49 protein-coding genes are annotated in these 57,058 nt (G+C 71.7%); 27 read left to right on the top strand and 22 right to left on the bottom strand.

Features of this window, described 5'->3' with window-relative positions; genetic code table 11:
* The first annotated feature begins 219 nt into the window (after positions 1-219).
* On the top strand, positions 220-408 hold the full coding sequence (locus ACGFI7_RS33835; protein WP_393411860.1) for a DUF5999 family protein: 189 nt from the start codon (positions 220-222) through the stop codon (positions 406-408).
* A gap of 39 nt (positions 409-447) precedes the next feature.
* Here ACGFI7_RS33835 and ACGFI7_RS33840 read toward each other — a convergent pair whose 3' ends face one another.
* Positions 448-2,103, bottom strand: coding sequence for a fumarate hydratase (locus ACGFI7_RS33840; RefSeq protein WP_393411862.1), 1,656 nt, complete (start codon positions 2,101-2,103; stop codon positions 448-450).
* Between the two features lie 18 nt (positions 2,104-2,121).
* Positions 2,122-3,027: a DMT family transporter gene (locus ACGFI7_RS33845; protein WP_393411864.1), complete on the bottom strand. Its 906-nt coding sequence runs from the start codon at positions 3,025-3,027 to the stop codon at positions 2,122-2,124.
* A gap of 68 nt (positions 3,028-3,095) precedes the next feature.
* Here ACGFI7_RS33845 and ACGFI7_RS33850 point away from each other — a divergent pair, with 68 nt between their 5' ends.
* Both ACGFI7_RS33850 and ACGFI7_RS33855 read left to right on the top strand, forming a co-directional pair.
* Positions 3,096-4,466, top strand: coding sequence for a PLP-dependent aminotransferase family protein (locus ACGFI7_RS33850; RefSeq protein ID WP_393411866.1), 1,371 nt, complete (start codon positions 3,096-3,098; stop codon positions 4,464-4,466).
* Positions 4,467-4,494: 28 nt separating this feature from the next.
* Positions 4,495-5,436 (top strand): Gfo/Idh/MocA family oxidoreductase, encoded by a 942-nt coding sequence (locus ACGFI7_RS33855; RefSeq protein ID WP_393411868.1) that lies wholly within the window; start codon positions 4,495-4,497, stop codon positions 5,434-5,436.
* Positions 5,437-5,446: 10 nt separating this feature from the next.
* On the opposite strand, the gene ACGFI7_RS33860 is transcribed toward ACGFI7_RS33855, so the two are convergent.
* Positions 5,447-6,610, bottom strand: coding sequence for an MFS transporter (locus ACGFI7_RS33860; protein ID WP_393411870.1), 1,164 nt, complete (start codon positions 6,608-6,610; stop codon positions 5,447-5,449).
* A 74-nt stretch (positions 6,611-6,684) separates the two neighbouring features.
* Entirely contained in the window at positions 6,685-7,344 is a 660-nt protein-coding gene (locus ACGFI7_RS33865) for a DUF998 domain-containing protein (protein WP_393411872.1), read from the bottom strand.
* A gap of 108 nt (positions 7,345-7,452) precedes the next feature.
* Here ACGFI7_RS33865 and ACGFI7_RS33870 point away from each other — a divergent pair, with 108 nt between their 5' ends.
* The gene (locus tag ACGFI7_RS33870; protein WP_393411874.1) at positions 7,453-8,100 is read left to right on the top strand and encodes a DUF1707 domain-containing protein; all 648 of its coding nucleotides are present in this window, start codon (positions 7,453-7,455) and stop codon (positions 8,098-8,100) included.
* 28 nt (positions 8,101-8,128) lie between these two features.
* Here the strand turns inward: ACGFI7_RS33870 and glpX are convergent, their stop codons facing one another.
* Positions 8,129-9,163, bottom strand: a complete 1,035-nt coding sequence (gene glpX / locus ACGFI7_RS33875) for a class II fructose-bisphosphatase (protein WP_393411876.1) — start codon at positions 9,161-9,163, stop codon at positions 8,129-8,131.
* Between the two features lie 82 nt (positions 9,164-9,245).
* Between glpX and ACGFI7_RS33880 the strand changes: the two genes are divergently transcribed.
* The 3 genes from ACGFI7_RS33880 (at position 9,246) to ACGFI7_RS33890 (ending at position 10,778) form a co-directional block, all read left to right on the top strand.
* Positions 9,246-9,857 carry a TetR/AcrR family transcriptional regulator gene (locus ACGFI7_RS33880; protein ID WP_393411878.1) on the top strand — a complete coding sequence of 204 codons (612 nt, stop codon included), beginning with the start codon at positions 9,246-9,248 and terminating at the stop codon, positions 9,855-9,857.
* 11 nt (positions 9,858-9,868) lie between these two features.
* On the top strand, positions 9,869-10,405 hold the full coding sequence (locus ACGFI7_RS33885; protein WP_393411880.1) for a DUF4245 domain-containing protein: 537 nt from the start codon (positions 9,869-9,871) through the stop codon (positions 10,403-10,405).
* 139 nt (positions 10,406-10,544) lie between these two features.
* A complete protein-coding gene (locus ACGFI7_RS33890; RefSeq protein WP_393411882.1) occupies positions 10,545-10,778 on the top strand; it encodes an exodeoxyribonuclease VII small subunit in 234 nt (77 codons plus the stop codon).
* 8 nt (positions 10,779-10,786) lie between these two features.
* Here ACGFI7_RS33890 and ACGFI7_RS33895 read toward each other — a convergent pair whose 3' ends face one another.
* On the bottom strand, positions 10,787-11,194 hold the full coding sequence (locus ACGFI7_RS33895; protein ID WP_393411884.1) for a nitroreductase family deazaflavin-dependent oxidoreductase: 408 nt from the start codon (positions 11,192-11,194) through the stop codon (positions 10,787-10,789).
* A gap of 93 nt (positions 11,195-11,287) precedes the next feature.
* Here ACGFI7_RS33895 and ACGFI7_RS33900 point away from each other — a divergent pair, with 93 nt between their 5' ends.
* A complete protein-coding gene (locus ACGFI7_RS33900) occupies positions 11,288-11,899 on the top strand; it encodes a TetR/AcrR family transcriptional regulator (protein WP_393411886.1) in 612 nt (203 codons plus the stop codon).
* A gap of 348 nt (positions 11,900-12,247) precedes the next feature.
* Here ACGFI7_RS33900 and xseA read toward each other — a convergent pair whose 3' ends face one another.
* Together xseA and ACGFI7_RS33910 are read right to left on the bottom strand one after the other, a co-directional pair.
* Positions 12,248-13,450: an exodeoxyribonuclease VII large subunit gene (gene xseA / locus ACGFI7_RS33905; protein ID WP_393411888.1), complete on the bottom strand. Its 1,203-nt coding sequence runs from the start codon at positions 13,448-13,450 to the stop codon at positions 12,248-12,250.
* Positions 13,447-14,502 carry a hypothetical protein gene (locus ACGFI7_RS33910; RefSeq protein WP_393411890.1) on the bottom strand — a complete coding sequence of 352 codons (1,056 nt, stop codon included), beginning with the start codon at positions 14,500-14,502 and terminating at the stop codon, positions 13,447-13,449. The genes xseA and ACGFI7_RS33910 overlap by 4 nt, the downstream gene beginning before the upstream one ends.
* Before the next feature lie 101 nt (positions 14,503-14,603).
* Here ACGFI7_RS33910 and ACGFI7_RS33915 point away from each other — a divergent pair, with 101 nt between their 5' ends.
* Positions 14,604-15,569: a 4-hydroxy-3-methylbut-2-enyl diphosphate reductase gene (locus tag ACGFI7_RS33915; RefSeq protein WP_393411892.1), complete on the top strand. Its 966-nt coding sequence runs from the start codon at positions 14,604-14,606 to the stop codon at positions 15,567-15,569.
* On the opposite strand, the gene ACGFI7_RS33920 is transcribed toward ACGFI7_RS33915, so the two are convergent.
* On the bottom strand, positions 15,566-16,081 hold the full coding sequence (locus ACGFI7_RS33920; RefSeq protein ID WP_393411894.1) for a DUF6542 domain-containing protein: 516 nt from the start codon (positions 16,079-16,081) through the stop codon (positions 15,566-15,568). The genes ACGFI7_RS33915 and ACGFI7_RS33920 overlap by 4 nt on opposite strands.
* Positions 16,082-16,095: 14 nt before the next feature.
* Positions 16,096-17,385 (bottom strand): DNA recombination protein RmuC, encoded by a 1,290-nt coding sequence (locus tag ACGFI7_RS33925; RefSeq protein ID WP_393411896.1) that lies wholly within the window; start codon positions 17,383-17,385, stop codon positions 16,096-16,098.
* 51 nt (positions 17,386-17,436) lie between these two features.
* On the opposite strand from ACGFI7_RS33925, the gene ychF reads away from it, so the two are divergent.
* The 13 genes from ychF to ACGFI7_RS33990 all read left to right on the top strand — a co-directional run bounded on the left by ychF (position 17,437) and on the right by ACGFI7_RS33990 (position 34,720).
* Positions 17,437-18,513, top strand: coding sequence for a redox-regulated ATPase YchF (gene ychF / locus ACGFI7_RS33930; RefSeq protein WP_393411898.1), 1,077 nt, complete (start codon positions 17,437-17,439; stop codon positions 18,511-18,513).
* Positions 18,514-18,560: 47 nt separating this feature from the next.
* A complete protein-coding gene (locus tag ACGFI7_RS33935; RefSeq protein WP_393411900.1) occupies positions 18,561-19,292 on the top strand; it encodes a class I SAM-dependent DNA methyltransferase in 732 nt (243 codons plus the stop codon).
* Between the two features lie 115 nt (positions 19,293-19,407).
* The gene (locus ACGFI7_RS33940; RefSeq protein WP_393411902.1) at positions 19,408-19,686 is read left to right on the top strand and encodes a hypothetical protein; all 279 of its coding nucleotides are present in this window, start codon (positions 19,408-19,410) and stop codon (positions 19,684-19,686) included.
* Positions 19,687-20,456: 770 nt separating this feature from the next.
* Positions 20,457-21,179: a conjugal transfer protein gene (locus ACGFI7_RS33945; protein WP_393411904.1), complete on the top strand. Its 723-nt coding sequence runs from the start codon at positions 20,457-20,459 to the stop codon at positions 21,177-21,179.
* 75 nt (positions 21,180-21,254) lie between these two features.
* Positions 21,255-21,500, top strand: a complete 246-nt coding sequence (locus tag ACGFI7_RS33950; RefSeq protein WP_393412173.1) for a hypothetical protein — start codon at positions 21,255-21,257, stop codon at positions 21,498-21,500.
* Between the two features lie 54 nt (positions 21,501-21,554).
* Positions 21,555-24,983 carry a TcpE family conjugal transfer membrane protein gene (locus ACGFI7_RS33955; protein WP_393411906.1) on the top strand — a complete coding sequence of 1,143 codons (3,429 nt, stop codon included), beginning with the start codon at positions 21,555-21,557 and terminating at the stop codon, positions 24,981-24,983.
* A 47-nt stretch (positions 24,984-25,030) separates the two neighbouring features.
* The gene (locus ACGFI7_RS33960; RefSeq protein ID WP_393411908.1) at positions 25,031-27,508 is read left to right on the top strand and encodes an ATP-binding protein; all 2,478 of its coding nucleotides are present in this window, start codon (positions 25,031-25,033) and stop codon (positions 27,506-27,508) included.
* The gene (locus tag ACGFI7_RS33965; RefSeq protein ID WP_393411910.1) at positions 27,505-29,988 is read left to right on the top strand and encodes a type IV secretion system protein; all 2,484 of its coding nucleotides are present in this window, start codon (positions 27,505-27,507) and stop codon (positions 29,986-29,988) included. Before ACGFI7_RS33960 ends, ACGFI7_RS33965 begins: the two co-directional genes overlap by 4 nt.
* A 3-nt stretch (positions 29,989-29,991) precedes the next feature.
* The gene (locus ACGFI7_RS33970; RefSeq protein WP_393411912.1) at positions 29,992-30,621 is read left to right on the top strand and encodes a hypothetical protein; all 630 of its coding nucleotides are present in this window, start codon (positions 29,992-29,994) and stop codon (positions 30,619-30,621) included.
* Positions 30,618-31,709: an NlpC/P60 family protein gene (locus tag ACGFI7_RS33975; protein ID WP_393411914.1), complete on the top strand. Its 1,092-nt coding sequence runs from the start codon at positions 30,618-30,620 to the stop codon at positions 31,707-31,709. The genes ACGFI7_RS33970 and ACGFI7_RS33975 overlap by 4 nt, the downstream gene beginning before the upstream one ends.
* Positions 31,706-32,101 carry a (deoxy)nucleoside triphosphate pyrophosphohydrolase gene (locus tag ACGFI7_RS33980; protein ID WP_393411916.1) on the top strand — a complete coding sequence of 132 codons (396 nt, stop codon included), beginning with the start codon at positions 31,706-31,708 and terminating at the stop codon, positions 32,099-32,101. The genes ACGFI7_RS33975 and ACGFI7_RS33980 overlap by 4 nt, the downstream gene beginning before the upstream one ends.
* Positions 32,102-32,163: 62 nt before the next feature.
* Positions 32,164-33,423: a hypothetical protein gene (locus ACGFI7_RS33985; RefSeq protein ID WP_393411918.1), complete on the top strand. Its 1,260-nt coding sequence runs from the start codon at positions 32,164-32,166 to the stop codon at positions 33,421-33,423.
* Positions 33,424-33,496: 73 nt separating this feature from the next.
* Complete coding sequence (locus ACGFI7_RS33990; protein WP_393411920.1) at positions 33,497-34,720, top strand: hypothetical protein; 1,224 nt, start codon at positions 33,497-33,499, stop codon at positions 34,718-34,720.
* 58 nt (positions 34,721-34,778) lie between these two features.
* Here the strand turns inward: ACGFI7_RS33990 and ACGFI7_RS33995 are convergent, their stop codons facing one another.
* The 7 genes from ACGFI7_RS33995 to ACGFI7_RS34025 form a co-directional block, all read right to left on the bottom strand.
* Positions 34,779-35,534 carry a succinate dehydrogenase/fumarate reductase iron-sulfur subunit gene (locus ACGFI7_RS33995; RefSeq protein WP_393411922.1) on the bottom strand — a complete coding sequence of 252 codons (756 nt, stop codon included), beginning with the start codon at positions 35,532-35,534 and terminating at the stop codon, positions 34,779-34,781.
* A complete protein-coding gene (locus ACGFI7_RS34000; RefSeq protein ID WP_393411923.1) occupies positions 35,531-37,429 on the bottom strand; it encodes a fumarate reductase/succinate dehydrogenase flavoprotein subunit in 1,899 nt (632 codons plus the stop codon). Before ACGFI7_RS34000 ends, ACGFI7_RS33995 begins: the two co-directional genes overlap by 4 nt.
* A 12-nt stretch (positions 37,430-37,441) precedes the next feature.
* Positions 37,442-38,230 carry a hypothetical protein gene (locus ACGFI7_RS34005; protein WP_393411925.1) on the bottom strand — a complete coding sequence of 263 codons (789 nt, stop codon included), beginning with the start codon at positions 38,228-38,230 and terminating at the stop codon, positions 37,442-37,444.
* A gap of 191 nt (positions 38,231-38,421) precedes the next feature.
* Positions 38,422-38,871, bottom strand: a complete 450-nt coding sequence (locus ACGFI7_RS34010; protein ID WP_393411927.1) for a response regulator — start codon at positions 38,869-38,871, stop codon at positions 38,422-38,424.
* On the bottom strand, positions 38,864-40,009 hold the full coding sequence (locus ACGFI7_RS34015; RefSeq protein WP_393411929.1) for an ATP-binding protein: 1,146 nt from the start codon (positions 40,007-40,009) through the stop codon (positions 38,864-38,866). Before ACGFI7_RS34015 ends, ACGFI7_RS34010 begins: the two co-directional genes overlap by 8 nt.
* Positions 40,006-41,136, bottom strand: a complete 1,131-nt coding sequence (locus ACGFI7_RS34020) for a PP2C family protein-serine/threonine phosphatase (RefSeq protein ID WP_393411931.1) — start codon at positions 41,134-41,136, stop codon at positions 40,006-40,008. Before ACGFI7_RS34020 ends, ACGFI7_RS34015 begins: the two co-directional genes overlap by 4 nt.
* Before the next feature lie 35 nt (positions 41,137-41,171).
* Positions 41,172-42,101 (bottom strand): LysR family transcriptional regulator, encoded by a 930-nt coding sequence (locus tag ACGFI7_RS34025; RefSeq protein WP_393411933.1) that lies wholly within the window; start codon positions 42,099-42,101, stop codon positions 41,172-41,174.
* Positions 42,102-42,230: 129 nt separating this feature from the next.
* Here ACGFI7_RS34025 and ACGFI7_RS34030 point away from each other — a divergent pair, with 129 nt between their 5' ends.
* From ACGFI7_RS34030 to ACGFI7_RS34040, 3 genes are read left to right on the top strand one after another with little or no spacing between them, the layout of a single operon-like run.
* Positions 42,231-42,992 (top strand): succinate dehydrogenase cytochrome b subunit, encoded by a 762-nt coding sequence (locus tag ACGFI7_RS34030; protein WP_393411935.1) that lies wholly within the window; start codon positions 42,231-42,233, stop codon positions 42,990-42,992.
* Complete coding sequence (locus tag ACGFI7_RS34035) at positions 42,989-44,914, top strand: fumarate reductase/succinate dehydrogenase flavoprotein subunit (protein ID WP_393411937.1); 1,926 nt, start codon at positions 42,989-42,991, stop codon at positions 44,912-44,914. Before ACGFI7_RS34030 ends, ACGFI7_RS34035 begins: the two co-directional genes overlap by 4 nt.
* On the top strand, positions 44,911-45,651 hold the full coding sequence (locus ACGFI7_RS34040) for a succinate dehydrogenase/fumarate reductase iron-sulfur subunit (protein WP_148029219.1): 741 nt from the start codon (positions 44,911-44,913) through the stop codon (positions 45,649-45,651). Before ACGFI7_RS34035 ends, ACGFI7_RS34040 begins: the two co-directional genes overlap by 4 nt.
* A gap of 59 nt (positions 45,652-45,710) precedes the next feature.
* Here ACGFI7_RS34040 and ACGFI7_RS34045 read toward each other — a convergent pair whose 3' ends face one another.
* From ACGFI7_RS34045 to ACGFI7_RS34065, 5 genes are all read right to left on the bottom strand, one after another.
* Positions 45,711-47,147, bottom strand: coding sequence for an MFS transporter (locus ACGFI7_RS34045; protein ID WP_393411939.1), 1,437 nt, complete (start codon positions 47,145-47,147; stop codon positions 45,711-45,713).
* Between the two features lie 73 nt (positions 47,148-47,220).
* A complete protein-coding gene (locus tag ACGFI7_RS34050) occupies positions 47,221-47,709 on the bottom strand; it encodes a MarR family winged helix-turn-helix transcriptional regulator (protein WP_393411941.1) in 489 nt (162 codons plus the stop codon).
* 90 nt (positions 47,710-47,799) lie between these two features.
* Positions 47,800-48,720, bottom strand: coding sequence for an alpha/beta hydrolase family protein (locus tag ACGFI7_RS34055; RefSeq protein ID WP_393411943.1), 921 nt, complete (start codon positions 48,718-48,720; stop codon positions 47,800-47,802).
* Positions 48,721-48,765: 45 nt separating this feature from the next.
* Entirely contained in the window at positions 48,766-51,960 is a 3,195-nt protein-coding gene (locus tag ACGFI7_RS34060) for a LuxR C-terminal-related transcriptional regulator (protein WP_393411945.1), read from the bottom strand.
* A gap of 121 nt (positions 51,961-52,081) precedes the next feature.
* Positions 52,082-52,702, bottom strand: a complete 621-nt coding sequence (locus ACGFI7_RS34065; protein WP_393411947.1) for a phosphotransferase — start codon at positions 52,700-52,702, stop codon at positions 52,082-52,084.
* A gap of 145 nt (positions 52,703-52,847) precedes the next feature.
* Between ACGFI7_RS34065 and ACGFI7_RS34070 the strand changes: the two genes are divergently transcribed.
* Together ACGFI7_RS34070 and ACGFI7_RS34075 are read left to right on the top strand one after the other, a co-directional pair.
* On the top strand, positions 52,848-54,536 hold the full coding sequence (locus ACGFI7_RS34070) for an ABC transporter ATP-binding protein (protein ID WP_393411949.1): 1,689 nt from the start codon (positions 52,848-52,850) through the stop codon (positions 54,534-54,536).
* 628 nt (positions 54,537-55,164) lie between these two features.
* Complete coding sequence (locus ACGFI7_RS34075; protein ID WP_393411951.1) at positions 55,165-57,009, top strand: ABC transporter ATP-binding protein; 1,845 nt, start codon at positions 55,165-55,167, stop codon at positions 57,007-57,009.
* Positions 57,010-57,058: the final 49 nt, after the last annotated feature.

Consider the following 57,058-nt stretch of genomic DNA (forward strand, 5'->3'; position numbering starts at 1 on the left):
GAAGAGGCCGAAACTGTCGGTGCCGGTCGTCAGAATGAAGACATCCGCCCAAAGGTTGACCAGCGAAGACCAGAGGACGTGAGGATGATGCGCCAGATCCAGGTCCGCCGCCGGCCCCGCAAGCCGACCGCAGCCTCGCTGGACCTCCGCACGCCGTCGGGGCGCAAGCTGCCCTACTGAGAACAGACCACCAGGAGAGCGCCATCTGAGAGGTGCGCGATGTGCAGTCACTTCCCCGTTTGTCCCAGTGCCGACTCATTGAACCGTGAGGCCGCTCACGTCGTCAAGGCTCACCCCGACCAGGGCTGGAGCCTGCTCTGCAACGGCGTGGTGCTGTTCGAGGACACCGGGCTGCTGCTGCCCGACGGCTCTGTCATCGCCCCCCACCGCGCGCTGGTCGCGGCCTGAGGTCCCGGCGCCGGGACGCACCCGGCGCCGGGGCCGGGCTCAGGACCGCCGGCCGATCGACAGCACCGGCCCCGTGGTGTCGACGAAGAAGTCGTTGCCCTTGTCGTCGACGACGACGAACGCGGGGAAGTCGACGACCTCGATCTTCCAGATCGCCTCCATGCCGAGCTCCGGATACTCCAGCACCTCGACCTTCTTGATGCAGTCCTGCGCCAGCCGGGCGGCCGGGCCGCCGATGGAGCCCAGGTAGAAGCCGCCGTGCCGCTCGCACGCCTCGGTCACCTGCCGCGACCTGTTGCCCTTGGCCAGCATCACCATCGAGCCGCCCGCGGCCTGGAACCGCTCCACGTAGGAGTCCATCCGCCCCGCGGTGGTCGGCCCGAACGAGCCGGACGCGTAGCCCTCGGGCGTCTTGGCCGGGCCCGCGTAGTAGACCGCATGGTCCTTCAGGTATTGAGGCATCTCGCCGCCCGCGTCGAGCAGCTCGGCGATCTTGGCGTGCGCGATGTCGCGGGCCACCACGAGCGGCCCGGTGAGCGACAGCCGGGTCTTGACGGGATACTTCGACAGCTCCGCGAGGATCTCCGGCATCGGCCTGTTGAGGTCGATGGAGACCACGTCCTCCGACAGGTGCTCGTCGGTGGTGTCGGGCAGGAACCGCGCCGGGTCGGTCTCCAGCCGCTCCAGGAACACCCCCTCCGGCGTGATCTTGGCGAGCGCCTGCCGGTCGGCCGAGCAGGAGACCGCGATGGCCACCGGGCAGGACGCGCCGTGCCGCGGCAGCCGGATCACCCGCACGTCGTGGCAGAAGTACTTGCCGCCGAACTGTGCGCCGATGCCGAGCTTCTGCGTCAGCTCGAAGACCTTGGCCTCCATCTCAAGGTCGCGGAAACCGTGACCGGACCCCGAGCCCTCGGTGGGGATCGAGTCGAGATAGCGGGCGCTGGCGTACTTGGCGGTCTTGAGCGCGTACTCGGCGGACGTGCCGCCCACGACCACCGCCAGGTGGTAGGGCGGGCAGGCGGCGGTGCCGAGCGAGCGGATCTTCTCCTCCAGGAAGGCCATCATCCGCTTCTCGTTGAGCACGGCCTTGGTCTCCTGGTAGAGGAACGACTTGTTGGCCGAGCCGCCCCCCTTCGCCATGAACAGCAGCTTGTACTCGTCGGGGTGGCCGTGCGGGTCCTCCGCGTAGAGCTCGATCTGCGCGGGCAGGTTGCTGCCGGTGTTCTTCTCGTCCCACATGGTCAGTGGCGCCATCTGCGAATAACGCAGGTTGAGCTTCGTGTACGCGTCGTACACGCCGCGTGCGATGGCCTCGGCGTCGCGGCCGTCGGTCAGCACGTGGCGGCCGCGCTTGCCCATGACGATCGCGGTGCCGGTGTCCTGGCACATGGGGAGCACGCCGCCGGCCGAGATGGAGGCGTTCTTCAGCAGGTCGAGGGCCACGAACCGGTCGTTGCCGCTGGACTCCGGGTCATCGATGATCTTGCGGAGCTGGGCCAGGTGGGAGGGGCGGAGAAAGTGGGAGATGTCGTGGATGGCGGCCTCGGTGAGCTGCCGCAGAGCCTCGGGGTCGACCTCGAGGAACGTCCGCCCCGCCGCCTCGACCGTGCGCACCCCCTCCGACGTGATCAGCCGGTATTCCGTGTCGTCGGCGCCCAGCGGGAGAAGGTCGGTGTAGTCGAAGTCGGCCATGTCCATCCTTTCGATCCGCTAGAAGGGTACGCCTTTGCTGGTCATCGTCCGTCCCTTGGGTTGCGCGGGAGCGTTCTCGGGGGTACGGCGCGGCCCGCTCAGCCCGACCAGAATGCCCGCGATCACCAACCCTGCCCCCGCCAGGTCGTACGCGGAAGGCGTGGCGAGGCCGAGCACCAGACCGGTGACGATGGCGCCGACCGGGATGAGCCCGGCGAACAGCCCCGCCCGGCCCGGCCCGAGCTTCGGCAGCGAGGTGTACCAGAGCAGGAACGCCACCACCGTCACCACCACGGTCAGATAGCCGAACCCCAGCGCCTCGGCCGGCGTCGGCACCCGGAACATCCCGGTCCCCTCCTCGACCAGCCCGATCACGGCCAGCATCGGCACGGCCAGCACGGTCGCGTACGTCGAGACCCGGATCGCGCCCAGCTTCGGCAGCAACGGCAGGGCCAGCAGCGAGAAGCACACCTCGCCCGCCAGCGCGCCGAGCGCCCACAGCAGGCCGGGCAGGTTGCCGCTGCCCAGCCCGGTGGCCAGCGTCGCGCCCGCGACGACCACCGTGGCCCCGACGAGCAGGCGCGGCGCCGGGCGGCCGCCGGCGAAGGAGAGCCAGAGCGGCACCGTGCCGAGCACGGTGCCGACGAGCGCCGGCCCGGCGGCGCGGGTGGACTCGACCACGAACACGTTGAACAACGCCAGCCCGGTCAGGGCCAGCGCGCCGAGCAGCAGCCACTCCCGGGGCGTCAGGCGGACGAACCGCAGCCCCATGACCCGGGTGACCGCCACCAGGATGACGGCCGCGGCCAGGTAGCGCACGGCCTGCCCGCCGTACACGGGATAGTTCCCGACCAGATCGGACACCCCGGCGAGTGTCCCCACGCAGAACATGGCCACAGTGGCCCCGGCGACTCCGCTTCTCATGGTTGCCAGGCTAGGGACACAATGGTCCCCGTAAACAGTCCAATCCAACGCTGTGACCGAGGACCAATGTGGCCGACCTCCATGTGCCGATAAATCGGGAAATCGGGGGGATTGCTGGGCAGATCGCCTCCGAGCTGCGCGACGCCGTCCGCCACGGCCGTCTCACCCCCGGCACCCGCCTGCCCGCCACCCGCGACCTCGCCGCCGACCTGCGCGTCTCGCGCGGCGTGGTGGTGGAGGCGTACGAACAGCTCGTCGCGGAGGGGTTCCTCGTCTCCCGCGTCGGCTCAGGCACCCAGGTCGCGCCGACCGCCGCGCACCGCGCCGAGCCCCCGCCGGGCGGCCAGGACCGCGCCCCCTACTACGGCCACCGGCCGACCTCGCCCGACCTCGGTTTCTTCCCCCGCGAGCGCTGGCTGGCCGCGGTCCGGCACGTGCTCGCCACCATGCCCGGCGACGCACTCGACTACGGCGACCCCGGCGGCGTCCCCGAACTGCGCGAGGAGCTGGCCGGCTACCTGAGACGGGTGCGGGCCGCCGACGTGCGCCCGGAGAACCTGGTCGTAGTAGGCGGCGTGGCCCAGGGACTCAGCCTGATCCTGCGGGTGCTCGCGGGTCCCGGCCGGCTCCGGCTGGCGGTGGAGGACCCGGGCAGCCACCGCCAGCTCCCGCTGCTCCGCCGCGCGGGCGCCGACCTGGTCCGGTTGCCGGTGGACGACCAGGGGGCGGACGTGGCGGCGCTGCGGGCCCGCCGGGCGGACGCGGCGCTGGTCACGCCCGCCCATCAGTTCCCCACGGGCGTCGTGCTCTCGCCGGCGCGGCGGGCCGAGCTCATGGCGTGGGCCCGCGACGGCGATCGGATGATCCTGGAGGACGACTACGACGCCGAGTTCCGCTTCGACCGGGACCCGGTCGGCTGCCTCCAGGGGCTCGCGCCCGACCGGGTGATCCTCTCCGGCAGCGTGAGCAAGGCGCTCGCGCCGGGCCTGCGGCTGGGCTGGGTGGTCGCCCCCGCCCACCTGGCCGAGGCGGTCCGCCGCGCCCGCGGCGAGCTGGACCTGGGCTCGCCGGTGATCGAGCAGTACGCACTGGCCCACTTCCTGCGCACCGGCGGCTACGACAAGCACCTGCGGCGGATGCGCAGGGAGTACCGCCGCCGCCGCGACGCCCTGGTCGAGGCTTTGGCCCGGGAACTGCCCGAGATCCGGGTCCGGGGGATCGAGGCGGGTTTGCACGTCTACCTGGAGCTGCCCGAGGGCTGGGACGAGGACCGGGTGGCCGAGGCGGCCACGAAGCTGGGCCTGGCCGCCGAGCCGGTGGGCCTGATGCGCTCGGGCGACGGCCCGCCGGCGATCGTGGTGGGATTCGCCCGGCTGCCGGCCCGCCGGGCCGCCGAGACGATCCGAGAACTCGGAACCGTCCTGTCTGGACGAAGATAGGGCCCGGAGGCTACTCATGGGAGGCGGCATGCGGGTGGGCTTGCTGGGGCTGGGCAGGATCGGCGCGTTCCACGCCGCGACACTGGCCGCGCATCCGCTGGTCGACGACCTGATCGTGGCCGATCCCGTACGGACCTCGGCGCACGGCAGGCCGGGCGACCCCTTCGAGGCCGACGCGGTGGTCATCGCCACTCCCACGAGCACCCACGCCGAGCTGCTCCTGGAGGCCTGCCGCCGGGGCGTCCCCGCCTTCTGCGAGAAGCCGGTGGCCGGTGACGTCAAGGGCACGCTGGAGGTGCTGGAGGCGGCCCGCGGCAACCGGGTGGTGGTCGGGTTCCAGCGCAGGTTCGACGCGGGGTACGCGGCCGCGGCCGCGGCGCTGCGCCGGGGCGAGCTGGGTGACCTGCACCGCGTCCACCTGATCACCGCGGACCCGGCGCCGCCGCCCGCCGCCTACATCCCGCTGTCCGGCGGGATCTACCGCGACTGCCACATCCACGACTTCGACATCCTGCGCTGGGTGACCGGCCGCGAGGTGGTCTCGGTGTACGCGACGGGGGCCAACCGGGGGGCCGCGTTCTTCGCCGAGGCGGGCGACGTCGACACCAGCGCCGCGCTGCTCACCCTGGACGACGGCACGCTCGCCACCGTCCAGGGCTCGCGCTACAACGGCGCGGGGTACGACGTGCGCATGGAGCTGGCGGGCACCGAGGGCACGCTGGCCGTCGGGCTGAGCCCGCGCGCCCCGCTCGCCTCGACCGAGGGGCTGGCTCCCGGGGGCGACCCGTGGCCCGACTTCGTCACCCGGTTCGCCGACGCCTACCGGGCCGAGCTCGACGCGTTCCTGCGCGGCGCGCCCGGGTGCGCGGTCGAGGACGCGCTGGCGGCGCTGTACGTGGCGGAGGCGGCCGAGCTGTCACGCCGGGAGCGCAGGCCGGTCGAGGTGGCCGAGGTCACCGCGGCGCCCTGACCCGCCCGCGTCACGGCCGCGCGGGGACCGGCTTCGGCTCGAACCCCTTGGCCAGGGCGACGATCGCGGCGGCGAGCACCAGCGGCACGGCGAAGCCCCATCGCATGCCCGCCTCCTCCGCGAGCCCGCCCACCAGGGCCGCGCCCACGATGAAGCCCACGTAGTTGAACAGGTTGACCCGGGCGATCGCCACCCCGCCGCCGGCCGGGTCCAGCCGCCCGGCGGCCGAGAACGACTGCGGCGCCACCACCGACAGCCCCACCCCGGTCAGCCCGAACGCCACCACGGCCAGGGGCTGGCTGGGCGCGAACACGATCCCCAGGAAGCCCAGCGTGGCGATCGCCCCGCCCAGCCTGACCACCGTGGCGGGACCGTACCGCCGGACCGCGAGGTCGCCGGCCAGCCGCACCAGCAGCGTGGTCGCCTGGTATGCGGCGTAGGCCAGCGGGATCACCCGGGCGTCGGCGAGCAGCTCGTCCTGCATGAAGACCGTGCTGAAGTTCGAGACCGCCGCGTCGCCCACGTACAGGAAGCCCATCGCCAGGCAGAGCGGGATGATCGGCCGCCACGGGACCCGGGTCCCCGGCGCCTGCTCCACGGTGCCGGCCCGCTCCTCGTCCGGCCCGTACAGCCGGGGCCCTGCGTAGAGCGAGCCCGCCACGGCGAGCACCATCGGGATCGCCATGACCGCTTCCAGCGGCAGCCCGTCGCCCACCGCCGACACCCACAGCGCGCCGGCCAGGCTGAAGACGCTCCACAGGCAGTGGAAGCCGTTCAGCACCGCGCGCCCGTACCTGCGCTCGACCGCGACGCCCTGCATGTTCATGCCCGCGTCGACCGCGCCGACCGCCACCCCGAACAGCAGCAGCACCGGCACCAGGAGCGTCACGTTCGGGGCCAGGCCGGCGAGCACGACGGCGGCGGCCACCGCGGGCTGGGCCAGGCGGAGCAGCAGCCGGCTGCCCAGGCGGGCGGCGAACGTGCCCGCCGCCACACTGCCCACGCCCGCGAACACCGGCACGATGAGCAGCAGCAGGGTCAGCGCCCCGGTGCTCAGTCCGTGTTTGTCCTGCAGGTGCGCGACCTGGGTGAGGAGAGTGGCGAAGGACAGGCCCTGCACCGCGTACACGCCGAAGGTGGCGAGGCGGGCCTGGCGATCACGCGGAGACGGCACGGCGGCCTCCTGAGCGGGGGGAATGAACGTGAGGCTGGGTCAGGTTATCCCCGGGACCGCCGCTCCACCAGCACTCAGGCGAGGTTCTTCGCGCCGCCTTCCGCCGGGGGAGTCCCCGCCAGCTTCCGCCCGGCGGCCCAGAAGCCGAGCGCCGCCACGGTCGCCACCTCCACCGCCGCCAGCCCGCGCTCCACCAGGCCGAGCGGCATGACCTGCCACCAGCGCAGCCCCTCCTGCGCGCCGACCAGCACCAGCACGCCCATCCCCACCACGTACAGCACCGAGCACACCCCGAGCCCGAACGCCGCCAGCGACGCCGGATGCCGCACGCCCCGCCGCCACGGCCTGGCGATGATCAGCGCGGCCAGAGGCAGGCTCAGGAACGCGACCAGGCTGCCCGCCCGGTGGATGCTGCCGCTCAGGCTCGGCCCCACCGACCAGTCGTGCTTGGGAAAAGAGGCCGCCACCAGCAGCCCGGCACTCCACGCCAGCAGCGCCAGCGTGCCGACCGCCCCCGCCAGCCGGGCCCGCGCCAGGGACAGCCCGATGACCGCCGACCCCACCGCCAGCAGCACCACGCCCAGCCCGAACACCCAGCCGAGCTCGGTCAGGCCGTGTTCGCTGATCGTGCGCCGCAGCGGGTCCATCTCGCCCAGGGCGGCCAGGTCCAGGCCGACGACGACCACGACCCCGGCGCCCACCGCGCCCAGTCCCCAGCGTTCCGGCCGTCGCACCGCGTCCTCCAGAGTCGTTCTTGTCCGGTGCAACGGCCGGGTGACGGCGAGGATTCCGGACCCGCCGGTATCGGGCGAACACCGTGCGAGCCGGATATCGTGGGAGGCGTGAAGGAACGCCCGGGATCCTGGCTCCCCCGTCTGCAGGAGGCCGGCGAACGGCTGGCCGATGAGTGGGTGTCGGCCCGGCGCCCCCGGAAGGACGACCACCCGCAGCCGGCCGAGCTGCGGGCGTCCGACGCCGACCGCGAGCGCATCGCGCAGGTGCTCCAGGAGGCGCACGCCGACGGGCGGCTCACGATCGAGGAGCTGGAGGAGCGCCTCGGCACCCTCTACGCCGCCCGCACGCTCGGCGAGCTGGCCGGGCTCACGCAAGACCTGCTGCCCGCCGAGGAGCAGCCGCTCAACCTCGACGGCAGGCCGGTCTCGGCGTTCTTCAGGCAGCAGGAGCGGGGCGGGCGCTGGGTGGTGCCGGCGGAGCTCGACGTCACCGCCATGTTCGGCACCACCAAGCTCGACTTCCGCGACGCGATCCTGCAGAACAGCCGCGTCGTCATCAACGCCACGCTGGTCTTCGGCGGGCTGGAGATCCACGTGCCCGAAGGGCTCGAGGTCATCCGCGTCACCAAGGACAAGACCGCGCGGCTCACCAAGGGCCCGGAGGAGCCCGGCGCGCCCGTGGTCGAGGTGCGCACCACCAACTTCGTGGGCGACGTCTCGGTCAAGCAGCCCCGCCGGCGCAAGCGCCGCCGCTGATCAGCCCGCGGTGTCAGCCCGCGGTGCCTCAGCCCGCGGTGTCGAAGTTGATCGCGCTGTAGGCGCGCAGCTTCCACAGTTGGTGCTCGCTCTCGATCTTGCGGATCGTGCCCGAGCGCCCGCGCATCACCAGCGACTGGGTCATCGCCACGCCGCCGCGGTAGCGTACGCCGTCCATCAGCGCGCCCTGGGTGATGCCCGACGCCGCGAAGAACACGTCGTCCGACTTGACCAGATCGTTGGTCGTCAGCACCTGGTCGAGGTCGAGGCCCGCGTCCAGCGCCTTGCGGCGCTCCGCCTCGTCGCGCGGCCACAGCTTGCCCTGGATGACGCCCCCCAGGCACTTGAGCGCGCACGCGGCCACGATGCCCTCCGGCGTGCCGCCGATGCCCAGCATCAGGTCGATGGCGCTGCCGCCGCGCGCCGCCATGATGGCGCCCGCCACGTCGCCGTCGGTGATGAACTTGATCCGCGCCCCGGTCTCCCTGATCTCCTTGACCAGCTGCTCGTGGCGGGGACGGTCGAGCACCACGACGGTGACGTCCGAGGGCGAGCAGTGCTTGGCCCTGGCCACCGCCCGGATGTTGTCGGCGACGGGGCGCTCGATGTCGACCACGTCGGCCGCCTCGGGGCCGGTCACCAGCTTCTCCATGTAGAACACGGCCGACGGGTCGTACATCGAGCCGCGCTCGCTCACCGCGATCACCGAGACCGCGTCGGGCATGCCCAGGGCCGTCAACCGGGTGCCGTCGATCGGGTCGACGGCCACGTCGCACTCGGGGCCGCTGCCGTCACCGACCTGCTCCCCGTTGAACAGCATCGGGGCATGGTCCTTCTCGCCCTCCCCGATGACCACCACACCGTTCATCGACACCGTGTTAATCAACTGGCGCATGGCGTTCACCGCGGCCCCGTCGGCGCCGTTCTTGTCGCCCCGGCCCACCCAGCGCGCCGCGGCCATCGCCGCCGCCTCTGTAACGCGGACGAGCTCCAGGGCGAGGTTACGGTCGGGGGCATGCTTGCCCGTGGCCAACGGCTCGGGCACCGAGGTCTGATCCGACATGATGTGTGAGGCCTCCTCGTGACGACTATCCCGATGGTAGTTGTCCCTGTATCCCCGGTCAGCGGAGGATAATGTGCCAGCCATGAGCAGCGATGTGGAACCGTCGGTGACAGCCCGCACGTCCGAGCGCGGTGCGGCCACGCGCTCGGCGCTGCTGCGCGCCGCCCGCGACGTGTTCGTCTCCAAAGGCTTCGCCGAGGCGGGTGTGACCGACGTGGTGGCCCAGGCCGAGGCCAGCGTCGGCAGCCTCTACCACCACTTCGCCGGCAAGGCCGACCTCTACCTGACGCTGTTCGAGGAGTTCCAGGGCCGGCAGGCGCAGCGCACCAAGCAGGCCGCGCGCGTCGCCCGCGACTCGGGCGAGACCGACCCGATGCGGGTGTTCGTCAGCGCCGCCCGCGCCTATCTCGACGGATGCCTGGCCGAACGCGAGCTGGCCGCGCTGTTCCTGCGCGGCGACGGGCCGCCCGGCTTCGAGGTCGTCATGCGCGACCGGCTCCACACCTGGGCGCGCCGGAACGCCGCGCTCTTCGACGACGACCAGAACGCGCTGGTGGTCGTCCTGACCGGGGCGCTCGCCGGCGCCGTCAACGAGATCGTCCGGTCGGGCGACAGGAAACTGGCCGAGGACGTCCTGGAGATCATCGGCCGCCTCCGACCGGCCGCGTCCGCGACCGACGTCACCAGCGGGTAACCTCGCCAACTGTGCGACGGTTCACCGAAGGTCTTCACGGCTACGTGGTAGCCGTGCTCGTCTGTCTGGGGGCGGTCGGGCTGTTCCTGCTCGTCACGCCGCGCGGCGACGTTGAGCACATCCCGAGGCGCGACTACTCCATCACGGTCGCCAACTTCTCCCGTACGGTCCCGTACGCGGTGTGGGCCCCGGCGACGGACCCGGAGGGGTGGATCCCCAACAGCAACCGCGTCGTCGACGGCGAGAACGGCGCGCGGGCCCTGCACATCGGCTACGCCACGGCCGAGCGCGAGCACGCGATGTTCATGCAGAGCGACGAGAAGCCCGCGGCCGAGTTCGCCAACCGCATGGCCAACTCCGACAAGGCCGTCGGCACCCAGCAGGTCGGCGGTGAGACGTGGGAGAGGCGCTTCCGCGAGGACAAGAAGCAGCGCACCCTGGTCCGCGTGCTCCCCGACGTGACGCTGGTCGTGACCGGCACCGCCGACTGGCCGGAGCTCGGTCAGCTCGCCGCCGCGCTGCGGCAACGGCCCAAGCCGACCACCTGATCCGCCCGGACGCTGCTAGCATCAGCCTCCGCGTGGAAGGGCCGCCCTTGACGGGTGTCGGTTCTGCTGTCAACCACGTGAGAAGGCCCTCGCCCGAGGCGGGGGCCTTCCCTTGTGCGACGGCACTAGGGTGGTGCCCGTGGCTGACGAGAAGACGCCCTCGTACGAGCAGGCGCGCGAGGAGCTGACCGACGTGGTGCGCCGCCTGGAGGCCGGCGGCCTCACGCTGGAGCAGTCGATCGAGCTCTGGGAGCGCGGCGAGAAGCTGGCCGCGCTCTGCGAGGAGTGGCTGCAGGGCGCCAGGGTCAAGCTGGCCGCCGCCATGGCCCGCCGGGCCGAGCCGGGCGGCGGGCAGGACGACGCGCCCTTCTGAGGCGCCTCTCAGCTCTGCCGGTCGAGTGCTATCACCGGGATGACCCGGGTGGTCTTGGCCTCGTAGTCGGCGAAGCCCGGCGCCTTCTCCACCATGCGGGCGTAGAGCCGGTCGCGCTCCTCGCTGTCCACGACGGTGGCCTTCGCCGCGTACGTCTCGGTGCCGACCTCGATGGTCACCTCGGGGGTGGCGCGCAGGTTGTGATACCACGCGGGGCTGCGGTCCGCTCCCGCGGCGGAGGCGATCACGACGAGCCGGCCGCCGTCCTCCAGATACATCACGGGCGTGGTGAGCCGCCTGCCCGACTTGGCCCCCGTGGTGGTGAGCAGCAGCAGGTCGGAGCCCTCGAAGTAGCCGCCCACCTTTCCGCCGTTGCTCCGGAACTCCTCGATGATCTGTTGGTTGAAGTCGCTCATAGTGCCCTCCCAGGAAGCGGAGAAGTCTCCGGATAACTCCAACCGCGGAGCCTAACCGGAGATTCCTCCGCCTGTAAAGCGTATGCTCGGGCCGTGTCCGCACGTCGACAGCTCCCGGTGCTGGGGCAGCCACAGCCGGAACGCGCCGACGCGGCGCGCAACCGGCAGAAGATCATCGAGGTCGCCGCCCGCATGATCGAGTGCCGGGGCGCCGGCCAGCTCTCCCTGGACGAGGTCGCCAAGGAGGCGTGCGTCGGCGTCGGCACCGTCTACCGTCGCTTCGGCGACCGGGCCGGCCTGGTGTGGGCGCTCATCGACGAGCGCGAACGCCGCTTCCAGGAGGCGTTCCTGAGCGGCCCCCCGCCGCTCGGCCCCGGAGCGGCGCCGGCCGAGCGGGCCGAGGCGTTCCTCACCGGCCTGGTCGACCGGCTCGTACCCCAGCTCGACCTGTTCAGGCTGGTGGAGCTGGGGTCGGCCAAGTCCAGGTTCGGCGGGCCCTACCGGGTCCACCACACCCACCTGGCCACCCTCCTGGCCCAGGCCCGGCCGGACGCCGACCCCCACTTCCTGGCCGACGCCCTGCTCGCCCCGATCAACGCCCACCTGATCTCGTACCAGTGCGAGACCCGCGGGCTGACCATCGAAGACATCAAAACAGGCATCAGCGACCTGGCCCGCTCCGTCACCACCCGCCCAGCCCCGTAGACCCCCGCCCACCGCCGGGTGTCTGCAGGCCCTCGCCAACCCTGTGGGCCCCACCAGCCCTGTAAGCCCCGCAAGCCCTCACCCGTTCCCGCACGGGTGGCGCTGGCCGGCGGGGTGCTGTGGGTGACGCGGGTGGCGTAGGAGCACCCCACGGGTGGCGCTGGTCGGCCTCCTGGGGTGGCGCTGGTGGGGTTCGCCTCATGTGGGTTGGGGTGGCGGGATCACCGCGCGGGCGATGCTGGGGCGCCTCGTGGGCGGTGCGGGCCGTGGGGCGTCTCATGGAGGTGAGGACGGGCCTCACCGGCGAAGCGGGGTGGCAGGCCGCCTCGTCGGTGGGGCGGTGTGGATCTACGGTTCCGCGCGGACGGTGAGGCGGTCGTCGGGGAGACGGACGGTGAGTTCGTCGCCGGGGGAAACCTCCGCGGCGCGGCGGACCACCTCGCCCGAGGGGCGCTGGACGATGGCGTAGCCGCGTTCCAGCGTGGCCGCGGGCGACAGCGCAACCAGGCGGGCCCGTACGTGGGTGAGGTCGTCACCGGCCCGGTCCAGCGAGCTCGACAGCGCGCGCCTGGCCCGCTCCCGCAGCCCGTCGACCTGCTCGGCGTGCCGTTCCAGCTCGCGCACCGGGTCGGCGAGCGAGGGACGCGACCGTACGGCCGCCAGCCAGGACATCTCCCGGTCGAGCCAGCCGTTCACCACCCTGCGGCCCCGGTCGCGGAGCTGGCGCACGAGCGTGAGCTGCTCGCCCACGTCGGGCACGACCTTCTTGGCGGCGTCGGTGGGTGTGGAGGCACGCACGTCGGCCACCAGGTCGAGCAGCGGGCTGTCCTGCTCGTGGCCGATCGCGCTGACCACCGGTGTGCGGCAGGAGGACACCGCGCGCACCAGCGTCTCGTCCGAGAACGGCAGCAGGTCCTCCAGCGACCCGCCGCCCCGGGCGATGACGATCACCTCGACCGCCGGGTCGGCGTCCAGCTTGCCCAGCGCCTCGGTCACCTCGCCCACCGCGTACGGGCCCTGGACCGCGACCTCCTCGACCTTGAACCGCACGGCAGGCCAGCGGCGCCGCGCGTTCTCCAGCACGTCGCGCTCGGCCGCCGAGTCACGGCCGCAGATCAGGCCGACCGTGCCGGGCAGGAACGGCAGCCGCCGCTTCCGCTCGGCCCCGAACAGCCCTTCGGCCGCCAGCAACTGCCGCAGCCGTTCCAGCCGGGCCAGCAACTCGCCGACCCCGACCGGGCGGATCTCCAGCGCGGTGAAGGCGAACGAGCCGCGGTTGACCCAGAAGTCCGGCTTGACGTGCACCACGACCCTGGCGCCGTCGGTCGGCCTGGGCATCGCGGCCTCGTACACCCCGCGCGGGGCCGTGACCCGGGCCGACACGTTGGCCACCGGGTCGCGCAGCGTCAGGAAGACCGTGCCGCCGCGCGCGCTCAGATCGGTGATCTGACCCTCGACCCAGACCGTGCCCAGCTTGCCGATCCAGCCGCCGACCATCTGCAGGACCGTGCGGACCGGCAGCGGCGCTTCGGGCGTGGTCTTGGACGTCATTCGCCCGAACGCAGCTTGGCCAGGCGGTTCTCGAACATGCGGATCACCTCGGGACGCCCGGAGGTGCCCTGCTCGTACGCGAGGAACTCGGCGATCTGCTCGGCGCTCTTGCCGCGCATGCGGGCGCGCAGCGACGCGACCGTCAGCGAGGAGAAGCCGGGCAGCGGCTCGACCAGCTCGCTCACGCCCAGCGCGCTCTCGGCCCCGGCCTCGGCGGACGCGGCGGGCGCGGCGGCGGGCACGGTCTCGACGGCCTCGGCCAGCTTGGCGCTCGCCGGAGCCTTGGCGGTCTTGGCGGGCTTGGTGGTGGTCTTGGCGGGCTTCTTCTTCGCCTTGGGCTTGGCCTCGGGCTCCGGCTCGGTGATGGCCACCGGCTGGGCGACGGCGGGCTCCGGGGCCTGCGCGGGCTCGGCGGCCGGGGTGGGCTCGGCGGCGGGCGTAGTCACACCGGTCGCGGCCGGCGGCTCCGGCGCGGCCTCAGGCTCGGGCGCCGGCTTCGGCTCGGCCTTGAGCGCGCCCTCGGGCTCAGCCTTGAGCTCGGGCTCGGGCTTGAGCTTGGCCTCCTGCTCGGGCTTCAGCTCCGGCTCCGGCTCGGTCTTGAGCGCGGCCGCGGGCTCCGGCGTGGGCTCGGCCTCGGCCGTCGGCTTGGCGGCGGGCTCGGTCTCGGGCTGGGCCTCGGGCTTCGGCTTGGGCTCCGTCTTGCCTGCCGGGGTGAAGATGACCGGGTCGGGCTTGCCCTTGGCGGTGCCGTTGGTCCCGGACGTCTCCGGCCTGGGCGCGAAGATGACCGGCTCCTTGCGGTCCGGCTTCGCCTCCTCGTCCGTGCTGGTCAGCGCGTCGGCGGCGGCCGGACGGGACTCGGCGTCGTCCTTCTTCTCTTCCTTGTCGCCCCTGATCGAGTTCTTCACCCGATCCACGAGCATGAGCGCCTGGCCGGCCGCGCTGAGCGTGCTCTGGACGACGAGGAGCGGCAGGTCGCGGGCCTTTTCCTTCAGCCCGTCCTTACTGGTGACGGTCTTGGCGATGTTGCGTATCACGTCGCTGAGGGACATGTACGTCTCCCTGGGAGGTCAGTGTGGAACGGCCAGTTTGGCAAAGCGCGGGCACCGGCGCACGCGCGGGCCGGTCAGCCGTTCCACGTAGCATATGGAGTATGGAGCTCCAGACCCCTTCTTCCCGCCGAGTCCTAGTGGCCAGGCCCCGCGGCTACTGCGCCGGAGTCGATCGAGCCGTGGTAGCGGTCGAGAAGGCGCTGGAGCAGTACGGTGCGCCGATCTACGTGCGCAAGCAGATCGTCCACAACACTCACGTGGTCAAGACGCTCGAGGCTAAGGGCGCCATCTTCGTCGAGGAGACCGAGGAGGTGCCCGAAGGCGAGATCGTGGTGTTCTCCGCTCACGGCGTCTCTCCGGCCGTGCACGCCGAGGCCGAGCAGCGCCGGTTGCGCACCATTGACGCTACCTGCCCGCTGGTGACGAAGGTTCACAACGAAGCCAGGAGATTCGCGAGTCAAGATTACGACATCCTGCTCATCGGGCACGAAGGGCACGAGGAGGTCGAGGGCACCAGCGGCGAGGCGCCCGACCACATCAAGCTGGTCGACGGCCTCGACGCGGTCGACCAGGTCGAGGTGCGCGACCCCGGCAAGCTGGTGTGGCTGTCGCAGACCACGCTGTCGGTCGACGAGACCACCGAGACCGTCGCCCGGCTCAAGCAGCGCTTCCCGGGCCTGATCGACCCGCCCAGCGACGACATCTGCTACGCCACGCAGAACCGCCAGGTCGCGGTCAAGGAGATCGCGGCCGAGTCCGAGCTGGTGATCGTGGTCGGCTCCGACAACTCGTCCAACTCCAAGCGCCTGGTCGAGGTGGCCAAGGACTACGGCGCCGAGGCCGCCTACCTCGTCGACAACGCCGGCTTCATCCGCGACGAGTGGCTCGACGGCGTCACCACGGTCGGCGTCACCAGCGGCGCGTCGGTGCCGGAGGAGCTGGTCGAGGAGGTGCTCGCGCGGCTGGCGCGACACGGCTTCGGCGACGTGACCGAGGTCGAGTCGGTGCAGGAGAAGATGCGCTTCGCGCTGCCCCACGAGCTGCGCAAGGACCTGCGCGTCTCCTAGTCCTCGCCGCGGGGCGTGCCGTAGACGCGGGGCTCGAAGTAGCCCTCCGGCTCCGGCACGTACAGCTGCGGCTGGCGCGGGCGCGGCACCTCGGCGCCGGCCCGCAGCTCGTCGCGGAGCTCCCGCACGTTGTCGCGCAGCCCGCGCGCCCACGCCACGCCGAGCACGATCGCCGAGCCGGCGAACAGCCAGGGCGCGCCGCGCGACAGCGAGCCGTAGAGGCCCAGCGCCAGCGACTGCAGGATGCCGACCGTGACGAGCGCGCGGCCCAGCTCGACGAAGAGGGTCGCGACGAAGAACACCAGCGGCGGCGTCACCACCAGCGACAGCAGCTCGCGCGGGTTGACCAGCACCACGCCGAGCAGACACGCGGCCACGAACGCCAGCCCGACCAGCAGTTGCATGTCGAGCAGGGCGGCCAGCACGTAGCCGGCGAGCGTGGAGACGAGCGTGAGCGCGATGGCGCCGCGGGCGGTCAGCCTGACGGCGGAACGTTTGCCTGTGCTGGTCACCGGCCCCACCCCCCTTATTGCGACCCGTTGGCCAACTTACCGTTCGCGTGTGTGATGAGAGACGTGGTTTCGAGCAGTTCGGGGGACGCCAGGGGTCGTGGCAGGCCCTCGACCATCTCGGGGGACTCGAGCTCGCCGTCGACGACGCCCAGATCGTGCAGTTTGCGTGCGGTGACCAGGACCCGGCTCTCAAGCGACCCGACCGTTTTGTTGTACGCCTCCACGGTACGGGCCAGCGTCCTGCCGAGCGACTCCACGTTCCGTCCCATCGAGGAGAGTCTTTCGTACAGCTCCTTGCCCAGCTCGAACACCGCCCGCGCGTTCTCGCTCAGCGCCGCCTGCTGCCAGGCGTAGTGGGCGGTGCGCAGCATCGTGATCAGCGTGGTCGGGGTGGCGATGTGGACCCGCCGGGCCATCGCGTACTCCAGCAGGCCGGGGTCGCGCTCCAGCGCTGGGGCGAGGAACGCCTCGCCGGGGATGAACAGCACGACGAACTCCGGCGTCGGGGTGAACGACTGCCAGTAGGCCTTGGCCGCCAGCCGGTCGATGTGCTCGCGTACGTGCCGGGCGTGCGCGTCGAGCCGGACCGTGGCCAGCGACTCGTCGCCCGCCTCGGCGGCCTCCAGATAGGCGGACAGCGACACCTTGGCGTCGACCACGATGTTCTTGCCGCCGGCCAGCCTGACCACCATGTCGGGGCGTACCGAGCTCTCGGCGACCTGCTCGTCGAAGTCGCAGTGGCGCTGCATGCCCGCGATCTCGGCGACCCGGCGCAGCTGCATCTCGCCCCACCGGCCGCGCGCCTCGGGTCGTTGCAGCGCCCGCACCAGCGCCATGGTCTGGGCGCGGAGCTGCTCGTGGCTGTGGCGGACGAACTCCATCTCCTTGGCCAGCTCCGCGCGGGCCGCGCGCTGGCCGGACTCGGTGTCGCGCAGCTGGGTCTCGACCCTGGCCAGCGCCTCGCGCAGCGGCTCCACCAGGTGCTCGACCGCCTGCTTACGCTGTTCCAGGTCGCCGGCGGCCTCCGCCCTGGTGGCGGCCATGCGGGTCTCGGCCAGCTCCAGGAAGCGCACGTTGTTGACGTCGAGCGCGCGGGTCGACAGGGCCTGGAAACGTTCGGCGAGCTGCTCCTCGACGTAGGTGAGCTTCTCGGCGGCGGACCTGGCGCGCGCGTCGGACTCGGCCACCCGCACCGCCGCCCTCGTCCTGGCCACGAGGAACCCGATGGCCGCGCCGATGAGCAGACCCAGCAGAAGTGAGACGACATCCACCTCATCGATGATTGCAGGACATCGCCCCCGCATCGGTCCCCGACACGCCTGCCCGCCTTCCGGGAGCAAGTAAACTCGCTGGGCGTGAGCCTCTCCATCGGCATCGTCGGCCTGCCCAACGTCGGTAAGTCCACGCTGTTCAACGCGCTGACCAAGACCGGCAACGCCCTCGCCGCCAACTACCCGTTCGCGACCATCGAGCCCAACGTGGGCATCGTGGGCGTGCCCGACGAGCGTCTGCCCAAGCTGGCCGAGATCTTCGGCTCCGCTCGCATCCTGCCCGCCAAGGTGGAGTTCGTCGACATCGCGGGCCTGGTCAAGGGCGCTTCGGAGGGGCAGGGGCGGGGCAACCAGTTCCTCGCCAACATCCGCGACACCGACGCCATCTGCCAGGTGATCCGCGTCTTCGACGACCCCGACGTCACCCACGTCGACGGCGACATCTCTCCCAAGCGCGACATCGAGACGATCAACACTGAGTTGATCATGGCCGACCTGCAGACGGTCGAGAAGGCCATCCCGCGCCTGGAGAAGGAGTCGCGCCACAACAAGGAGAAGAAGCCCGCGCTGGAGGCCGCCCAGGCCGCGCTGGCCGTCCTGGAGACCGGCAAGACCATCTTCGAGAGCGGGCTCGGCGGCCCCGAGCTGCGCGAGCTCCACCTGCTGACGGCCAAGCCGTTCCTCTACGTGTTCAACCTCGACTCCGACGAGCTGGTCGACGACGCGCTGAAGGCCCAGATGTCGGCCCTGGTCGCGCCGGCCGAGGCGGTGTTCCTCGACGCCAAGCTCGAGTCCGAGCTGGTCGAGCTCGACGAGGAGGAGGCGATGGAGCTGCTGGAGTCGGTCGGCCAGCACGAGTCCGGGCTGAGCCAGCTCGCCCGGGTCGGCTTCGAGACCCTCGGCCTGCAGACCTACCTGACCGCCGGGCCCAAGGAGTCCCGCGCCTGGACCATCCGCAAGGGCGCCACCGCGCCGGAGGCGGCCGGGGTCATCCACACCGACTTCCAGCGCGGGTTCATCAAGGCCGAGGTGGTGTCGTTCGACGACCTGGTGGAGGCCGGCTCGATCGCGGCCGCCCGCTCGGCCGGCAAGGCGCGCATCGAGGGCAAGGACTACGTCATGCAGGACGGCGACGTGGTCGAGTTCCGCTTCAACGTGTAGTCCGGGCAGGCCCGTTTCGGACGGTACGCGGGCGTTAGTGTCGTTCCGTGCCTGACCCGATCTTCGCCGAACCTCGCCTGGCCCGCATCTACGACGCCCTCGACGCCGACCGGAGTGACCTCGACGCGTACGCCGCCATGGTCGCGGAGTTCGGCGCGCGGCGGGTGCTCGACGTTGGGTGCGGCACCGGCGTGTTCGGGTGCCTGCTGGCGGGGCGCGGGGTGCGGGTGACCGGCGTGGACCCTGCCGAGGCGTCGCTGGCGGTCGCCCGCGCCAGGCCGGGCGGCGACGCGGTGCGGTGGATTCTCGGCGACGCCGCCGCCCTCCCGCCTCTCCAGGTGGATCTGGCGACCATGACGGGCAACGTGGCCCAGGTGTTCCTCACCGACGACGACTGGGCGGCCACCCTGCGCGGCGTGCGCGCGGCTCTGCGCCCCGGCGGCGTGCTCGCGTTCGAGACCCGCGACCCCGCCCGCCGGGCCTGGCTGGAGTGGGACCGGGCGCGCACGCACGCCGTCACCGACATCCCGGGCGCCGGGCGCGTCGAGTCGTGGTGCGACGTCCTGGACGTCTCGGGTCCGCTGGTCACCTTCCGTCAGACGTACGTGTTCGAGACGGACGGCGCGGTGCTCACCTCGGACTCGACGCTGCGCTTCCGCGAGCGCGAGGAGGTCGAGGGCTCGCTGCGGGCGACCTGCTTCCGTGTCGAGGACGTGCGCGGCGCCCCTGACAGGCCTGGACGCGAGTTCGTGTTCATCGCCCGTACGGCGGATGTGTGATTTCCCACATTTAGCCGGATACCAAACATCTGATTCCGGGATCTCTTCCGCGTCAACCACTTGGCCCCCCCGCGCGTCGAATCGTCACGGCGGCCACGCTGACTCGGGAGGCCTCATGTTTCGTCGCATCATCAGGAACCGGCGCCAGGCGCCCACGCTCACGGGCATCAGCCTGGAGGAGGAGCTCGCGCTGCTGCGGGTCGAGTTGATGTACGGCCTGCGCGTGGACCGCGCCGACTACCAGCGCATGAAGGACGGGGAGCGCGAGCAGGTGGTCACCAGGCTGCGCGGCAGGGACGCCGCCACGAGCCTTCTGGCGGAGCTGCGCGGCTCTCTGGAGCGCGCCGTCCAGCCCGCCGGGCTCCGCGGTCACCGGCCCGGCGGATCCGCCTGAGGCGCGCGCACAGAGCCGCCCGCGACCGTCCGGGCCAACCCGTTCGGCATGGTTGCGGGACGCGCCGCCCTCCGGCGGGCGCGCGCCGTGGAGACGGCGGCGTTCTCGTACGGTGCGGTGGCGGAGCTGCCGAGCCGCGCGTGGCCGCTCCGGGAAGTGTCGAGACAGGGAAGGAAATCGCAGGTCGAAGCCGGAGCTCCGCGACGAGGACAGGTATTCGTGGCGGTCGGGTTATGCGTTTTTAGGTCTGTGGCCTGGTCGAATGCCCTTTCGGCAGGGAACACACACAAACCGGCGCGCCAGGTGCGTCCTATGCGCACTCGGTTTGCCCCTGGACGGCGATGCTTGCAGCATGGGCGTGGCTTTCCTGGAACAATGGCGGAGACCGGATAAGGTGACTGCTTCACCGCGGATGATGGGGATCGGCAACGGACGACACCGCGCCAGCCGGGGGGATTGGCGCGAGCGGAGGCGTGATGGCTCGTAGGTCAACCGTCCAGCACGGTCCTCGGATCGCTGGCGGGCCCGAGCTTTCCGCACACCCCGACACCGGCTACGACGCGCCGCCTCCGCGCAGGCCGCGGCGCGGCGGTTGGTCGGGTGGCGGCGGGCGGTGGCTCGTCTGGACGGGCCGGATAGTCCTGTGGGCGCTTATCGTAGTAATCGTGGTAAATGGGATTCGTGCCCCATTCGAGCGGTTTACCGGCCAAAACGCCGCCGCTCCGAATGAGTCCGCCCAACCGGGCAGCGGCTTCCCGAACGACCAGGCCATGGCGTTCGCCGCCCAGTTCGCCGGCGTCTACCTGAATTTCAGTCCTGAAGACGCCGTGAGCAGGTCCGGCAAGCTCGCCGCCTTCGTCGCCGAGGGCATGGACCAGCAATTGGGCTGGGACGGCAACGGCAAACTGGGCGCCGTCGCCATCCAGCCGTACGACGTCGAGGTCACCGACGCCAACAACGCCGTGGTCACGGTGGCCTTCCAGTCCGGCCCGCGCAGGCTCCACCTGTCGGTGCCGGTCTACTACTCGGGCGGTGACAACGGGCGGCGCTTCGTCGTCTCGGGCTGGCCCGCGATCCTGCCCGCTCCGGCACCGGCCCAGCTGCCCCAGGTCGCCGTGCCGGAGACCGACGACGCGGCGACCGCCGAGCTCAAACCGCAACTGGAGGGCTTCTTCCGCAACTACGCCTCGGGCAACACCGCCGAACTGCAGCGCTACGTCACCGCCGGCACCAGCCTGCCGAGTTTCGCCGGCGCCTTCACTTTCGCAGAGCTCAAGAGCGTCGTGGTGCCTGTGGGGGGTGCCACAAGAGAGATCGAGGCGGTCGTGGTGTGGGTCGTGCCCGGCACGGCCCCGTCCGCCGACCCCAACGTCGAGGCCCAGCCCGGCGCGACGGACGGCCGTCTCCAGCAGGCCTATCGCCTCACAGTCGAGAAGCAGGGCGACAAGTGGTACGTCGACGACATCCGTGGCGCCGGTCGTGTCGTCGGATAGCCCGGTCCTGCTGATCGGCACCCCCCGGGAGGACAAGAAGTGATTCTGAAAACCATCGTGCTCCACCTGATCGAAATGACGCCGACCCCCCCACCCACCGGCGTCGACACCGCAGGGCTCGCAGACTTCCTGCGTGCGTTCTTCGCTCCGCTCTTCCTCGTCGTCGTGTCCGTGGTCGCGCTGTTCTTCCTCTTCACCCGCGAGATCACGCGATTCGTCCAGTTCCTCATCCTGGCCGTGGCCATCGGAGTGATCTTCTACGTGCCCAACATCATCGAGGTGACAGCCAAGGCGATCGCGGGTGCCCTCGGCATCCAGTAAGGGTTGAGACCACTCCCCGGTGGTCATGAACGAGCGGGTGGAGAGGAGGACCGCGTGGACCTGCCCACGTATACGAACATCTGGCGCATCGAGAAGCGGCTCTACAAGCTGTACGACCTACGGCTGCCCATGCCGCTCCCCATCGTCTGGATCGGCGTGTTCGTCGGCGTCCTCGTCCCGTGGTCGCTCCTGCTCTGGGTCGTCGGCGTGCCGGTGGCGATGCCCTGGCACGTGCTCTTCCTGGTGCCGCCGGGCATCGTGACGTGGCTGTCCACCCGCCCCGTCATCGAGGGCAAGCGGCTCACCGAGCTTCTGGAGTCCCAGCTCCGCTATCTGGGGGAGCCGAAGGCGTGGTACCGCCTGGCCTCCCTGTCGGAGCCCGACACCGTGACGTTCTCGGCCCGCGTCTGGCGCGCCTACCCGGTCCGGGTCAAGGCCTCGCGCAAGGCCCGCCCGGCACGCAAGACCTCGCGCAAGCGCGCACCCGCCACCGGACCGCGCCAGGTCCGGCCCGCCGTGGCCGCCGCCGCTGCCGCGGCCGCCCAGGCCCCCGTCGCACCCGCCCAGCTCACGGTCACGGACCGGCTCCCGGCCGCGGCGGAGCAGGTCCGCACGGGCTGGGGCTCCCGCACCAGGCCCGGCGCCCCGCCCGCACTCCCGGCCCAGGACGTGGCGGCCGTCGAGCCCGCTCCCGAGCAGGCTCCGGTACGCGAACTGCGCCTGGTCCGCGAGACCGGCGCCCCCGAGCCTCCCCGGCCCGCGGAACGGGTCCAGGACGACGACCAGGCGATCCTCGCCGAGGCCACCGGTGCGCCTTCCCCGAACGTCTCCCGTACGGAAGAACCCGCGCGCGAGGACACCGGAGGGCGCAGGCCGCGTCAGGGCGCGGGGGCCAAGCCCATCGACACCGAAGCGCTGCGGCGCCTCCGCAAGCTGGCCGCCAGCGCCGACGGCCCCCCGACGGCTGTGGCGGGCGCCGGGGCCGAGCGCGTCCATGAGGACGAGGCCGCCAGGAGCCAGCACCGCAAGGGCCAGCCGCCCAAGCTCAACTCCGCGCTGCTCGTCGAGGCCCAGCGCAGTTGGGCGCCGCTGAGCCCCGACTCCCGGCCGGTCACGTTGTCCCGCCCGCTGCGCGACCGGGGGCCGGAGCAGACGTTCCCCCTCAGACGCGACGACACCTCTTCCGCGCCCCGGGACATCGGAGAAGGCGCCCCGCCCGAGGAGTCTCGATCCGCGGAGACACCAGACGCCGCGCTGCCCACCCAGGATCCCTCCGCGACAGCCTCGCAAGGGCGGGATGCCCCGGAGGCCTCCGACGCGGGGCCTGCCGCGAAGGCACCCTCGGGAGGTACGGGCGCATCGGAAGTGTCCGACGCGGCGTCCTCGGCCGGCTCACACGCGCCGGAGGCGTCGAGCGCCAGGCTGGTCGACGCATCGCCCGGCACGCAGGAAGGACGAGGCGAAGCAGCGGGCACGACCGGTGAGACCGGGACGCCAGGCGCGAAGACCTCAGCCGAGGCCCAAGCGGGCACGACCGAGGGCTCAAGTGGTCCGCACGCACCCGCAGGGCAGGCCGGGCCCGGCGAGGCAGAGCGGGACGACCACGGCCAGCCCGCGGAGCGGGACGGGCTTGGCGAGTCTGCGAAGCGCCCTGAGCACGGCGAGCCTGTGAAGCGCCCTGGCCACGGCGAGTCTGTGGGGCGGGACGGGCGTGGCGAGGCGGCGCGGCCTGAGCGCGGCGCGACTGACGCGACTGAGGCGGCAGGGCCTGAGGGTGTCGTGGCAGCGGAACGGGCCGGGGCTACGGCTGTTGGCTCAGGGGAGGCCGCAGGGGCTCCGGGTAGCGCCTCTGCGACGCGGGACGAGGCTGGCTCCGAGGAGCAGCCGCCCCCGGTTGCAGGGGCTGCGCGACGGCGGGGCCTTCGGGCCGTGACTGGGTCCGAGCCTGCTGAGCAGGGTGAGTCTGAGGCGCCGGTCGCCCGCGAGCAGGAAACCCGCCCTCGTCGGAGCGGCGAAGACCCGAAGGCCGGTCGCGTGGCCCGGTCCGAGGCCGAGAGGCATGAGGGCCCTGGAGGTCGGCGGCCGGAGGCGCGGGGTGCCGAGAGCCGTCGAGATGAGGGTTCGACAGGCGCCGGTTCGGTGCCCGGAGCATCTCCCGGAGCGCGTGCCGAGGGACGGCGCGACGTCGAGGCGCTGAAGGCTGAGAAGCGGGGTGTCGAGAGCCGGGACGCCGAGAGGCGGCGGGACGTCGCGGCCCGAGACGCTGAAGGGCGGGACGCCGAGAGGCGGCGGGACGTTGAGGCGCGGGGCGCCGGCGCGCGGGACCGGGACGCTGAGGCGCGGGATGCCGATGGGCGGGACGTCGAAGAGCGGGAGGCTGAGGCGCAGGGGGTTGCCGGGCGGCGGGATGGGCGGTCGGCGCCTGCGCTGGAGGCGGCCGGGGGTGAGCCGCAGGAGGCTGAGCAGGGCGATGGGCGGCGGGACGGTGATGGGGGCATCGTGCCGGGGCCGAGGGCGGGGGAGGCGAAGGTACGGCGGGTGGAGTCCGTCGTGGGGCGGGATTCCGGCGGGTGGCGGCGGGTCGCGCGGGTGGTCGTCGGCGGGAACGGGATGCGCGGCGACGGCTCGGAGATCGACGAGGCGCGGGCCAGGAGTGTGTTCGCCGGGAGTCGCAGGGTCGTGGTGCTCGGCTGCACGGGCGGGGCGGGGCAGAGCACGACGGCGCTGATGCTGGGGCACACGCTCGCCCAGTATCGCGACGACCGCGTGGTGGCCGTCGACGCCGGCAGCGGCGCCAGCACGCTGACCAGCAGGATCGAGCCCGAGACGCCGGAGACGCTGACGTCGCTGCTGGCCGGGCTGCACCAGGTCGGCGGCTATCTGAGGATGCGCGGCTACACCACCCGCACCTCCTCGGGCCTGGAAGTGGTGGGCGCCGACGGTGACGCGGAGGCCGAGCAGCGGCTCGCCGACCGCAGCCTCTTCTCGGACGACCGGCTGGGCGACGCGCTCGCCCTGCTGGACCGGCACTACAAGCTCACCGTGATCGACCCGGCCGCCGCGCTGGCCGCCCGGGTGCTCCCGTACGCGGACCAACTGGTGCTCGTGGTGCCCGCGAGCGAGGAGGCGTCCGAGGCGGTCGAGATGACGTACGAGTGGCTCGACGGGCACGGCTGCGCGGCCCTGAGGCGGCGCGCGGTCATGGTGGTCAACGGGGTGAGCAGGCGTTCGATGCCGGACGTCGAGCAGGCGGAGGCGGTGGCCAGCGGCAGGTGCCGGGCCATCGTCAGGGTGCCCTGGGAGGACGACCTGGCCCCCGGCGGGGTGGAGGTCGTGGATCCCGGGCGGTTGCGCACGGCCGGTCGGCGGGCGTACCTGGCGCTCGCGGGGGTCGTGGTCGCAGGCTTCGCGGCACAGAAGGTCCGACCGAGCGAAGAGGAGTTGGCGAGTGACCCCCCGGGCACGAGAATCGGTGAGCGTTAAGTGAACATCCGAGCAGGTAGGGCCCGTTCATGCGCTGAGGGGGCGGCATGAGCAGGGCGTCCCGTGCGCATCAGCGCCTGGCCGTCCGGTTCTTCGACGACCGCATCCTGCTCACGGACACCTGCGCGTGGGCGTACTTCCGCCTTCCGACGGTCAGCTACGAGTTCGTCACTCCTGAGGAGCGCGAGGCGCTGGCCACCAACATCACGATCGCGCTGGCCGCGATCAGGATGCCCGACGCCGAGGTGCACCTGCGGGTGGCGCACCGGGCCTATCCGGCGGCCGAGTGGGCGATGGCGCTCAACGGCACGTCCGACGAGGGGCCGGGGTGGCGCGACTACCTGGAGGAGATGTACCGCCACGTCTGGGCGAAGGATTTCTGGACCAAGGAGGTCTATCTCGGGGTCCGGCTCGGGGCGCGGGGCAAGCAGCTCGGCGCCGGTGCGCTGGCCCAGCTTCTCGGGTTCTACCAGCGTACGGAGAAGGCGCTGGGGCTCGAGGACGGCCACGTGCCGGACAGCGAGATAGCGCGCTGGACCGAGCAGGCCGAACGGCTCGGGCGGGCGCTGGCGTCCAGTGCGCTCTACGCCCGGCACGCCACCTCCACGGAGGTGGCGTGGTTGTTCCAGCACGCGGCGGCGGGCGGGCTCGCCGACGGGCCGCCGTCGGCCAGCCCGAAGCGGCGCTGGGGCAAGGGCGAGATCGAGGCGCTGGTCGAGGGTGAGATCCAGAACGGCAGGTCGCTGCTGCGCATCGTGCAGCCGCAGGGCGACTCGTACGTGGCTCATCTGTCGTTCGCCAGGTTCCCCGACCTGATGCCGTTCCCCGACGGCGAGCCGTGGATGCACTTCGCCGACCAGTTGCCGTTCCCGGTGGAGATCTCGTCCAGGATGCGGCTGATCCCGCCGGTGAAGGCCTCCCGCGACGTGGCGCGCAAGCTGGCGCACGCCCGCGACATGGACATCCACATCCGCGAGGCCGGCGCGGAGGCGCCGCTGGCGCTGGCGGAGCAGATCGACGCGGCCCGGATGCTGGAGCACGGCATCACCAAGGAGCGGCTGCCGTTCGTGTACGGGTGGCACCGGCTGATCGTGTCGGCCCCGACCGAGGACATCTGCGTGCAGCGGGTGGAGGCGGTCGTCGAGCACTACCGCGACATGGGCATCGACGTGGTCAACTCGACGGGCGACCAGTTCTCGCTGTTCTGCGAGGCGCTGCCGGGCGAGCGGGTCAAGATCAACGCGTACGCCCAGCGGCAGCCGCTGCGGACCATCGCGGGCGGCATGGCGACCGCGACCGTCGACCTCGGCGACCGGCTGGAGCACGGCGGCGAGGGCTGGCTGGGCCCGTACATCGGCGAGACCGTCGGCCGGGCCCGCAGCATCGTCCACTTCGACCCGCTGCTGGCGGCGAGCCGCAACCGGCCCACGGCCATCGCGATCACCGGCGAGCCGGGCGGCGGCAAGACCACGCTCGCGCTGCTGATGATCTACCAGATGGCGCTGCGCGGCGTCACGGTGGCGGTGATCGACCCGAAGGGCGACGCCGAGTCGCTGGTGCGGCTGCTGGAGAAGCGGGGTCGCAAGGCCCGCATGATCCCGCTCGGCTCGGCGGCGCCCGGTCTGCTGGACCCGTTCTCGTTCGGCGACGACATCGCGGCGAAGAAGACGATGGCGACCGAGACGCTCCGGCTGCTGCTGCCGCGCATGTCCGAAGAGCGTGAGTCGGCCATGATCCAGGCGGTGGCGGCGGTGTCCAACCAGCCGGACCCGTCGCTCGGCAAGGTCGTCGACCACCTGGAGCGCACCGAGGACGCCGCGTCGAAGAACCTCGGAGCGGTGCTGCGCTCGATGTCCGAGATGCACCTGGCGAGGCTCTGCTTCGACCCTTCGGGCGGCGACCAGATCGACACCGAGGGCTGGACCACCGTGTTCACGCTCGGCGGCCTGACCCTGCCCGACGTGACCACGGCCAGGGACGACTACTCCTACGAGCAGCGGCTCTCGGTGGCCCTGCTCTACCTGGTGTCCCAGTTCGCGCGGCGGCTGATGAACGGCCTCGACCGGCGCGCGCCCAAGGCCATCTTCCTGGACGAGGCGTGGGCGATCACGTCCACGCCCGAGGGCGCCAAGCTGGTGCCCGAGGTCAGCAGGATGGGCCGATCCCGCAACACGGCGCTGGTGCTCGTCTCCCAGAACGCCGGCGACCTGCTCAACGAGCAGGTGACGAACTGCCTGTCGTCCGTGTTCGCCTTCCGGTCGACCGAACGGGTGGAGGTCGATCACGTGATGGCGCTGCTCGGGGTGGATCCCCTGGAGGAGCACAAGGCCGTGCTCCGTTCGCTGGGCAACGGGGAGTGCGTGTTCCGCGATCTGGACGGCCGGGCCGGCCGCATCGGGGTGGACCTCATCTCGGAGGAACTGCTCCGCTGGCTCGACACGAACCCGACGCACGACAAACCCGACGGCAACGGGCATGATGATCTTCAGGGGGGCGTGGGCAGGGCGCAGGAGGTGCGGTCATGAAGATCCGGCTACCCAAGCGGTGGGCGCTCGCCGTGGTGACGGTGCTGCTCGGCTTCGTCGTGGTGCCCGTCGTGATCGGCGCCACGTCGCCGGCCGCCGCCGCGCCCTGCGACCTGTCGGGTGAGCTCGCCCCCGAGGTGATCGGCAGCGGCGTCGACGGCATGATCGAGCCGCCGGCCCGCGAAGGCGGCGAGCAGCCCGTCACCAACTACGGCCAGTTCGGCATGGCCGGCCAGTTCTGGCACACGCACGAGCTGGGCTGTTCCGACATCGCCGCGGTGCTCGGCAACTCCTGGGCCAACACGATCTTCCTGTGGGCCAAGGCCATCGACCGGCTGACGATCACCACGTACCAGGCGGCGGCCACCGAAGGACCGCTCCAGGCGATCAAGGACGTGGTCGACGACATCGTCACCAACCTGTCGCAGGCCATGTACTGGCCGTATCTCCAGCCGGTCGTCATCCTCGGCGCGATCTGGCTCGCCTGGTACGGGCTGATCCGCAAGCGGGCCACCACCACCGCCGAGGGCGTGATCTGGATGGTGCTCGCGGTCACGGTCGCCACCTGGTTCCTCAGCCGGCCGCAGGACTTCACCGGGCTCGGCAAGGTCGTCACGGACAAGACCGGCGAGGTGGTCAACTCCGCCTTCTCCGGGCTGCCCGGCGCGGGCGGCGCGTCCTGCCTGCCGCCTCCCGGCGAGACCAACCCGCAGGTGCGGGCCGGCGGATTCGGACAGAACGGCACCCCCGGGGTCGACCAGAACGCCGATGCCCTCTGGTCGACGCTGGTGTGCAAGCCGTGGCTGATGGGCATGTTCGGCACCGCCGACCCCGACCAGCCGATCGTCCGCGACTTCGGCCGGGTCATGCTGGAGACCCAGTCGATCCCGGCCGCCACCGTCGAGAACCCCGCCCCTGACGTGGGGGCCCACCAGGCCAAGTACGCCGAGGTCGCCGACAGGCTGAGGAACGACTCGCGTTACTTCATCTTCTCCGGCCGCGACTGGACGAGCCGGCTCGGCGTGGCCATCGGGGCGCTGATCGCCGCCATGGTGGCCGGGGTGCTCATCTTCCTGGTGGCGGTGTCGCTGCTGGTGCTGAAGGTGGGCTTCCTGCTGCTGCTGATCCTCGGGCCGGTCTTCCTGCTCATCGGCGTGCATCCGGGCAGCGGCCGCATCATCGCCATGCGCTGGGTGGAGATGCTCATCGGCACGCTGCTGCGGCAGGCCGTGCTGGCGCTCGTGCTCGGGGTGCTCGTGTACGGGTACGCGCTGATCATCTCGACCGCGATGCCGTGGGGGTTGCAGATCCTGTTCATGGCGTTGCTGACGATCGCGGTGTTCTTCTACCGAAGACCGTTCCAGCATCTGTTCGCCTCGATCAACGGGCACACCCTCGCCACGAGGATGCTCGGCGAGGCGGCCAGTTCGCCGACGCTGGAGCGCTCGGCCAACGTGCTGCCGCCGGTGGCGTCGGCGCGGATCGGGCGCTGGGGCGTGCGCAAGGCCGAGCCGCTCATCACGGCCGCGGCGTCCGGAGGGGTGGCCGGCGCGGCCGCGTCCGGCGTCGCCCAGGGCCGGGCCAGGGGCGAGGAGGGCGAGGGCGCATCGGGCGTGCGCGTGCCCGCGCCGCTGGACAAGGAGCAGCAGGGCGTCAAGGGTCTCGGCAGGCGGGTGCCCGAGGCGCGCAAGGGCGACGCGCCGCCGCTCAACCTGGGCGGGGCCAACGGGCGGGCCGGCGGTCCTGCCGGTCGCGGTCCCGTACGGTCGGGTGGCGGTCCCGGCGGTGCCGGCGCCGCGGGCGGGCCTCGGGCGGCTGGTGGGCCGCGCGGGCTCGGCGGCGGTGGCCCGCGGGTCTCCGGTGGGTCGGGATCGGGTGGTTCACGGGGTTCCGGCGGATCCGTGGGGTCCGGGGGCTCGGTGGGCTCCGGTGCGTCCGGTGGCGGGTCCGGCGGCTGGTTCGGCGGGCGGCCCAGCGGCGGCTGGGCGCCGCGCGGCGGCAGCGCCTCGTCGGGCGGCGCGCGTTCACGCTTCGGCGGGTCAGGCGGGTCAGGCGGGTCAGGCGGGTCAGGCGGATCGGGCGGGTCCCGGTCCGGCGGTGGCTCGCGGTCCGGCGGGTCGCTGTTCGGCGGCTCAGGCGGGTCCGGCGGGTCCGGCGGGTCCCGGTCCGGTGGGTCCGGCTCGGGCGGCCGGTCGCGGTTCTCCGGGTCCGGCGGGTCCGGCGGCGGGTCGCTGTTCGGCGGCGGGTCGCGGTCCGGGCGTTCCCGGTGGAGCGACAACGGCTCCGACCGCCCCTCCTCCGGCGGCATCTTCGGCCGCAACCCCGACGGCCGCGTCTTCGGCTCGGGAGGCGGGTTCTTCGACCGCTCCGACTCCGACCGGCGCGGCTCCGAGCCGCCGCCGCTGTGGGGCAGCAGCTCGCGCAGGAACGAGCCCGAGGTCCCCTTCTGGCTCAACCCCACCAACCCCGACAAGGACTAGACCGTGGCGCAGCCGGGTGACAGGCGAGGACTGGTCTTCGCCGCCATCGTGGTGGTGCTCGCCGCCGTCGGCCTCTACCTGACCATGTGGCCGGACTCAGGAGAGCCCGCCGCGGAACGGCAGCCGGCCGCGCCCCGGACCACCACCTCGCCCGTCGTCCCGGCCACGCCGCTGGCCACCGCCAGCGACGCCCCGTTCGACGTCTACGCCTACCTGCCCATGTCCAAGGAGCAACTGGCCGCCGCCGCCGATCTCGCCGAGCGGTTCACGGCCGAGTACGCGACGTTCCGCCACGACGAGGATCCGGCCGCCTACGCGGCCCGGGTGCGCCGCTACACCACGGCCGACCTGGGCAACGTGCTCGTCCGTACCCTCACCTCGCCGGGCTCTGTGGAGCAGAACCGCGCCGACCAGGTGGTCTCCACGGCGACGGCGAAACTCAAGGAAATCAGGCAGATCGAGAAGGCGTCCATCGTGTTCGTGGTCACCGGATCCCAGCAGATCACCGCGAAGAGCGGCACCCGGCAGGTGTCGGCGGACTACGCGGTCACGGTCAGTCAGCTCGGCTCCGACTGGCGCGTGTTCGACCTCCAACCGGCGAACGAGGGCCAGGAGGGGGACACCCAGGGGTGAACCGGTCCCGTGCCGTCGTAGCGGCCGTCGTCGCCGGGGCGCTCCTGCTGGTCCTGGCCGTCATCTCGCCCATGCTGATGACCTCGATCCCCTCGTTCATCGGCTCCGGCGGCGAACTGCCCGACTGCACCGACGACGGTGCCCGCGTGCAGGAGGCGTCCGACTCGGCCGCGGCCGACATCCCCTCCGAGTACCTGGAGCTGTACAAGGAGCACGGGAAGAAGATCGGGGTCCAGTGGACGATCCTGGCCGCCGTGGGCAAGCGCGAGACCGACCACGGCCGGTCCGACCTGCCGGGCGTGAAGAGCGGCACCAACTACGCCGGCGCGGCCGGGCCGATGCAGTTCCTGATCAGCACGTGGGGTGGCAAGGCCAGGATCCCGATGTCGTCGCGATTCAACGGCTACGCCTCCGACGGCGACGGTGACGGCGTCGGCGACGTCTACAACCCGGCCGACGCGATCCTCGGGGCGGCCAGGATGCTCAAGCGCAACGGCGCCCCGGAGAACGTGCGGCGGGCGCTGTTCGTCTACAACCGCGCCTGGTGGTACGTCGACCAGGTCGAGGAGATCGCCCGCAAGTACGCCGAGTCCGGGGAGGTCGAAGTGCCGCCGGAAGCTGACGACGCGTGTGACGAACCGCTGGTCGAGGCCGCGCCCAGCACGGTGGTGGCCAAGATCCTGGACTTCGCGCTGGACCAGCGCGGCAAGCCCTACCTGTGGGGCGGCACCGGGCCGGACGCGTTCGACTGCTCCGGCATCGTGTACGCCGCCTACCGGCACGCCGGGCTGGCGATCCCGCGCACCACGTTCGGGCAGTGGCCGTTCGGGGTGAAGATCGAGCAGGGCGCCGAGCAGCCGGGCGACCTGGTGTTCTTCGACTCCGGGCCGGGCACGGCGCCGGACCGGCCGGGGCATGTCGGGCTGGTGGTGTCGAAGGGCAAAATGGTGGAGGCCCGCTGCCGCCTGTGCGGGCCGATCAAGGTGACCAGCTACGAGGGGCGCGACAGGATCGTGGGCTTCACCCGGCCGCTGCAGAATCCCGCCGTCCAGGACCAGCTCGCCAAGCTGGGGACACCCGCGCTATGACGGTGATCGTGGTGGCCGCGGTGATCGTCGGGCCGGGCAGGCGGGTGCTGGCCGCGCAGCGGGCCGAACCTCCCGCGCTGATGGGCGGCTGGGAGTTCCCGGGCGGGAAGGTCGATCCCGGCGAGGGGGAGATCGAGGCCCTGGTGCGGGAGTGCCGCGAGGAGCTGGGCGTCGAGATCGAGGTCGGCGAGCGGGTGGGCGGCGACTGGCCGCTGAGCACCGACGGCTACGTGATGCGCGCCTGGCTGGCCGACCTGGCCTCGGGCACCCCGCAGGCCCGCGAACACCTGGCGTTGCGGTGGCTGGCGCCGGGCGAGTACTACGACGTGGCCTGGCTCGCGGCGGACCTGCCTCTGATGGAAGCTGTCGAGAAACTCCTCGTACAGGATTGAGCCGTTGCTCTCGGTGACATAACGATTACTACACGTTATTTGTCGCATCGGGGGAAGGCGTCATGATGAACCGTGGCTGGATGGTGGCCGGGGTCCTGGCCCTTGTGGCGGCCCCGGCCGTGCCCGCGGCGGCGGCGGGCGTGGCCATGGTGCTGGAGCGGGTGGACGATCCCGCCGGCATGCTCAAGTGGGTCAGGACGGGCGACGTGCTCCGGTACGAGGTGCGGCTGAGCGGCATGGCCGGGGACGCCCGGCTGGCGGTGGCGGCCACGCCGGTGGCCGCGCTCACCGGGCTGTCCTGCGCCGGGGCCCTTCCGCCGCGTTCCGCCGACACGCCCGACCCCGGGGGCGCCGAGATCACCGCCCGCGCGCTGGCCGGGCGGGCGCTGGAGGCTCCCGACGGGGTCCGGGTGCCGGGGGCGCAGGTGTGCCGGCTGGGGGACGTCTCCTCGGAGCAGGCCGTGCAGGTGGAGCTGTCCGTCCCGCCGGGGGCCGAGGAGGTGGAGGTGGCGGCGGTCGCCCGGCTCCGTGAGGCGAACGGCGCCGTGGTGACCATCGGCAGGACCGACACCACCCCGGTCGACGACGTCTCGGCGACCGCGGCGGACACGGCGCCGGACGAGGCTGAGTCTGGTGAGCCCGAGGGGTTCGCCGGGCGCGGGTCGGAGGAATCGGCTGAGCGTGAGTCGGGGGCGTTCGTCCAGGGCGGGTCTGACAAGGTCGCGCAGCGGGGGTCCGGCTGGGGGGAAGACGCCGGGGCCGGGCGGAAGGCGCGGGGACCCGACTGGAGCGCGGACGGGACGTCTCACGCGGACGGGACGTCTCACGCGGACGGGACATCTCACGCGGACGGGACATCTCACCGGCGTGCGGACGGCGGGCGGCGGGCGGCCGAGTGGGCCGGTCGGGGCGGCGGCGAGCGTGCGGCCCGGAGGAGCGAGGCGGAGACGTGGGGCGACTGGGGCAAGCGCGGGGCCGCGAGAGATGAGGGAAGGCGCGGGTCCGCGGGCGACCGGGGGAGGCGCGGGTCGGTGGACGACTGGCGTGGATCCGTACGGGAGGGTGTGATCCCCGGGCGGATCCGCCAGCATCGGCAGGTGCGGCTGCCCGAGGTCGCGCCGCCGCTCCAGGCCGCCGCCGAGGCGCCGTTGCCGAGGGAGGTGGACGGCGCGCAGGTGAGAGTGCGGGCGGAGGAGCGCATCAACCCGCTGGCCGGAGTCGCCGGGCTGCCGTATGTGGCTGTCGGGATCGGGGCGTTGTCCTGCGGTCTTTGGGCCGTTGCCTTCGCACAAAACCGGCGTATGCGGAGAAAGGTATTCTAGATCCGTCTTTACTGTTACTTTGACCCGACTAGTATTCCCTTGACCGTGGATTTGGATCGCGCGGAGGGCACAGGTGGCACGCAAACGAGCGACGGCCGTCTCCGCCATGGTGCTCGCCCTCGGGTTAACCGGCGTCGGGGTCATCCCGTTCGTCGGAGCGAGCGCGACGGCGTCGGCAACAGCGCTGGACCCGGTGGAGCCTTGTGACGCCGGCCAGTGCCCGACCCAGCCCGAGACCACCATCACGATCACCACCACGCTCCCGACGCCGACCCCGGAGCCGGAGCAGCCCGAGACCACGATCACCAAGACGGTGACGGCGTCGCCGACGAAGAAGACGCAGGCCCCGCGGCCGACGAAGACCAAGACCTCCAGCACCCCCGACGCGCCCGCCACCACCCATTCCGCGGCCCCGCCGCCGCAGCAGCAGGTGCCGACCCAGACGGCGCAGGAAGTGCCGGACGCCACCACGCCGACGGCCGAGGAGTCGGTCCTGATGCCCACCGTCGCGGGCACCGAGACCCCGACGCCGCCGCCCTCCACCGACGCCGCCTCCGTCGAGAGCGACACCGTGCAGCTGGAGGTGCGCAACGCGGCGCCCGAGTACGACCAGCGCAGCCTCACCCAGCGGCTCAGCATCCCGGCGTTGATCATGGTGCTGCTGGCGTTGTTCGCGGTGCTGATCTTCGAAGGGCGACTGCGCCGGATGGCGCACGCCGCGGCCGTCCGCAAGGCGGGTCCGCAGGCCGGGGCCTATCCCGGCGCCCACCCGAACCATCCCGGCCCGTACCCGAGCCCGGCCGAGGGCTACCCGGCGGGGCCCGGCTACGCCACCGCCGGCGTCGCGGCCCCCGGCTACCCGGGCGGCACCGCGTACGCGCCGATCATCAGCTTCGTGCCCGTGCAGACCTTCCCCAGCGGGCAGGTCCAGTACGGCGCGGTCTACCACGACCCGAACGCGACCCAGGTCGCCTCCGGCCCGGCGCCCCAGCCGCCGGCGCAGGAGCCCGTGGTGCTGGCTCCCGATCAGTACGACTCGTACGGCGCCCAGCCGGCCCGGCCCGAGCCGGAGGAGTTCAGGGCGCCGTTCGAGCCGCTGGTCCCGCCGGAGACGCCGCCCTCCGACATCCCGCCGGGCGGCGCGGGCCCGTACGAGGACGACCCGGACCGGCCGCTCGGCCCGGCCTCGGCCGCCGAGCCGGGCGACTCCGAGCCCTGGAGCGCCCCGCTCGACCGCACCGTCGAACAGCGTTTCCCCGAGGGCGACGACGGCCCGGAGTGGAACCACCGGCGCTGACCCCCGGACACGAGAAACGCGGCGGGACGTCCGAGTCCCGCCGCGTTCCTGATCGGACTTACTTACTGGCGCGCTTGAAGATCTTGTTGCCCAGCCACACCAGCGGGTCGTACTTGCGGTCGACCACGCGCTCCTTCATCGGGATCAGCGCGTTGTCAGTGATCTTGATGTGCTCCGGGCAGACCTCGGTGCAGCACTTGGTGATGTTGCAGTAGCCCAGCCCGTGGTCCTGCTGGGCCGACTCCTGGCGCTCCGCCACGTCGTACGGGTGCATGTCGAGCTCGGCGATCCGCATGAGGAACCGCGGCCCGGAGAAGGCCGGCTTGTTCTCCTCGTGGTCGCGGATCACGTGGCAGATGTTGTTGCACATGAAGCACTCGATGCACTTGCGGAACTCCTGGGACCGCTCGACATCGACCTGCTGCATCCGGTAGTCGCCGGGCCGCACGCCCTCGGGGGGCGTGAAGGACGGGACTTCCCTGGCCTTCTCGTAGTTGTACGAGACGTCGGTGACGAGGTCCTTGATCACGGGGAAGGTCCGCATCGGCGTCACCGTGATCGTCTCGTCCTCGGAGAAGGTCGACATCCGGGTCATGCAGCCCAGCCGCGGCTTGCCGTTGATCTCCATCGAGCACGAGCCGCACTTGCCGGCCTTGCAGTTCCAGCGCACGGCCAGGTCGGGGGCCTGGGTGGCCTGGAGCCGGTGGATGATGTCGAGGACGACCTCGCCCTCGTTCACCTCGACGGTGAAGTCTTCGAGCTTGCCTTCGCCGCCCTCACCGCGCCAGACCCTGAACTTCGCCTTGTAGCTCATTTCGCGATCCTGTCGAACTCGTCCATCTCTTCGTCGGTGAGGTACTTGCTCAGCTCGTCGCGGTCGAAGAGGGTGAACAGGTCGTCCCGCATCGCGGGCTGCACCTTCTCCTCGACCGTGATGGACCCGCCGTCCTCGGTGGAGCAGACCAGCAGCTTGCGCCGCCACTCCGGCCGCATGCCGGGGTGGTCGTCGCGGGTGTGGCCGCCGCGGCTCTCCTCGCGCAGCAGCGCCGCCTTGGCCACGCACTCCGACACGAGGATCATGTTGCGCAGGTCGAGCGCGAGGTGCCAGCCGGGGTTGTAGATGCGCGAGCCGCCCGCGCCGACGAGCTGCACCCGCTCCTTGAGCTTCTCCACGACTTGCAGCGCCTCGGACAGCTCCTCGGCCTTGCGGATGATGCCGGCCAGCTCGTTCATGGTCCGCTGGAGCTCGTGGTGGACCTCGTACGGGTTCTCGCCGGAGCGCTCGAGAGGCGCCAGGGCCTCCGCACGGGCGGTCTCCACCTGCTCCTGGTCCACCTTGGGCCGGGCGGGCAGCGCGTCGATGTAGGCCGCGGCGCCGGCGCCCGCGCGGCGGCCGAACACCAGCAGGTCCGACAGCGAGTTGCCGCCGAGCCGGTTGGAGCCGTGCATGCCGCCGGACACCTCGCCGGCCGCGAACAGGCCGGGCACCGAGGCGCCGCCGGTGTCGGCGTCGACCTCGACGCCGCCCATGATGTAGTGGCAGGTCGGGCCCACCTGCATGGGCTCGGCGGTGATGTCGACGTCGGCCAGCTCCTTGAACTGGTGGTGCATCGACGGCAGCCGCCGCTTGATCTCCTCGGCCGGGAGCCGGGTGGACACGTCCAGGTAGACGCCGCCCTGAGGTGATCCGCGGCCCGCCTTCACCTCGGCGTTGATGGCCCTGGCCACCTCGTCACGGGGCAGCAGCTCCGGAGGGCGGCGGTTGTTGGCCTGGTCGGTGTACCACCGGTCGGCCTCTTCCTCGGTGGTGGCGTACTTGTCCTTGAACACCTCGGGGATGTACTTGAACATGAAGCGCTCGCCCTCGGAGTTGCGCAGCACGCCGCCGTCGCCGCGCACCGACTCGGTGACGAGGATGCCGCGCACCGAAGGCGGCCAGACCATCCCGGTGGGGTGGAACTGGATGAACTCCATGTTGATGAGGCTCGCTCCGGCCAGGAGGGCCAGGGCGTGCCCGTCACCGGTGTACTCCCAGGAGTTCGAGGTGACCACGTAGGACTTGCCGATGCCGCCGGTGGCCAGCACCACGGCGGGCGTGTCGAAGAGCACGAAGCTGCCGGTCTCGCGCCAGTAGCCGAACGCGCCGGAGATCCGGTCGCCGTCCTTGAGCAGGCGCGTCACCGTGCATTCCTGGAAGACCTTGATGTAGGCCTCGTAGTCGCCGTGCTGCTCGTAGTCCTCCTGCTGGAGGGCGACCACGCGCTGCTGGAGGGTGCGGATCATCTCCAGGCCGGTGCGGTCGCCGACGTGGGCCAGCCGGGGGTACTCGTGGCCGCCGAAGTTACGCTGGCTGATCTTGCCGTCCTTGGTGCGGTCGAAGAGCGCTCCCCAGGCCTCCAGCTCCCAGACCCGGTCCGGCGCCTCCTTCGCGTGCAGCTCGGCCATCCGCCAGTTGTTGAGGAACTTGCCGCCCCGCATGGTGTCGCGGAAGTGCACCATCCAGTTGTCGTCGGGGTTGACGTTCCCCATCGCGGCCGCGGCCCCGCCCTCGGCCATGACGGTGTGGGCCTTGCCGAACAGCGACTTGCACACGATGGCCGTGCGCTTGCCCTGCTGGCGGGCCTCGATGGCGGCCCGCAGCCCGGCGCCCCCCGCGCCGATGACGACGACGTCGTACTCGTGACGCTCGATGTTGATCGAGTTATCCACTTGAAGTGATCCTTACGCGAACGGGAAGGCGATGATGCCCTTGGCCACCAGGCGGACGTAGAGGTCGGCGCCCATGACGGAGAACATCGAGGCCCACGCCCACTGCTGGTGCTTGGCGTTGAGCTTGGAGACGAAGGTCCAGGCCCGGTAGCGGAGCGGGTGCCGGGAGAAGTGGTTGAGCCGGCCCGCGGTGATGTGACGGCAGGAGTGGCAGCCGAGCGTGTAGCCGAGGATGAGCACGGCGTTGAGCGTCAGGATCCAGCTGCCGAGGCCGAGCGGCTTGTGGACCACCGCCATCACGGCGTCGTAGGTCAGGATGGCGCCGACCAGGAGCGCGAAGTAGAAGAAGTAGCGGTGGATGTTCTGCATGATCAGCGGGAACCGCGTCTCACCGGTGTACTTCCCGTGCGGCTCCTGCACCGCGCACGCGGCCGGCGACAGCCAGAACGAGCGGTAGTAGGACTTGCGGTAGTAGTAGCACGTCAGCCGGAACCCGCCCGGCAGGCCGAGGATCAGCAGCCCCGGCGGAAGTGCGTACCAGTCGCCGACGGGCGCCCATCCGAACAGTCGCGCGCCTTCACAGACGTCCTGCGTCGTCAGACAGGGCGCGGCGAAAGGAGCGATATACGGTTCGACGAAGTTGTTCGTGTCGAAGATCGCCCACACGCCGTAGATCAAGAATGAGCTGAGCCCGAGGAATACGACAAGCGGAGTGAGCCACCATCGGTCGGTGCGCAGAGTGCGCACCTTGACCTGGGCACGCTGCTTTCTCACTGGTGCGTCGGGCGTCGTCTGGGTCATCGCGGACCTCTCCACCTCCCGCGGACCCCGCACGCCTGGGGTCCGGGTCGTTCTTCTAGGCGCCTTCGGCGGTGACAGTGCCGCGCGGGCGCGCAGTTGGTGTGGCATACGTTACGACGAGCGCATCGGGATTTGTGAGGACGGTCACTCACTTTCTCCTGCTCACACTGTGATTCCTGTCACGTCCTCCGTCAGGGCTGCCGTCCCTGGTGAGGCAACTTCACCACAGTCACGAAAAAGTTATCGATTTGACGGACAACCCTTATGAATTGCCCAAAATCGACGGGTTTAGCCACGTATGCATTGGCGTGCATCCGGTAACTCCGGATGACGTCCTCCTCGGCCTCCGACGTCGTCAGGATGACCACCGGGATCGTCCGGAGAAGGGGGTCGGCCTTAACCTCGCCCAGCACTTCCATGCCGCTCTTCCTGGGCAGGTTGAGATCGAGCAGCACCAGGTCGGGCGTCGGCGCCTCCGCGTAGGGGCCCTCCCGGCGCAGGAACGCCATGGCCTGCTCGCCGTCGCTCACCACGTGCAGGCGGTTGCGCACCTTGTTGAGCGCGAACGCCTCCTGGGTGATCAGCACGTCACCCTGGTCGTCCTCCACCAGCAGCACCTCGATCGGCCGACAGTCACCCATCGTCGTCACCTGCCGGGGGAAGCGTCCAGCGGAACGTGGTGCCCCGGCTGCCCGAGTCGCCGTCGAGCCAGAGCCGGCCGCCGTGATAGTCGACGATCTTGCGGCAGAGGGCGAGGCCGATGCCGGTGCCGGGGTAGACGTCGCGCGGGTGCAGCCGCTGGAAGATGAGGAAGATGCGGTCGGCGTACTTGGGGTCGACCCCGATGCCGTTGTCGGCGCAGCTGAACTCCCACATGCCGTCGCGCTCGACCGCCTCGATCCGGACCCGGGGCGGCTCGTCGCCGCGGAACTTGACCGCGTTCTCGATCAGGTTCTGGAACAGCTGGGTGAGCAGCAGCTGGCTGCCCACGACCCGGGGCAGGGGGCCGGTGGTCACGGTGGCGCCGGTGTCCTCGACCGCCGCCGACAGGTTCTCCAGCGCCGCCCGGACCGCCACGCCGCTGTCCATGGGCGCCCGCTCGCCGCCGATCCGGCCCACGCGCGAGAAGTCGAGCAGGTCGTTGATGAGCAGCTGCATGCGCTTGGCGCCGTCGACCGCGAACCGGATGTACTGCCTGGCCCGGTCGTCGAGCTCGTTCCCGTACCGCTGCTCCAGCATCTGGGTGAAGCTCGCGACCTTCCGCAGCGGCTCCTGCAGGTCGTGGCTGGCCACGTACGCGAACTGCTCCAGCTCGTTGTTGGACCGGCGCAGCTCGTCGGACTGGTCGGTGGCGGTGCGCCAGCCGGACAGGATGCGCCGGCGCATCGAGTCGATGTGGCTCGACAGCTCGGCCAGCTCGGCGGGCCGCTCCACGCCGAGCCGGTGGTCGAAGTCGCCGCCGGCGACCTTGCGCACCTGCTCGGTCAGCCGGGCGATGGGATCGAGCACGGTGAAACGCAGGATGAACGCGAACGCCACGCCGGCGGCCAGGATCACCACGAACAGCACCACGAGCGCGATGTTGAGCCGGTTGATCTGCGCGGCCACCTCGGGCTTGGGGCCCAGCTCGCGCACCCGGGCGATCATCAGCATGGTGAGCACCACGCCGCCGAGGAACGCCACGAAGGTGGTCCCGCCGGCGACCACGAACCAGCGGGCGATCGGCACCCGGCCGACCCCGGTGGCCGGCCGGGCGGGAGGCAGGGGATGGATGCTCATGGCTCACCTCTGCTGACGACCACGGCCGCCAGGTCGTCGGTGAGGGTCCCGACGTCGCCGATGAGCCGGTCGATGTCGATGGCGCCGTGGAGCCGGACCAGCTTGACGAGCCCGTCCACACCGAGCATCTCGCCGCCGAGCGCGGCCTCGATCAGCCCGTCGGTGTAGAGCATCATCGACCAGTGCTCGCCCAGCGGCACGTCGAGCACCGTCCATCGGGCGTCAGGGAAGATGCCGAGCGGCGGCCCGGACGGCGCGCCCTCGACCACGCTCACTTTCCCGTCGCGCACCAGCACCGGGGGAGGATGGCCGACGACCCGCATCCTGGCCCGCGACAGGTCGGGCGTGATCGTGGTCATGCAGAGCGTGGTGAAGATCTCCGGAGCCCTGCGCTCGGCCCGCAGCAGGGTGTCGAGCGTACGCAGCAGCAGGTCGCCGGTCTGCCCGGCGAGCACGAGCGTGCGCCAGGCGATGCGCAGCGCCACGCCGAGCGCGGCCTCGTCGGGTCCGTGGCCGCAGACGTCGCCGACCACCACGTGGATCGAGCCGTCGGCCGTCTGCACCGTGTCGAGGAAGTCGCCGGCCAGCCGCTGGCCCTGCGAGCCGGGCAGGTAGCGGGTGGCGTGGCGCAGCTCGCGGGTGCGCAGCAGCGGCACGGGGAGCAGGCCGTTCTCCAGGCGGGCGTTCTCCTTGGCGGTCAGCTGCGCCTCGACCAGCCGGCGCTGGGCCAGGTCGGCGCGCTTGCGCTCCATGGCATAGCGGATGGCCCTGGCCAGGAGGCGGGCGTCGACGTCCTGCTTCACCAGGTAGTCCTGCGCCCCCGCCTGCACCGCCGCGACCCCGACGTGGGCGTCGCGCAACCCGGTCAGCACCAGCACCGCGGCGTCCCTGGCCAGGGCCAGCACCTGCTCCAGCGCTTCCAGGCCGGTGGCGTCGGGCAGGGAGAGGTCGACCAGCACGCACTGGACGTGCGGGCCCAGCTGGGACTTCATCTCCTGCAGAGTGCGCACCCAGGTGATCCTGGGCGGCGCCTCCGCCTGATTGAGCAACTCCTCCACGAGGAAGGCGTCTCCTGCGTCGTCCTCGATGAGGAGCAGGGTCAGCGTCTCGTTCAGCGTCGCCGTCACGCCTACCCTTCCGGAGTGTCCGGGGCCTTTGCTGCTCATTCTGCGATGAGCTCCACCCCTTGTGGAAGGGTGCCTTCCTGTCCGGCTTCGATCACATACGAGAGAAGTGTCGCCCGGAACGCCTGCGCGGCCCTGATCGGCTCCACGTCCTTGCGGTGCGCCAGCGCGATCGTCCGGCTCAGTCCGGGCGGCGCGAGCGGCGTGCCGGTCAGCCCCGGCCGCCCGTCCAGCGCCATCGACGGCACCACGGCCACGCCCAGCCCCGCCTCGACGAACCGCAGCACCGCGTCCATCTCGCCGCCCTGGACGGCGAACCGGGGCTCGAACCCCGCCTGACGGCAGGCCGCCAGCGTCGCGTCGCGCAGGTCGTAGCCGGTCCTGAACATGACCAGCGGCTTGCCGCGCAGCTCGTCGATCCGCAGGTACGGCTTGCGCGGCCGTTCGGTCACGGGGGAGGCCACGACCAGGTTCTCGCGCAGGATCTCCTCGGTCACCAGCGACGGGTCGTCGTGCTGCAACGGCATGATGATCAGCGACAGGTCGAGCTGGCCGCGGGCCAGCGCGCGCACCAGGTCCCGCGAGCCGCCCTCCTCGACCAGCAGGCCGATCCCGGGGTACGCGTGATGGAAGCGGGCCAGCGCGTCGGCCATGAGCCCCGCGCACAGCGAGGGCGTCGCGCCCAGCCGCACCGTGCCCCGGCGCAGCCCGGCCAGCTCGGCCACCTCCTGCCTGGCGGTGTCGGCGTCGGCCAGCATCCGGCGGGCCAGCGGCAGCAGCGCCTCCCCGGCCGGGGTCAGCGTGACGTTGCCGCGCGCCCGGGAGAACAGCGGCGCGCCCAGCTCGTTCTCCAGCGCCTTGATCTGCTTGCTGAGCGAGGGCTGCGCCACCCGCATCCGCTCGGCCGCGTGGGTGAAGTGCCTGGTCTCTGCCACCGTGACGAAGTACGCCAACTGCTGGAACTGCATGTGATATTCCTCGCAACCAGCCGGCTAGATGAACGTCCCTATGCCGTACAAACCAGACATCATAGCCGGTGGCTATCGAAACCAGGCCCCTCATGACTTGGACGGATCATCGCAGGTTACCTAGCGTCGATGAACGTGACAGCCACGATTGAGCGCGGCGCCGCCACCGCGCCCGTTATCCCCCCCAAGGGTGAGAAGCCCAGAGCCAAGCGGCCTGGCGGGTTCCTGACCTCGTCCAACGGCAAGAAAGTCATCATGGCCGTCACGGGGGCCGTGATGGTGCTCTTCCTCCTCGCCCACATGGTGGGCAACCTCAAGATCTTCGCGGGTCGCCAGTCCTTCAACGAGTACGCGCACGCGCTGCGCACCCTCCTGGAGCCGATCGCCCCGTACCGGTCCCTGCTCACCATCCTCGAGATCGGCCTCGTCCTCGCGGTGGTCCTGCACATGTGGGCGGCGATCTCGCTGTCCCGCCGCGCCGCCGCGGCCCGCCCGGTGAAGTACGCGGCGAAGAAGAAGTCGCAGGCCCACGGGTACGCCACGCACATCATGCGGTACGGCGGCCTCACGATCGCGCTGTTCGTCGTCTATCACCTGCTCGACCTGACCTTCGGCGTGGTGAACCCGAAGGGCTTCGACTCCACCCCGGCCGACCGCATGATCGCCGGTTTCGACCCGTCCCGGTGGTACGTGACGATCCTGTACGTCGTCGCCGTCGCCCTGGTCGGCATGCACCTGCGGCACGGCATCTGGAGCGCCTTCCAGACGCTCGGCGTGGCCAACCGCGACAGGAACAAGGCGCTGCGCGCGGCCGCGGCCCTGCTGTCCGCGCTCCTGGTCATCGGCTTCCTCGCGCCGCCCCTCACCATCACGTTCGGAGTGATCCAGTGAACTACGTCGAAGGCGCGGAGATCCGCGACACCAAGGCCCCGGCCGGTCCCATCGAGGAGCGGTGGGAGAAGCGCAAGTTCGGCGCCCGCCTGGTCAACCCGGCCAACAAGCGCAAGCTGAACGTCATCGTGGTCGGCACCGGCCTGGCCGGCGGCTCCGCCGCCGCGACGCTCGGCGAGCTCGGCTACAACGTCAAGTCGTTCTGCTATCAGGACTCGCCCCGGCGCGCCCACTCCATCGCCGCCCAGGGCGGCATCAACGCCGCCAAGAACTACCGCGGCGACGGCGACTCCATCTACCGCCTGTTCTACGACACGGTGAAGGGCGGCGACTTCCGCGCCCGCGAGTCGAACGTCTACCGGCTGGCCGAGGTCTCGGTGAACATCATCGACCAGGCCGTGGCCCAGGGCGTGCCGTTCGCCCGCGAGTACGGCGGCCTGCTCGACACCCGCTCCTTCGGCGGCGCCCAGGTCTCCCGTACCTTCTACGCCCGCGGACAGACGGGCCAGCAGCTCCTGCTCGGCGCGTACCAGGCGCTGGAGCGGCAGATCGCGGCCGGGACCGTGGAGATGTTCACTCGCCACGAGATGCTCGACCTGATCGTCTCCGACGGCCGGGCCCGCGGCATCATCGTGCGCGACATGGTGACCGGCGAGATCGAGCGGCACTTCGCCGACGCCGTGGTGCTCGCCACCGGCGGCTACGGCAACGTGTTCTTCCTGTCCACGAACGCCAAGGGCTGCAACACCACCGCCATCTGGCGGGCGCACGAGCGGGGCGCGTACTTCGCCAACCCCTGCTACACGCAGATCCACCCCACCTGCATCCCGGTCTCCGGCGACCACCAGTCGAAGCTCACGCTCATGTCGGAGTCGCTGCGCAACGACGGCCGCGTCTGGGTGCCGGCGCGCAAGAACGACAGCCGCGCTCCTGGCGACATCCCGGACGCCGAGCGCGACTACTACCTGGAGCGGATCTACCCCGCCTTCGGCAACCTGGTCCCGCGTGACATCGCCTCCCGCGCCGCCAAGAACGTCTGCGACGAGGGCCGCGGCGTCGGCCCCGGCGGCCTGGGCGTCTACCTCGACTTCCGCGACGCCATCAACCGGCTCGGCCGCGACGCCGTGGAGAAGAAGTACGGCAACCTGTTCGAGATGTACGAGCGCATCACGGGCGAGAACCCGTACGAGGAGCCGATGCGCATCTACCCGGCCGTCCACTACACGATGGGCGGCCTGTGGGTGGACTACGACCTGCAGTCGACGGTCCCCGGCCTGTTCGTGATCGGCGAGGCCAACTTCTCCGACCACGGCGCCAACCGGCTCGGCGCGTCCGCGCTGATGCAGGGCCTGGCCGACGGCTACTTCGTGCTGCCCACCACGATCGGTGACTACCTGGCCGACGGGCCGTTCGGGGACGTCGACGAGGAGGCCGTCGCGTCGGCCGAGCTGAAGGTCCGTACGAAGATCGACCGTCTCATGTCGGTGAACGGCACCCGCACCCCCGACTCCTTCCACCGCGAGCTGGGCAAGCTCATGTGGGACTACTGCGGCATGGAGCGCACCGAGGAGTCGCTGCGCAAGGCCCTGGAGCGCATCCCCGAGCTGCGCCAGGAGTTCTGGGAGAACGTCAAGGTCACCGGCACCGCCGAGGAGCTGAACCAGGTGCTGGAGAAGGCCGGCCGGGTGGCCGACTTCTTCGACCTGGCCGAGCTGATGTGTCTGGACGCCCTGGTGCGCACCGAGTCGTGCGGCGGCCACTTCCGGGCCGAGTCGCAGGACTCCGACGGTGAGGCGCTGCGCGACGACGAGAACTTCGCCCACGTCTCGGCCTGGGAGCACTCCCTCGACGGCACGCCGGTGCTGCACAAGGAGTCGCTCCAGTACGAGTACGTCAAGATGAGCCAGCGGAGCTACAAGTGAACCTGACCCTGAAGGTCTGGCGTCAGAGCGGTCCCAAGGACCGGGGGCGCATGGTGACGTACCGGGTGGAGGACGTCTCACCCGACATGTCCTTCCTGGAGATGCTGGATGTGCTGAACGAGCGGCTCATCCTCGAAGGCGACGACCCGATCGCCTTCGACCACGACTGCCGTGAGGGCATCTGCGGCATGTGCGGCATGGTCATCAACGGCGTGGCGCACGGCGAGCAGGTGGCCACCACCACCTGCCAGCTCCACATGCGCCACTTCGAGGACGGCGCCACCATCACCATCGAGCCGTGGCGGGCCGCGCCGTTCCCGGTGATCAAGGACCTGGTCGTCGACCGGAGCTCCTTCGACCGCATCATCCAGGCGGGCGGGTTCGTCTCCGTGCCCGCCGGCTCCGCCCCGGACGCGCACAGCGTGCCCGTCCGCAAGGAGGACGCCGACGCCGCCTTCGACGCCGCCACCTGCATCGGCTGCGGCGCCTGCGTCGCGGCCTGCCCCAACGGGTCGGCGTCCCTCTTCACCGCCGCCAAGATCACCCACCTCAGCCTGCTCCCGCAGGGCCAGCCCGAGCGCCTGTCCCGGGCCAAGGCCATGGTGGACCAGATGGACGCCGAGGGCTTCGGCGGCTGCACCAACACCGGTGAGTGCACGGCCGTCTGCCCCAAGGGCATCCCGCTGGACACGATCGCCCAGATGAACAGCGACTACCTCAAGGCCAACGCCAAGTAGTCCCGGCAACGCGAGAGGGCCGCTCCGATCGTCCGGAGCGGCCCTCTCGACGTCCGCGGCTACCGGTTGAGCGACGGTGCCGGCTCCTCGGCGGCGGCCTGGCGCGCGGGCGAGCGGAGCACGGCCAGCGCGACCCCGAGCGCCGCCAGCAGCAGGGCGGCCGCGATGCCGAACGCCAGCCGGTAGCCGCCGGTGAGGGCCGCCGCGTCGGTGACGCCCTGGGCCAGCAGGTCTCCGGTACGCGAGGCGGCCATCGTGGACAGCACCGCCACGCCGAGCGCCATGCCGATCTGCTGGGTGGTGTTGAACAGGCCGGAGGCGAGCCCGGCGTCGTCGGCCCTGGCGGCCGACATGCCGAGGGTGGCCAGCGCGGGCAGCACCAGGCCGCCGCCGGCGATCAGCAGCATGACCGGCAGCAGGTCGGGGACGTACGACGCCTGCACCGGCACCCGGGTGAGCCAGCCCATCGCGGCCAGCAGCAGCGTCAGCCCGGCGACCAGCACGGCACGGGCCCCGAACCGGCTGTTGAGCCGGGCGGAGACGAACAGCGAGATGCCGCCGATCGCGACCGCGGCGGGCAGCATCGCCAGGCCGGTCTGAAGCGCGCTGTAGTCCAGGACCTTCTGCATGTAGAGCGCGACGAGGATCTGGAAGGCGAACATCGCCGACAGGCTCAGCATCTGCGCCAGGTTCGCGCCCACGACGTTGCGGGAGCGGAGGACGCGCAGCGGCATCAGCGGGGTGCGGGCCTTGGCCTGGCGGACGAAGAAGCCGGCCAGCAGGGCCAGCGACAGCGCGCCCAGGCCCAGCGTGTGACCAGCGGCCCAGCCGTACTCCTCGATCTTGACGACCGTGTAGATGCCCAGCATCAGGCCGCCGGTGACCAGCGCGGCGCCGAGGGCGTCGGCGCCGGCGGAGAGGCCCGCGCCGCGGTCGGCGGGGAGCACGCGGATGGCCAGCGCGACGGTGGCCAGCCCGACCGGCAGGTTGATGAAGAAGATCCAGTTCCAGGAGAGCATGTCGGTGAGCACGCCGCCGAGCACCTGACCGATGGAGGCGCCGGCCGCGCCGGTGAAGCTGAACACGCCGATCGCCTTGGCCCGCTCGCCCGGCTCGGTGAACAGGGTCACCAGGATGCCGAGGACCACGGCCGCGGCCATGGCGCTGCTCGCGCCCTGGAGGAAACGGGCGGCGATCAGCATGGCCGGGGTGGTGGACAGTCCGGCGAGGAGCGACGCGAGGGTGAAGAGCGCGTTGCCCGCCAGGAACATGGTCTTGCGGCCGATCAGGTCGCCCAGCCGTCCGGCCAGGAGCAGCAGGCCGCCGAAGGGGATCAGGTAGGCGTTGACGGTCCAGCTCAATCCGGCGGGAGTGAAGCCCAGGTCGTGCTGGATGGCCGGCATGGCGACGGTGACGATGCTGCCGTCGAGGATGGTCATCAAACTCGCCGCCGACAAGACGATCAAGGCAAGCCGGCGAGAGGGGGTGGGCGACATGGGCCCTCCTGTTCGAAAGGGGAACAGGTGAGACCCTAACAGATAGTTTTGTTGTGGACGATCCTCTTTGGATCTATTTCTGGGGCTGGCGTGCCCTGCGGGTGCCGGGAGCGACCTCCACGGGGGTGCCCAGATGGCCCTCGACCAGCCGTTTCAGCGCCGACAGAAGCATCTCCCGCTCCTCCTTCGGCAGGGCGTCCAGCGCATCGCGGTGCACGCCGTCCACGATCTGCTGACTGCGCTCGGCGACCTCGGCACCCTTCTCGGTGACCGCGATGATGCGGGCCCGCCGATCGGTGCTGGAGGGGCGGCGCTCGGCCAGGCCCGCCTTCTCCAGGGCGTCGACGGTGACCACCATGGTCGTCTTGTCCATGTCGCCGAGCTCGGCGAGCTGGATCTGGGTGCGCTCCTCCTCCAGGGCGTGGACGAGCACACAGTGCATGCGCGCGGTGAGGCCGATCTCGGCCAGCGCCGCCGCCATCTTCGTCCGGAGCACGTGACTGGTGTGGTCGAGGAAGAAGGAAAGGTCCGGTTCGGTGCGATTGGGCGCCATGGCGGTCATACCTTGAGCCTACTCAATCGTTCCGATCCGGATTATCCGCAACAGACAGGCAGGTGGCGGCCCCCGCGGAGGGGGCCGCCGGAGGCCGGGTCAGCTGTGCGGGCAGGTGTCGCGGTACTCCTGGATGGCGGAGCCGCGAGGCGCCGGGCAGAGGAAGGGGTCGTAGCGGGTGTCGTCGTCGACGAACCGCTTCAGCCAGGCGACCATGGACTTGGCCATCGTGGTGTTCGTGGTCTGCGGGAAGAAGTGGCTGGCGCCGTTGAGCTCCAGATACGCCTTCTCCGACGAGGCCGGGATGCTCTCGTAGAACGGCTGCGCGTGGGTGTTGACCGAGGCGACCGAGTCGCTCTCACCACCGATGATCATCGTGGGCACGCGGACGCCGGACCAGTTCTTGGTCAGGTTCCACGGGGCGAGCGGGACGGCCGCCTGCAGGCTGGGCCGGTCGTCGGCGGCTTCGAGGCTGCCGCCGCCGCCCATCGAGTGACCGGCCACCGCCAGCCGCGACGCGTCGATGCGGCTGCGCACGGCCGACGGGCTGTCCTCCACCAGCCAGTCGAGCGCGGCCAGGAGCTGGCGGCCGCGGCTGGCCGGCTGGTCGTAGCGGGAGTTGGTCTCGATGCCGATGACCACGAAGCCGTGCGAGGCGATCCGCGGGCCGAGCCACGACAGACTCGACCAGGAGGCGGTGTAGCCGGGCGAGATGGCGATCGCGCCGAACGTGCCCTGGCTGGTGTCGTCCGGATAGTAGACCCGGCCGCCGCCGAACCCGCTCACGCTGAGCGAGGACACCGACCGCTCCGAGGTGCTGAACGGACCGCGGCTCGCCTCCAGGAGAGCGTCCGTCGGTGCCGGGCCACGCTCGTACGGGCCGGCGGCCTGGGCGGCCTGGGCGGGCTGGGCCAGGGTGAGGGCGCCGCAGGCGAGAGCCGCGGCCACGGCGAGTCTGGCGATCGCGTTACGGGGATACACGTCGGCAACTCCATCTGTGGGGGGTGCGAACGCCGCCATTGTTCGGCCCGGCGCCTCGTCCCCGCATCGCGTGAATCGCCGGTGTCAGAACAGCAGCCTTGCCAGTTCCACCCGGGAGCGCACGCCCAGCCTGGCGAACACGTTGCGCAGATGATGATCGACGGTGCGCGGGCTGAGGAAGAGCTGCGCGGCCACCTCCCGGTTCGTCGCGCCCTCCGCCACCAGCCTGGCGATGCGCAGCTGCTGGGCCGTCAGCTGCTGCTCGGGGCCACCACTGGACGCCGGGCGGGTCACGGTCTCACCCGCCGCGCGCAACTCGGCGCGGGCCCGCTCGCTCCACAGCCGCGCCCCCAGCCGCTCGAACGTCTCCAGCGCCGCGTGCAGATGCTCCCGCGCGGCGCCCGGCCGGCGTCCCCTGCGCAGCGCGCCCCCGTACAGAAGCTGCGTGCGCGCCGTCTCGAACCGGCACGCGCCGCGCCGGTGCAGCTCCAGGGCCTCCAGGAAGTGCTCGCCCGCCTCGCCGGGCGCCGCGAGCAACGCCCGGCAGCGCGCGGCCAGCGCGCGCCGGTCCGGGCTGCTGGTGCTGCCCGCCCACCGCTCCAGCACGCGCAGCGCCGCCGCGGCGCGCCGGTCGTCCCCGGTACGGGCCGCGGCCTCGATGAAGTGCGGACTGGCCATGACCCGTACGACGACATGATCGTTGTCGCCGTGCCCGCGCAGCCGGGCGGCCGAATCGGCGAGCCGGCCGGCTGCCAGGTCGAGGTGGGCCAGCGCCCAGGTGCCCAGCGCGCCCGCGATGCCCAGCCCGTGCGCCTCCGCCAGGCCGAGCGCGCGGTGGGCGCGGTCGCGGCAGGCCTCGGCGTCGCCCCGCACCGCGTCCACGTGCGCCAGCCAGGCGAGATGCCGGGCGGCGGCGTTGAGCTGCCCGGACGCCTCGGCCAGCCGCAGTCCCTCCGCCGCGTGCGCGGCCACCGACGAGTAGCGGCCCAGCCAGAAATGCGCCTGCACCATCGACTCCAGCAGCTGCGGCACCAGGGTGACCGCGCCACGCCGGCGCGCCGTGTCGATGGCGCGCGCCGACAGCTCCAGCGCGGTCGCGTCCTCGCCCAGCAGCAGGTTCGCCACGCACGCCCACACCAGCGCGACCGGACTGCTCACCGCCGGGGCCAGCCGCACCACCCGCCGCAACGGCCCGGCGGCCGCGCCGTGGTCGCCGCTGAACGTCGCCGCGATCCCCTGCAGGTACTCGAACATCAACTGCGCGTTCGCGCAGTCATCGGGGCGGCGCAGATGGGCGACCTGGCCGGCGATGGCGTGAAAGGTACGGATGTCACCTGTCAGATAGCTGGCCTCGGCCGCCTCCAGCAGCGCCTTGACCCCGACGATCCGGTCGCGTTCCACCAGGCACGAGGCGGCGGTCAGCAGCTTGTCCCTGGCGTCGTCGGCATGCCCGGTCAGCAGCTCCAGCCGCCCGTACATGACCTCGGCCTGCCCCTCCAGCGGACGCCTCGGCCGCGCCAGCAGCCACCTCGCCCGGGCCAGATCTCCCGACAGCCAGGCGTGCCGGGCGGCGGCGGCCAGCCACTCGGCCCTGCTCCGCTCGTCCCCGGTCAGCTCGGCCGCGCACTCGTACGCGGCGGACCTGCTGGGGTGGCCCCGCGCGGGGACGGCGGTCGCCGGAGCGTTCACGGCGCCGACACCGGCGTCGGCCGCGGCGATACGCGCGGCCTGGGACGGCCCGGACCAGGACACGGACGAGGACTCCGGGGAGGAGTCGGAGGAGGACGCGGACGGGGACACGGGCGAGGACACGGGCGAGGACACGGGCGGAGAATTCGGGGACTCCGGGGACTTCGGGGACTTCGGGGAGGACACGGGCGGGGACACGGGCGGGGACACGGGCGGGGAGTCCGGGGAGTCCGGGGAGTCCGGGGAGTCCGGGGAGGACGCGGACGGGGAGTCCGGGGAGTCCGGGGAGTCCGGGGAGGACGCGGACGGGAACTCGGGGGAGGACGCGGCGGCGGCGAGGTCGGCGGCGAGCCGGTCGACGGGTCCGTCCAGGGCGTGGGCGCGGTGCCAGGCTCGGGCGAGCCGGTGGCCGTCACCGTCGAGGAACCGGGCGAGCAGGCCGTGCGCGGCGCGCCTGCGCGCGGGCGGCGCCTCGGCGTAGGCGACGGCGCGGACCGTCTCGTCCGCGAACACGTACCGCCCGTCCTCGACCTTGATCACCCCAGCCCGCTCGGCGGGGGCCAGGATGGCGAGCGGATCGGTGTCCGGGAGCAGTCCCCGGAACCGGACCTCGCGGTCGAACACCAGATCGCCGGGCCGGCGACGGGATTCGGCAGGGGACTGGAGGCAGGCGGGCCGCCGGAGGATCTCGGTGTCGAGGCCGGGATGGGCCGCGAGCAGCAGGAGCAGGAACCGGGTGTCCTCGGGAAGCCCGGCCAGCCGCTCGGCGTGCGCGCGGTGCAGCCGCCCGCCCGGCGGAAGACCGGTGGGAGGCGCGGCCAGCCCGGCGAGCTGCTCGTCCGTCAACGACCCGACGAGTTCGCGCCACGCCAGCGGGTTGCCCCCGGCCAGTCGCCCCAGGCGATCACGCAGTTCGTCCGGGAGCGTGCCTCCGGGCGCCCCCTCGCCCGAGCCGGCGTGCGACCCTTCCGGACGGCCCTCCCGATGGCCCTCCGGACGGCCCTCCGACGGGCCCCGCAGCGTGCCCGCCAGGTCGTCGGCCAGCGCCCGGCACGCGGCGGCGTCCAGCCCGGCCAGCTCACGCACAGGCACATCCGCCGGAAGCCCGGCCGGATCCCGCACCGCCAGCAGCAGGGCGACCCGTTCTCCCGCCACCCGCCTGGCCACGAAGCCCAGCGCCTCCCGGCTGACCACGTCGAACAGATGGACATCGTCCACGCACACCAGCACCGGCTCCGCCTCGGCCAGCTCAGAGAGGAACTCCAGCACGGCGGCGGGCAGCGCCATACCGCCGTCCGTCACGCCCAGCCGCAGCGCCCGCGCCAGCACCGGCGACCGGACCAGCCGCGCCACGGGCCGCAGCAGCGCGTGCAGCCCCGACACGGCCAGCCGCGTCTCCTGCGGCACCCCGCAGGCACGTAAGACGGTGAAATCACCGGCCCACGACACGGCGCGGCCGAGCACGGCGGTTTTACCGATACCCGGCGGCCCCGCCAGCACCAGAGCACCGCCGTCTCCGGCCCGCGCCCCGTCGAGCAGCATTCGCACGGCGTCCAGCTCGGCGGCGCGGCCATGCAGCCCCTCTGACATGACCAGAGTGTGACTCGCGTTTGTCAACCAGGAAAGGGCCCGACTGTAAAGACGGCGAAATCGCCGATACACGCCCGCATCACGCGATCAACGAAGAGCCGGTGCGGCCACTGACCCGTGATCAGGCCACCCAACTGCTGGTGTCGTCGATCCGCTGCCGCCACAGCTTCTCGCCCTCGCCGCCCGGCTCCCACCGCGACGCGAACTCCAGCAGGTTGCGGCAGCGCGCCAGCATGGACGCGTGCCGCTCCTCCCACGACGGCACCGGCCCTCCGTACGCCTCGAAGAAGTGGTGCAAATGGGGCACATGCTCCGGATGGTGGGCGCGGACGATCCACTCGCACCACGCCAGATCCTCCACCGGCCGGCCGGGATGCGCCCATTCCCAGTCGAGGATCGCCACCGTCTCGAAGGTCTCGGGATCGAACAGCATGTTCTGCGGACCGTAGTCGCCGTGCACGAACCCCATCCGGTGCAGCCGCGCCAGCGCACGCCCGCACTCGGCGAGGACCTCGATCGGATGGCCCTCGTCCAGCAGGTCCTGACCGTGGACGCCCGGGACGTAATGCATGCTCACGCTCGTATCGGTCACCGCGTGCAGCCTCGGTACAGGCAGCCGCCTGCGCAACCGCCGCAGGAACCGCGCTTCCGTCCGCAGCCGGACGGAGGCGTCGGGCCCCTGGTAGCACTTGACGACCAGGGCGCCGTCTCCGACCGTGCTGTTGGTGTACCCGTGCTCCACGAGAGACGATTCTGGCGTACTCGTGAGGCGCATGTGAGAGGGCACGCCCAGACTGACATACCTTGTACGAAACGTCCGGTGATCGACACGCTCCGGGATAAATCGTTTGCCGATCAACCAGGGGCTTTGCCACTGTTGACAGGCTATGCGCACCCTTCCTGACGCCGATCCTGGCACGCCTGACATCCGCAGCCCGTTCCGTTATCTCTGGTGGAACGCGCGGCGGCAGCGCCGTGCCCTCTTGGGCGGCATCGCCTTCGCCACCACCTGGTGGCTGGCGCAGGCGCTGGTGCCCGCCGCGCTCGGCAAGGGCGTCGACGCGCTCCGGCTGAAGGACACCACCGCGTTGCTCGTCTGGTCGGGCATCCTGCTCGGGCTCGGGCTGGTGCAGGCGTACACCGGGATCATGCGACACCGGTTCGCCGTCTACAACTGGCTGTCGGCCGCCTACCGCACGGTCCAGCTCACCACCCGCCAGGCGGCGAGACTCGGGGCGACCTTGTCGAAGCGCCTGTCGACCGGCGAGGTCGTCAGCGTCGGCAACTCCGACATCGCGCACATCGGCGGCTCCATGGACATTCTGCTCCGCGGTGTGGGGTCGGTCGTGGCGATCGTCGCGGTCACCGTGATCCTCATCTCGACCTCGCCCGTCCTGGGGCTCATGGTGCTGATCGGCGTGCCCGTCATGACGGCGGCCGTCGGACCGCTGCTGCGGCCCCTGCACCGCAGGCAGAAGCGGCAGCGTGACCTGACCGGCGACCTGTCGACCAGGTCCGCCGACATCGTGGCCGGGCTGCGGGTGCTGCGCGGCATCGGCGGCGAGCAGGTGTTCGCCGAGCGCTACCGGGAGGAGTCGCAGCGGGTCCGCCACGCGGGCGTCGGCGTCGCCCGGGTGGAGTCGCTGCTCGAAGGCGCCCAGATCGTGCTGCCCGGCCTGCTCATCGCGCTCGTCACCAGCGTCGGCGCGACCTTCGCGGTCGACGACCGGATCACGGTCGGTCAGCTCGTCACCTTCTACGCGTATGCCGTCTTCCTGGTCGCCCCGATGCGGACGATCACCGAGACGGCCGACCGGCTCACCAAAGGACACGTCGCCGCCCGCCGGGTGGTGCGGATCCTGTCGATCGAGCCGGAGGTGACCGGTGGCACGGGCAGCACCGCGGGCGGCGTGCTGCGCGACAGCTACAGCGGCGTCACCCTCCAGCCGGGCACCCTCACCGCGCTCGCCCCGGCCCGGCCCGAGGATGCCATCGAGATCGCCGACCGGCTGGGCCGCTACTCCACCGGCGACGTCACCTTCGGCTCCACCGACCTGGCCTCGCTGCCGATCGAGGAAGTACGGTCGCGCATCCTGGTCGCCGACAACGGCGCCCGCCTGTTCACCGGCCCCCTCCGGGGCGAGCTGGACGTGCGCGGCACCGCGACCCCCGACCAGATCGACCGGGCCCTGCACGCGGCGTGCGCCGAGGACATCGTCGAGGCGCTGCCCGACGGGCTCGACGCGCAGGTGGCCGAGGCGGGACGGGAGTTCTCCGGCGGCCAGCAGCAGCGACTCCGGCTGACCCGGGCGCTGCTGACGGACCCCGAGGTGCTCATCCTCGTCGAACCCACCAGCGCCGTCGACGCCCACACCGAAGCCCGCATCGCCGACCGGCTGGCGGCGGCGCGGGCAGGCCGCACCACGCTGGTCTGCACGACGAGCCCCCTGGTGCTGGACCGTACGGATCACGTGATCTACGTCGAGGACGGCCGGGTCCAGGCCGAGGGCACCCACCGCGACCTCCTGGCCGCCAGCCCGGCCTACGCGGCCACGGTGACCCGAGGAGAGACCTGACGAACCCCCGCGACCCTCGGCGTTCCACGCGACGGCCGCGACGCCATCGGAAGGACCGACCTCGACAAGGGACACGAGGGAACCAACGGTGAACCGCACCACCCCCACCAGACGACCGAGCCTCCAGCCCCCGCCGAGCCTGCCGCACGGAAGCGCCGACGCGCCGCGTCCCGGCGAACGCGCCGTACGGGAAGTGTCGGGGCGGCGAGCTTGGGCGTGTGCGTCCCGGGAGCGTCCGCCCTGTGGGGTGGGGCGGGACGTCGAGGTGGGAGGGTCGGCGCGTCGCGTTTCGGTGGGTCCGTCGGGCGGGAGCGTCGGGGTGGCGAGCGTCGGCGTGTGCGTCCCGGGAGCGTTCGCCCTCCGGGGGTGGGGCGTCGGGCCGGATGGAGGCGTTGGGCGACACGGATCACATGGTCGGGACGTGTCGTATGGGGCGGCACCCGTCTGGTCGCGGCGCGGCTGCGGCCCGGTGGGTCCCTCGTGCGGGGCGTCGACAGGTGAGGAGCCAGCCGGTACGGGGGTCGGGGATGTGCTTTGGGTCGGTCAGGTCGTGAGGACGGGGAGCCGACGGGGGCCTGGGTGAGTGGACGAGACGTGGATGTTGAGCTGAGAGGGGAGGGGTGACGGAATGGCCCGCGAGATTCTTCCGGTCGCCGATCGGAAGCAGGTGCGTGCCTACGCGCGGCGGTTGACGTTGAAGTATCCGAGGCGGCTCGCCACCGCCCTTGCCCTGCACGCGCTCGCGGCCGTCGCCGGGCTGGTGGTGCCGTGGCAGCTCGGTGCGCTGGTCGAGGACGTCGAGCATGGCGTCGCGGTGAACGTGGGGTTGTTCGCGGCCGGCGTCGCGGGGTTCCTGCTCCTGCAGGGCGTGCTGGTCAGGTATGCGGTGCTGGCCTCGGCCAGGCTGGGCGAGAAAGTGCTGGCGGAGCTGCGCGAGGAGTTCGTCGAACGGGTGCTCGCCCTTCCGCTGTCGACCGTGGAACGGGCAGGCTCGGGCGACCTGCTCACCCGTACGTCGCGCGACGTCGACTCGCTGTCGAGGACCGTGCGCCACGCGGTGCCGGAAACCTTGATCGCGGTCGTCACGTTCGTCATCACCATGGGCGCGATCGTGCTGGTCAGCCCGTTGCTCATGCTGCCGGTGCTGCTGGCCTCGCCGTTGCTGTTCTTCTCCACCCGGTGGTATCTCCGGCGGGCCAGGGACGGCTATCTGCGGGAGAACGCCGCGTACGCGGAGATGACCGAAGGGCTGGCCGAGACCGTCGAGGGGGCCAGGGCCGTGGAGGCGCTCGGCCTGGAACGGAGGCGGCGCGAGCGGGCCGACCGGGACATCGCCGGCTCGTTCGCCGCCGAACGCTACACGCTCGGGCTGCGCACCGTCTGGTTTCCCTCGGTCGAGCTGGGCTACGTGGTGCCGGTCGTGGCCACGCTGCTCGTCGGCGGCCTCCTCTACAGCAACGGGTGGGTGACGCTGATGCAGGTCACCTCCGCCGCTCTCTACGCGCAGCAGCTCGTCGACCCGCTCGACCGGTTCTTGATGTGGATCGACGAGCTCCAGGTGGGCGGGGCGGCCATGGCGCGGCTGCTCGGTGTCGCGAACGTGCCCGACGACCGGGAGGCCACCGGTGGCCGGCCCGCCGATGAGCTGCTCAGCGTCGACGAGGTGAGGTACGCCTACCGGGAGGGCCGGGACGTGCTGCACGACGTGTCGCTGACCGTGCGGCCGGGCGAGCGGCTGGCCATGGTGGGGCCGTCGGGTGCCGGCAAGTCGACGCTCGGCAGGCTGCTCGCCGGGATCCACGGCCCCCGGACAGGGACCGTCGCGGTGGGCGGCGTGCCGCTGGTGGACCTGCCGCTGGACGAGCTGCGCGGCCATGTCGCGCTGGTCACCCAGGAGCACCACGTGTTCAAGGGCACGCTCCGGGACAACCTGCTGATCGCCCGCCCCGGCGCGGACGACGCGGCCGTGCGTGACGCGCTCACCGCTGTGGACGCCCTGGAATGGGTGCTCGACCTGCCCGACGGGCTGGACACGGTGGTCGGCTCGGGCGGCCTCGCGGTCTCGCCCGCGCACGCGCAGCAGCTCGCGCTGGCCAGACTCGTGCTCGCCGACCCGCACACGCTGGTGCTGGACGAGGCCACCTCGTTGATCGACCCTCGGGCCGCCAGGAACCTGGAGCGGTCGCTGGCGGCGGTGCTGGACGGGCGCACGGTCATCGCCATCGCCCACCGGCTCTACACGGCCCATGACGCGGACCGGGTGGCGGTGGTGGAGGACGGGCGGATCATCGAACTGGGCTCCCATGACGAGTTGGTGACGGAAGGCGGCTCCTACGCCGCGTTGTGGCAGAGCTGGCACGGCGTCCCCGACACCGACCCTCCTTCGGCCTCGAGCGCTGATGGCCGAGTGGCGTCTAGCACCAACTCCCCTTCGGCCCCGGGCAACGATGGTCGAGTGGCGTCGAGTGTCTAGGGAGTGTCGCGGACGCTGCGTCGGCGAACTCCGCCGGCACCCACGCCGT

The organism is Nonomuraea sp. NPDC048826, from assembly GCF_043198225.1.
In the GTDB taxonomy this organism is placed as follows: domain Bacteria; phylum Actinomycetota; class Actinomycetes; order Streptosporangiales; family Streptosporangiaceae; genus Nonomuraea.

What these genes read in the sequence shown, in the direction of transcription:
- ACGFI7_RS33965 (WP_393411910.1), top strand. Translation starts at nt 27,505, where the DNA reads ATGAAGATCCGGCTACCCAAGCGGTGGGCGCTCGCCGTGGTGACGGTG.
- ACGFI7_RS33945 (WP_393411904.1), top strand. Translation starts at nt 20,457, where the DNA reads ATGGCGTTCGCCGCCCAGTTCGCCGGCGTCTACCTGAATTTCAGTCCT.
- ACGFI7_RS33960 (WP_393411908.1), top strand. Translation starts at nt 25,031, where the DNA reads ATGAGCAGGGCGTCCCGTGCGCATCAGCGCCTGGCCGTCCGGTTCTTC.
- ACGFI7_RS33910 (WP_393411890.1), bottom strand. Translation starts at nt 14,502, where the DNA reads ATGTCCCTCAGCGACGTGATACGCAACATCGCCAAGACCGTCACCAGT.
- ACGFI7_RS33915 (WP_393411892.1), top strand. Translation starts at nt 14,604, where the DNA reads ATGGAGCTCCAGACCCCTTCTTCCCGCCGAGTCCTAGTGGCCAGGCCC.
- ACGFI7_RS33895 (WP_393411884.1), bottom strand. Translation starts at nt 11,194, where the DNA reads ATGAGCGACTTCAACCAACAGATCATCGAGGAGTTCCGGAGCAACGGC.
- ACGFI7_RS34045 (WP_393411939.1), bottom strand. Translation starts at nt 47,147, where the DNA reads ATGTCGCCCACCCCCTCTCGCCGGCTTGCCTTGATCGTCTTGTCGGCG.
- ACGFI7_RS34060 (WP_393411945.1), bottom strand. Translation starts at nt 51,960, where the DNA reads ATGTCAGAGGGGCTGCATGGCCGCGCCGCCGAGCTGGACGCCGTGCGA.
- ACGFI7_RS33985 (WP_393411918.1), top strand. Translation starts at nt 32,164, where the DNA reads ATGATGAACCGTGGCTGGATGGTGGCCGGGGTCCTGGCCCTTGTGGCG.
- ACGFI7_RS33835 (WP_393411860.1), top strand. Translation starts at nt 220, where the DNA reads ATGTGCAGTCACTTCCCCGTTTGTCCCAGTGCCGACTCATTGAACCGT.
- ACGFI7_RS34015 (WP_393411929.1), bottom strand. Translation starts at nt 40,009, where the DNA reads ATGAGCATCCATCCCCTGCCTCCCGCCCGGCCGGCCACCGGGGTCGGC.
- ACGFI7_RS33840 (WP_393411862.1), bottom strand. Translation starts at nt 2,103, where the DNA reads ATGGCCGACTTCGACTACACCGACCTTCTCCCGCTGGGCGCCGACGAC.
- ACGFI7_RS33995 (WP_393411922.1), bottom strand. Translation starts at nt 35,534, where the DNA reads ATGAGCTACAAGGCGAAGTTCAGGGTCTGGCGCGGTGAGGGCGGCGAA.
- ACGFI7_RS33950 (WP_393412173.1), top strand. Translation starts at nt 21,255, where the DNA reads ATGACGCCGACCCCCCCACCCACCGGCGTCGACACCGCAGGGCTCGCA.
- ACGFI7_RS34055 (WP_393411943.1), bottom strand. Translation starts at nt 48,720, where the DNA reads ATGGCGGCGTTCGCACCCCCCACAGATGGAGTTGCCGACGTGTATCCC.
- ACGFI7_RS33980 (WP_393411916.1), top strand. Translation starts at nt 31,706, where the DNA reads ATGACGGTGATCGTGGTGGCCGCGGTGATCGTCGGGCCGGGCAGGCGG.
- ACGFI7_RS34050 (WP_393411941.1), bottom strand. Translation starts at nt 47,709, where the DNA reads ATGACCGCCATGGCGCCCAATCGCACCGAACCGGACCTTTCCTTCTTC.
- ACGFI7_RS33855 (WP_393411868.1), top strand. Translation starts at nt 4,495, where the DNA reads ATGCGGGTGGGCTTGCTGGGGCTGGGCAGGATCGGCGCGTTCCACGCC.
- ACGFI7_RS34005 (WP_393411925.1), bottom strand. Translation starts at nt 38,230, where the DNA reads ATGACCCAGACGACGCCCGACGCACCAGTGAGAAAGCAGCGTGCCCAG.
- ACGFI7_RS33880 (WP_393411878.1), top strand. Translation starts at nt 9,246, where the DNA reads ATGAGCAGCGATGTGGAACCGTCGGTGACAGCCCGCACGTCCGAGCGC.
- ACGFI7_RS34070 (WP_393411949.1), top strand. Translation starts at nt 52,848, where the DNA reads ATGCGCACCCTTCCTGACGCCGATCCTGGCACGCCTGACATCCGCAGC.
- ACGFI7_RS34030 (WP_393411935.1), top strand. Translation starts at nt 42,231, where the DNA reads ATGAACGTGACAGCCACGATTGAGCGCGGCGCCGCCACCGCGCCCGTT.
- ACGFI7_RS33845 (WP_393411864.1), bottom strand. Translation starts at nt 3,027, where the DNA reads ATGAGAAGCGGAGTCGCCGGGGCCACTGTGGCCATGTTCTGCGTGGGG.
- ACGFI7_RS33925 (WP_393411896.1), bottom strand. Translation starts at nt 17,385, where the DNA reads ATGCGGGGGCGATGTCCTGCAATCATCGATGAGGTGGATGTCGTCTCA.
- glpX (WP_393411876.1), bottom strand. Translation starts at nt 9,163, where the DNA reads ATGTCGGATCAGACCTCGGTGCCCGAGCCGTTGGCCACGGGCAAGCAT.
- ACGFI7_RS34025 (WP_393411933.1), bottom strand. Translation starts at nt 42,101, where the DNA reads ATGCAGTTCCAGCAGTTGGCGTACTTCGTCACGGTGGCAGAGACCAGG.
- ACGFI7_RS34010 (WP_393411927.1), bottom strand. Translation starts at nt 38,871, where the DNA reads ATGGGTGACTGTCGGCCGATCGAGGTGCTGCTGGTGGAGGACGACCAG.
- xseA (WP_393411888.1), bottom strand. Translation starts at nt 13,450, where the DNA reads ATGACGTCCAAGACCACGCCCGAAGCGCCGCTGCCGGTCCGCACGGTC.
- ACGFI7_RS33940 (WP_393411902.1), top strand. Translation starts at nt 19,408, where the DNA reads ATGTTTCGTCGCATCATCAGGAACCGGCGCCAGGCGCCCACGCTCACG.
- ACGFI7_RS34075 (WP_393411951.1), top strand. Translation starts at nt 55,165, where the DNA reads ATGGCCCGCGAGATTCTTCCGGTCGCCGATCGGAAGCAGGTGCGTGCC.